Source organism: Alteromonas sp. NFXS44 (assembly GCF_040148705.1).
Classification (GTDB): domain Bacteria; phylum Pseudomonadota; class Gammaproteobacteria; order Enterobacterales; family Alteromonadaceae; genus Alteromonas.
Window position 1 is genome coordinate 576,715 of record NZ_JAGDEA010000005.1, and the last position, 57,671, is coordinate 634,385.

The window sequence follows — 57,671 nt, forward strand, 5'->3', positions numbered from 1 at the left end:
ACGGACACTATCCGTTAAAGGGTGAAATTCTGGTGACGGACTCGCCTTTCGGAGAAGCGAAGCCGGCTACAGGTTTGCCTGAACCCGGCGAAGCGTGGATAGATTCGCGGTTATTTCAACTGCTGGATGTTGAGCCCGGAGGAACCATTTATGTGGGCGATGCCGCATTTACAGTAACGAATGTGCTGTCCGAAATTCCCGATGCCGGTTTCAGCATTTTCTCAACCGACCCCATCGTATTAATCCGTGAAGCCGATTTACCGGCTGCAAATATCACCGGCCCCGGCAGCCGGGTGACATACAAAGCCTATTTTACCGGTGATACGTCACAACTCGACACGTTCTATGAGTGGCTGCGTCCGCAGCTTGATGATGAAATTCACCGCTGGCAGTCTATTGAAGATGATGAATCCCCGGTCGGTCGCTCGGTGAAGCGTGCCGAACGTTATTTTCTGCTCGCCAGTCTGCTTGCCATCATTCTGGCTGCGGTGTCTATTGCCGTAGCCGCCCAGCGATACAGTCAGCGTCATTTTGACCCTGTAGCCATTATGAAAACACTGGGCGCCAGCAAAACCACCATACGCCGCATTTACACCATGCAAATTTGTTTTATCACTCTGGTGGGCATCGTGATTGGTATTACTGCCGGCGTTATTATTCAGCAGATAGTGGTGACGGCGCTGGCTGATCAGGTAGATGTATCACTGGATGTGTGGCACTGGCGACCGGTGCTGATTGCTGTATTTACCGGTGTGGTTTGTGCGCTCCTGTTTTCACTGTATCCCTTACTGCGCTTATTTTCAGTGCCTCCGCTGCGGGTACTGCGCCGTGATGTTGGCGCCGGAATGAGCTCAAAATCCCTGCAGTTTCTGGCCGCGGGCGGTGCAATTTTCTTACTGATGTGGACGTACAGTCAGGATTTGAAAATCAGTGCCATTCTGTTTGTATCAGGCATTGCGCTGGTCGCAGGTTTGTTGCTCGTTACGCTGGGTCTTATCCGTGTGGGGCGCAAACTGGGCAGCGGCAGCATGGGACCGTGGCAGCTGGCGTGGGCCCGTATCCGCAGGCGCTCCATGGATAACAGTGTGCAACTTATCAGTTTCTCTGTGACCTTATTGTTGTTGCTGGTGGTACTGGTCATGCGCAACGATATGGTTGCGCAATGGCGGGCACAGTTGCCTGAAGGCACGCCTAATTATTTCCTTATCAATATCACCCAAAGTCAGAAACCTCAGTTGCAATCGCATTTTGAGCAGGCAGACGTGGAAGCTTCTGACTTTTATCCCGTTGTACGCGGGCGGTTCGTTGCGGTGAATGATGACCGGGTGAATACGGAAGTTTCGAAAGAAGAGAGGGAAGGTCCCCGTGAAGGCCGGGACGGTTTGGGCCGTGAAGCGAATCTGACATGGAGTAACACCCTGCAATTTGGCAATGAAATCGTTGCCGGTGAGTGGCAGGGTAATGTGACGTCTGCGCCGGAGGACGGGATTTATCCTGTATCTGTAGAAGAGGAAGTGGCCGGCAGGCTGGATATCCGGCTCAATGATGTGCTGACATTTAATATCGGCAGTGAAGAGGTGCAGGCGCGGGTAACCAGTTTACGAAAAGTCGACTGGCAAACTATGCAACCCAATTTCTTCTTTGTCTTGTCACCTGAAGCGATGGCGGCGTTTTCACCAACCTATATCACCAGTTTCTTCCTGCCACCGGAAAGAAAGCCGGAATTGACAGAGTTGCTGAAACCATTCCCGTCCGCTACGTTGTTTGACGTGGATGCCCGTATCAATCAGTTGCGGGATATTGTCGACCAGGTCTCACTGGCCGTTGAGTTTATCCTGATTCTGGTGCTGGCTGCCGGCGCACTGGTGCTGATAGCACAGGTCCAGGCGTCAATGGACGAGCGTCAGCAGGAACTGGCGATACTTCGTACTCTGGGAGCGAAAGGATCGCTGATCCGCCTGAGCGTGGTATATGAATTTGTCATCATCGGCGTCGTGGCCGGGTTTATGGCCGCACTTGCCAATGAGCTCAGTCTCTATTTACTGCAAACACAAATTTTTCAGATGGAAGCATCATTGCATCCGGAGTTTTGGGTGATTGCGCCGGTGACCGGAGCGATTGTTGTGGGTGTATTGGGGGCACTGGGATGCTGGCGTTTGCTGTCATTAAATACCACAGCGTTGCTTCGTAAAATGGTGTAACGAGGCTATTGAATTTACTGCGGTACAAAATAGCTGTGCTGGCTGTATAATCCGGTTCAGAGAAGCGTGTGTCACTCTCTGAACCGGCTCCTTTCCTGCTATTTTTTCAGTCACTTTCCCGCCAGCTGGCAGGCTTCAGGTATTCATCTTTTCTGAACAGCGTTTTTTTATTTCGTTACAAAATTTACAACACCTCTTTACGTTGCCTGTGATAACTTACGCAATATTGCCGCCGGTCGTTCTGACAATCCGTTCTCCGGCCTGAAAATAATTGCTTCGCAGTGACCACAATCATTACGTTCAACAAAATAAAAATGACACCCAGCCTGACAAAGGATTTCATCTGACAATGAATAAATCATCTGTTTTCGCACTCCTGTTTATTCTTCTTATATGTGCATGGATGGTCTCCGGACTTTTTTCATCAGAGCCCGAAGAGCAAAATCAGACTCAAAGTGAGAGCCAGCCATTTTCCGTGGAAGTGACGGTTTCTGAAGCGCAGGTTACACCGGTTTCGCTGGTGGTTCAGGGGCAAACCGTGCCGGAACGCTTACTGGAAATTAAAGCACAGACGGCGGGACGTATTGAGCAGATTTCGGTAAGCGAAGGCGACTCTGTGCGAAAGGGTGATACCTTACTGACCATCGATATGGAAGACAGACTTATTCAGCTTGAGCAACAGGAAGCGCTATACGAAGCCCGTAAGAAAACCTATAAGCGTTTGTCGCAACTGGCTGATAAGCAGTATCAAAGTGAATCAGAGCTCGACACCGCTCTGGCAAATGTAAAAGCGTCTGAAGCCGCCATCGCGAACATCCGTTCAGATATTAATTTCGTGCGTCCTGTGGCACCTTTTGACGGTGAAGTCCAGAGCTTGTCTGCAGAAGGCGGCGACGTGGTAAGTATCGGCGATCCCATGCTGGAGCTGGTGGATAACTCGGTATTGGTAGTTGAGATCCAAATCGCACAACAACGGGTGAATGAAGTTAAAAAAGGGCTGCAGGCAGATATTAAGCTTGCCACCGGCGAGCAGGTATCAGGCAAAGTCCGCTTCATTGCGCCTTATGCCAGCAGTGAATCCCGTACCTATCTTGCTGAAATCGGCATACCCAATCCCGATGGAAAACTGAAATCCGGGTCCAGCGCCACGGTTACCCTGCATGTCAATGAAGTGAAGGCCCATTATGTATCTCCTGCAACCTTCACGCTGGATGCCGACGGACGGATTGGCGTGAAGTCGGTTAGTAATGACAACAAAGTGGAGTTTCATCAGGTCTCGTTGCTGCAATCTGACAATGAAGGGGCCTGGGTAACCGGCTTGCCTGATACAGTGCGTCTTATCACCACAGGGCAGGGATTTGTGGATGCCGGTAATGTGGTGAAGCCTGTTGAGAAGGCGGCCCGATAATGAATGCGATTATCGATGCGGCATTTGCACGCACCCGTACCGTAGCGTTGGTCTTTTTTGTGCTCACCATTGCCGGTGCCAGTGCTTATTTTGCCATTCCGAAAGAGTCTGAGCCGGACATAACGATTCCGTTTATTTATGTCTCGGTGGTGTACGACGGTATTGCACCGGAAGACAGCGAACGCCTGCTGGTGAGGCCGCTGGAGAAAGAGCTTCAATCCATTGAAGGCTTAAAAGAAATGAAAGGGACGGCCATTCAGGGCTTTGCCTCTGTGGTGATGGAATTTGAAGCCGGCTTTGATGCTGACCAGGCGCTGCTCGATGTCAGGGAAAAAGTCGATCTGGCCAAAGCGGAGTTGCCTCCCGGCAGTGAAGAGCCCAGAGTTACCGAAGTGAACCTGTCACTCTTCCCGGTGCTGACTGTCATGTTGTCCGGCGACATTCCTGAACGCACTCTGGTGAATATTGCCCGCCGTCTGCAGGATGAAATTGAAGCTTTATCCGGTGTACTGGAAGTGGATATTGCCGGTGATCGGGAAGAATTACTTGAAGTCATTATCGACCCGGTTGCGCTGGAAACGTACAACCTGTCTTTTCCCGATGTGCTGAATTTTGTCAGTCAGAATAACCAGCTGGTGGCAGCCGGGGCCATTGATGCCAGTGCCGGGCGCATGGTGTTTAAAGTGCCGGGCGTGATTGAGACCATGCAGGACTTGGCTACCCTGCCGGTGAAAAAAGTTGGAAACACCATCGTCACCTTCGATGATGTCGCCACCATCCGCCGTACTTTCAAAGACCCCACCAGTTTCGCCCGCTTGCGGGGTGAAAAGGCCATTGCTCTTGAAGTATCAAAGCGAAGCGGCGCAAATATTATCGAAACCATTGCTGATGTACGCAATCTTGTAGAACTGGCGAGAACTCAGTGGCCGGATACCATCAAAGTAGACTATCTGCAGGACAAATCCGGTGAAATTAAGAGCATGCTGGGTGATCTCGAAAACAACGTGCTGACCGCCATTATTCTGGTGATGATAGTGATTGTTTTTGCTCTTGGTATACGGCCGAGCATCCTGGTCGGTATGGCTATTCCCGGTTCATTTCTGGCGGCCATGACGGTGATATTCTTCTTCGGCATGACCATGAATATGATTGTGTTGTTCAGCCTGATTCTGGTGGTGGGTATGCTGGTTGACGGCGCCATTGTTACCATCGAGCTGGCAGACCGGAAAATTGCTGAAGGTGAGCTGCCTAAAACCGCTTTCGCCACCGCTTCCAAACGCATGGCGTGGCCTATCATCGCTTCAACCATCACCACGCTGACCGTATTCTTCCCGTTGCTGGTGTGGCCTGGCCTGGTGGGGGAGTTTATGAGTTTCCTGCCGCTGACCGTCATCATTACCTTAACCGCTTCGTTATTTATGGCGCTGATATTTATTCCGGTACTTGGCGGTGTGATTACCCGAAAAGTCAGCGTCGATACCCAGTCTGATACCGTAAAATTTATCCGCATGGCGGAGAAGGGCAACCTGAATGACATTCAGGGCTGGCTGGGCCGTTATCTGCGATTCTTAAAGAACATCGTAAATCATCCCGGCAAGTCCACACTGGCAGCACTGGGTATTATGTTCATGACCTTCGTGCTTTACGGTTTCTTTGGTCGTGGCGTGTTGTTCTTCCCTGACATTGAACCCGAATATCTGCAAATTCAGGTACAGGCACGGGGTGATTTATCTATTTATGAGCGCGACAAACTGGTTAAGAAAGTCGAGAAGTTTTTGTTGCAACAAGACAATCTCGATTCAGTTTACGCCCGCACAATTGGCGGCGGTGGTGGTAACGAGTCGGAAATGCCGGAAGATGTTATCGGCGTTATCCAGCTTGAATTAAGCGACTGGGAAACCCGTCCGCCGGCGTCAGAAATCATGGCTGATATCCGTGAATATGTTGAAACCATTCCCGGCATCAAAGTGCAGGTACGGTTACCCGACATGGGGCCGTCCTCCGGTAAACCTGTGGAAATTGTCCTTAGCGGGATCAGTAATGACAGTCTCATTGAAGGCACGGAACATATTCTTGCCTTAATGGAAGAAACGGGTGGTTTTGTTGATGTTGAAGACTCCCGGCCTCTGCCCAGTGTGGAGTGGCGTTTAAACGTGGACAGAGAGCTGGCGGCGCAGTACAACGTGGATGTCACCCTGCTGGGGAATGTGGTGAAGCTAATCACCAATGGCGCCATGCTGGCGGAGTACCGCCCGGATGATGCCGAGGAAGAAGTTGAAATTCGTCTGCGCTTCCCTGAAACCTTCCGCAATATTGAACAGCTTTATCAACTTCGTATTCCGTCTGCCAACGGCTCTGTACCCATTGGTAACTTCGTGACCATTGAGCCTGCCCCCAAAACTGGGCGGATAAACCGTCTTGATGGCGCACGGACCTATACCATCAAGGCAGAAATTGCGGAAGGTGAATTACTGGATCAGAAGCTGAAGCAGATGCGTGAAAAGCTTATCGAATCGCCGTTACCTGCTGACGTTATGTTGTCGTTTAAGGGCGAGGATGAAGACACCCAGGAGTCAATGACATTCCTGAGTAATGCCTTTATCGGCTCGATTTTCCTGATGCTGATCATTCTGGTGACCCAGTTCAACAGCTTCTATCAGGCCTTTGTGGTACTCAGTGCAATTATCTTTTCAACAGCGGGCGTGTTAATTGGTCTGATGGTCACGTCGCAACCCTTCGTGGTGGTTATGAGTGGTATCGGCACGATTGCCCTTGCAGGGATAGTGGTAAACAACAACATCGTTTTAATCGATACCTATAATGCGCTCAAGAGTGAGGGCATGGATGCCAAAGAGGCCATTCTGCGCACGGCAGCGCAGCGTGCCAGACCGGTACTGCTGACGTCTGTTACCACCATTCTGGGGTTATTGCCCATGGTGTTTGCGCTGACTATCGATATCGTCGGCCGGAACATTTCTGTGGGAGCACCATCAGCGCAGTGGTGGACAGTGTTGTCGAGTACCATCGCCGGTGGTCTGACATTTGCGACCCTGCTCACACTTCTGCTGACACCGGCTTTGCTGATGTTGGGAGAGAAAATAAAATCCCTGACCTCAGCCAGGGATTAGAGCAGCGCCGTTACCAGAACTTTTCGAGGATGTTCTGAACAATGTTCAGGCTCATAACGTGTGCAGCAAAGGCCTGCACACGTACCTGCATTCTGTGAACCGGATAACCGCGAAACACCCACCACTTGCGGGTCGCATTATAGCGGGTCAGAAATTGCTTTTTATGCGCCGGCAGCGGCGTGGTTCCGTAACGTTCCCAGGCTTTATACGCCCCGGTGATATCTGCATAACGCATAAATTTCTGCAACCATAACGGGAAACGTTGCCAGCGCAAGCTCGACTGAAAATCAATAATGGCGGGCTTTCCCTGCTCATCAATAAGAATGTTCCCCATGTTCCGTAAGTCCAGATGAACCCGTCCGGCCTCATGCATCCGGTGAATAATTTTTTCCAGTTCCAGGCAAAATGCCGGTGACAGACGGTTTCCCTCAGCACCGTAATCTTTCAGTGTTTGCCCGGCAATATGACTGTAAGCAATGGTACTTTCTCCCGGCCGGAAGCAGAGCGGTGTAATGCCTGGTATGCGTTGTAATGCCGTAATGGCATTGAACTCCTGACGAACTGATAAACGGCCTATGGTTTTTCTGATAAGCCAGTGCCGCGAAGAAAAGTCTTTAATAATGAGTTGATAGTGCTCGTCCTGATATAAATAAACGATAGCGTTAGCAAAGCGTCCTTCATGCAGAACGGACAAGCTGCCGGCAGAAAACGTGTGGCCGGGTATATGTGCTGACAGAGCACGAAGAATTGCCTGAATCATGTTGAGTGTGTGTTCTTTTGGTTGACCAGGCAAGTATTTTATCGCTTGTGGTTGCCCGGGCAACTAAATAGAGATTGTAAGCGGATAAGTGCGATAACTGTCAGTTAGTGACACAAATTATGCTGACAACGGGTGAGCATGCTGAAAAATTGCGCTCTTTCAGATTCTGAAAAATCTTTCAGTGCGACATCGTAAATGGCGTTAATTTTAGGCGTAGTAAGCGGGAAAAGCTGTTCGCCTTTTGCGGTGAGGGCCAGTTTAAATGCGCGGCCGTCTTGAGGGCAGGGTTTACGGCGGATAAGCGCTTTTTCTTCCATACGGCTTAAAATCCGGCTCATCGCGCCTTTATCATGATGCATCGCTTCACAGAGTTTTGCCAGAGTATCGGCTCTGCCTTCAGCGATCAGCTTGATAACGGCAAATTGTGAACCGGTAAGGTCAAATTCTTTCAGAGCCTCGTCCAGTCTGCTCATCATCTGATTTCTGACCAGTGCGATTTGTTTGCCGAATTCACCCGCAGCCACAGCCGTTACTCCGTTATGTAAAATACTAAAGACACCGGCAGACTAAACAGGTTCACATCGGGGGGCAAGGCTTTTGCTTTTTATGCAAAAGCCTTTCGCTGGCCGGTGGCAATATTCCGGCGGCTCAGATGCTGCTCTCAGCTTCAGCCATCTTTGTAGTGATAGCTGTAGCCGTTCAGGGCAGGGGCACCGCCAAGGTGAGCATAAAGTACTTTTGAGCCTTCAGGGAAGAAACCTTTTTTAGTCAGGTCGATTAGTCCCTGCATCGATTTTCCTTCATACACCGGGTCGGTGATCATGGCTTCGGTTTTAGCTGCCAGACGTATTGCTTCATTGGTTTCTTCTGACGGAACACCGTAAGCGGGGTAGGCGTAGTCAGGGTTGATAACAATTTCGTCTTCACGTACTTTGCGGCCAAGGCCCACCAGATCAGCCGTTTTATCAACAATGCTGGTTACCTGATCCCGTGTCTGCTGCAGAGTGCCTGAAGCATCGATACCAATTACTGTATCTGCACGGTCGTGATTGGCAAAGCCTACAATCATGCCGCCCTGTGTAGAACCGGTCACCACACACACCACAATATAATCGAACTTAAAGCCCAGCTCTTTTTCCTGAGCAATCACCTCTTCGGCAAAGCCGATATAGCCTAAAGCACCGTATTTATGTACCGATGCACCAGCCGGAATTGCATAAGGTTTGCCGCCGGCATCTTTTACTGACTGTATTGCTTTATTCCAGCTGTCGCGAATGCCGATATCAAAGCCGTCGTCCACGAGGCGGCTGTCAGCCCCCATCAGGCGTGTCATCTGAATATTGCCCACGCGGTCATAAACTGCATCGTAGTGGGGTACCCATTTCTCCTGCACAACCACGCATTTCATACCGATTTTGGCAGCCGTCGCAGCAACCATACGGGTATGGTTAGATTGCACACCACCAATTGAAACTAGCGTATCAGCACCGCTTGCAATGGCGTCCGGAACAATATATTCCAGTTTTCTCAGCTTATTACCACCCATTGCCAGACCTGAATTACAGTCTTCCCGTTTAGCGTAGATATCTACTTTTCCTCCCAGGGCTTCAGTCAGCCTGGGCAAATATTCGATTGGCGTTACGCCGAATGTCAGCGGGTAGCGCTCAAAATTACTGATCAATGATTTCATAATCCGGTTTCCTGTTCTTACCGGTAGCCGTTTTAATTCTGCGGGCAATCCGGCAGGTGGTTTGTCAGGACAAGCAACAGACTTTGTCCTTTTTGTGCGTTATACTGCACAACATAAAACAAACATAACACCGTGCGCTATAGCGCACAAATAGTTTTTTGCTATGGCCGAACAAGAATTTAAGCAACATATCGCGTTACACCTTAAAACCCTGCGAAAAGACAGAGGACTCAGTCTGGATGCTCTGGCAAAGTTGTCCGGAGTCTCTAAGGCGATGCTGGGACAAATAGAACGTCAGGAATCCAGTCCCACTATTTCAACTCTCTGGAAGATTGCCAGCGGCCTGGATGCATCGTTTTCTGCCTTTTTTGCTTCCGGACCGGATGACAGAGAAAACAGTGATAATTTTCCCCGTGACCCGGATATGAAAGTGAAAGCCATTTTTCCCTATTCAGCAGATACGCGGATAGAAGTCATGGAAGTATGTTTGCTGAATTTTCATGAACAACAGTCTGATCCCCATGCGCCCGGGGTGATTGAACACGTTTATGTAACAGAAGGGGCGTTATCGTTGCATGTGGACGGGGCATGGCATGATTTAAAGTGTGGTGGCAGCTTGCGTTTCCATGCCGATCAGCCGCATGTCTATAAATCCACGGCGCAAACAACCCGTTTTCAAAATATTATTTGTTATTAAACAGGGATATCGCCCGGCAAAGACTAAGCTGAATAGCGTCTTTGCCGGACGGGAGTGCAAAATCAGTTATTTTGCTTTTTATCTTCAGATGCCTCTTCTTCATCCAGATCCGTCACTTCAACACGACCCATGCTGACTTCATGTTTGGTACGCAGTTTCTGCAGAATTTCCAGTTGTGCTTCTGAAAAACGGAAGTTAACAGGCGTTTTCATTGCGTTGTCTTCAGCGAGGTAGTTTTGAATTGCTACCGTGTCGCCAAAGGCCTCGCCGGGTTGAGTCGCTACTACAGCATCCAGCATGGCCGCCCCGTTGGTTGCCGCCGACCGGCCATATTTTCTGCCTTCGCCAATCAGCGCTGCCAGAGTCCAGTCTTCCATTTCGAATTCGACGTCGTCGCGGTTTGCGTATTCATCAAACATGTCACCCTGCAGATAGTCCATTAAATGGCTGATCAGTTTGGCCTGATCGTTGTCAAAGAACGGCATGTTGCGCTCGTATAATGCCGACACCTCGCCGTCAAAATATGTGCCGCGGTTTGAGTTAATAAATTCACCGGCATTGTCTTCCAGCTTCCGCCACACCGTTTTTCCGGTGTAGGCAGAACTTCTCAGGCTCGGGCCACCAATATTGCCTTGCCAGAGACCATAAATAATCAGCGGATTACCAAAATACTTTTCTTTGAGGATCGTAAACTGAATGTCGTCCAGGCTTAACGGAACACCGGCGACGTTGAGTAGTTTTTGCGCCATGATTGAGTCGTCATCACCGTAGTCGAGCACCCGCAGTAAATTATGCTTCGGATACACTTTCATCATTTCATCGAGCAGCGTGAAATTGTAAAGGTTCAGCCAGTAAGCCAGCTGTTCATTTTTGTTCAGCAGACGTAATGGCACTTCAGCGGGCAGCATTTCAAGGCTTGCGCGAATGTCAGAGATAAATTCAGCTATCAGATCTTTTTCACTTGCGCCTTTGAAATAGAACCTGTTGCCTTCCAGCGCCGTCAGTCTGTTGATGCGGGTTTTTAACCTGGTACCGACGCCTGCATCCGCTCGGGGGGCTTTTTCTCGCGTGGACCAGCCACTTACTGTTACATAAGATGAGAGCAACGCATTCAAATCATCATAGGCCACTTCCAGAGTAGAATTGGGATCATCGCCACGAAATGGCTCAGGAATATTTTCTTCACCGGCAACAGACAGAGGAGAAGTGCCTGCGAGCAGCAAAATCAGCAAGGTGTTGATTGTTTTTTTCATAGTTACATCCTTTTTACTAATTTGGAGTGATAACTATTTACCTCTGGGACCGGACTGTCAATGCAGTTGTACGATTAATGACCGGATGTGTGTCACGAAGATGTGACAAAATGTGAATGGCACCTGTCAGCGTAATTGCCAGTGACGGGCGCCGGACTCCATGGTTAAGTTTCAGGCGTATATTTGCTGCAAAGCTGCCGGCAGGGCCGGATAGCGAAAATGGAAACCACTTTCCTGCAAACGCTCAGGAATCACATGCTGGCCGGTAATGACCATATCTGCAGCTTCTCCCATCAGTATTTTCAGTACGAATGCCGGGACCATGAAGAAATCCGGCCGGTGAAGTGTTTCCGCCAGAATCCGTGTGAAGGCCGCATTGGTCTCCGGTTCCGGAGCCGTAAGATTATATGGCCCTGAGCAGCGGTGGTTCTCAAGGATATGTTCAATAGCTGACACCATGTCATCAATGTGAATCCATGACAGGATTTGTTTGCCACTCGCAATTTTCCCTCCTACACCCAACTTTACCGGCATTGCCATTTTGGGCAATGCTCCCCGGTCCTTATCGAGCACGACACCAGTGCGTAACAAACATACACGGGTTGCGTCAGAGGCAGCCTGCATGGCGATTTGTTCCCAGCGCTGACAAACCTGGTGGGTGAATTCATCATGAACGGTATGGTTATTTTCGGAAACCGGTTTATTTCCCTGACGGCCATAGTAGCCGATGGCTGAGCCGGAAATAAAAACAGACGGCGGATGTTCACAGGCTTTCATGCGGATAACCAGCTGCTGTGTCAGATCCCAGCGGCTATGGCAGATACGTTGTTTTTGTAACGGCGTCCAGCGTTTATCTGCAATGGGCTCACCGGCCAGATTCACAACGCCGTCAAACAGACAAAAATCTGCATTATCATGCAAACCTGCAATTACCTCGACATTGTCCGGCAACTGTTTGCGGGCCTGCTCCGGCGACCGGCTTAACACGGTGAATTGATATTTACCTGCTGTTTTATGAATAAACCGGCTGCCAACCAGCCCGGTACCGCCTGTGACAAGTATTTTCACTAATACCTCTTTAAGGTTTGGTGCACGATAACGTCAGGGACACTGAATCGGCGAAGCGCAGCGCGTGCGGCTTATCCACTTCCACTTCTGCAAACGTTACCCAAGGGTGCTCTGCTGCAACGGCAAGGACATCTGAAGTAAGTTTCTCAAGCAGAGAGAAACGGTTGTCTTCCACCAGTTTTATAATCGCTTTCGTCACCGTTTTATAATTCAGAGCATCATCCATGTTGTCAGTATTGGTGGCGTTTATTGCATCGTAATGAATCTTCGCGTTGACCACGACATCCTGTTTATTTTTTATCTCGTCGTCGTTAATACCAATATAGGTGCGCAGGCGCAGGTTTTTGATCCGGATGGTTGCCTGATTCAGCGTCATGATCTCTCTCGTTATTCTGGTTATATCTATCAGCAGTATAATTTGTTAATTTGATAACAGGAATTATCTTTAAAAGACCACTATGGAACTCAAATCTCCCACAGCCAAAGCGATGATAGTACTCGCTTGTCTGGTCGTCGTACTGGCCGGTATTAAGGCCGCCAGCGCCATCATGGTACCTTTCTTCCTGTCGGTATTTATCGCCATTGCATGCAGCCCGCTTATAAATTGGGCCAGTGCTCACCGCATTCCGCGCTGGGCATCCATTAGTTTAGTAATACTGATTATTCTGGTTTTCGGATTCCTGCTGGCAGGGCTGGTTGGCCAATCATTAACAGATTTTAAGGAAAACCTGCCCGGTTACCGTAAACAGCTGGACAGCGAGTTTGCCTGGATCATTGACCGGCTGGCGACAATGAACATTCATATTAACCGTGAGCTGTTCACTCAGCACTTTGATCCCGGCACGGCGATGTCTGTGGCAACGAATTTTCTCAGCGGAATGGGAGGCGCATTGTCTAATATGTTCCTCATCCTGCTGACGGTTATTTTTATGCTTTTCGAAGCTGACAGCATGCCTTCACGTTTACATACGGCGCTTGCCGATCCGGAAATGAAGATGAAACATGTGGACCGGTTTATAAAATCGGTGAACAGCTATCTGGCGATTAAAACCGTGGTAAGTCTGGCAACCGGGCTTATCATTGGTATCTGGTTGTATATTCTGGATATCGACCACTTTCTTCTCTGGGGTGTGCTTGCGTTTCTGCTCAATTATATTCCGAATATCGGCTCAATTATCGCTGCCATTCCGGCGGTGCTGATTGCACTGGTGCAATACGGGGCAGGCACTGCAGGACTGGTTGCACTGGCATTCGTGGCGGTAAATACCGTGATGGGAAATATCGTGGAGCCCAGATTGATGGGGCGGGGGATGGGGCTGTCTACCCTGGTCGTTTTCCTTTCTCTGGTATTCTGGGGATGGCTGCTGGGCAGTGTCGGAATGTTGTTATCCGTTCCGCTGACCATGGTTGTGAAAATTGCGCTGGAATCCCGTGAGGAAAGCCAGTGGCTGGCATTACTGCTGTCCAGCAACGCAGAGCGGGATGCCAGACAGCTTTAATCAGTGCAGTTACCCTTTATCAGGCGATTACATTGACCGGTGTAATGATGACCGGTACCGCTTTTGAGGTCGGGGTGGCACTTTGCTGCCCCACACTGTTGAAGGGCACCAGCGGGTTCGCTTCCGGATAGTAGGCCGCAACGTTCCCCTGAGGAATGTCGTAGCTGACCGCTTTAAAACGGCTTATTTTACGGGTGACATCGTCATCCCACACGGTCTCAACATCTATCAGACTGCCTTCACGTATATTCAGTCTGGCTAAATCCTGCGGATTAATGAACACAATGTTACGTTCACCGAAAATGCCTCTGTAACGGTCGTTCATGCCGTAAATCGTGGTGTTGTACTGGTCGTGGCTGCGCAACGTCTGCATGGTGAAAACAGGCGTATCACTGGCTGCGATTTTTGCCATCACGCCTTCGCTGAACAAATTTTCAGGTAAGGCATTGTGGTTAAACAGGGCTTTACCCTCTTTATTCCGCCACTCCCGGTTTGCTGCAGCGTTGTACAAATGAAAGCCGCCGGGTTCGGCAATCTTGTCGTTCATATTCTCAAACCCGGGGATAACCTTTGCGATATATTCACGGATCAGGCTGTAATCGTCTTTCAGTGTCAGCCAGTCTGCCGGCGTATTGTCGCCCAGAGTTGCAGCGGCGATACGGCAGATGATCTCTGTTTCCGATTTAAGGTTGTTACTCTGCGGTGGCGTGCTGCCACTGGAACCGTGCACCATACTGAATGTGTCTTCTACGGTAATCACCTGATTGCCCGTGGCCTGCATATCGATTTCCGTTCTGCCTAAACAGGGCAGCAGCAGGGCGTCCTGTTTTGCGGTAACGTGAGTACGGTTAAGTTTGGTTGCTATGTTTACCAGCAGTTCAGCGTTGCCGGCTGCAGTGGCGGTAAAGGGCGTATCTGCTGCGGCAGCCACCAGGTTTCCACCAAGACAAATAAGTACTTTGCTGCGCTTTTCATGCAGGGCGCTGAGCATATCAAACACACGGTGTCCGGGTTTTTCCGGCGGATTGAAGCCAAAAGTCTCTTTCATGCGCTGATTAAAATCGGGTTTCGGTGCTTCCAGGATCCCCATCGTGCGGTTGCCCTGCACATTGCTGTGACCACGCACCGGACTCAACCCTGCACCGGGTAACCCGAGGGCACCGGTGAGCAGATGCAGGGAAACAATTTCTTTGATGGTATCTACTGAGTAAAGATGCTGGGTGATACCCATCGCCCAGGTAGAAATGGTTTTGCGCGAAGCAGAAAACAGCTCTGCCAGTTCTTCGATTGTACTTTGCGACAGGCCACTTTGTTTTTCTATGCTCTGCCAGCCCGTTGCTTCAACAGCAGATGCATACGCGTCGTAACCTGAAGTGTGGGAAGTCATAAACTCATGGTCGAGCTTATCCCTGTGGTGCATCAGAATGGCCTTCGCCATACCTCTGGCAACGGCATAATCGCCGCCCAGCTTCGGTGAAACGTACTTGCTACTGATTTGCACAGTTTCAAGACCGAGTAATTCAGCGGGCTTTTGCGGGCTGGCAAATTTTTGTAAGCCGACTTCTTTTAAGTTATTCACCGAAACAATGGTCGCGCCCCGTTTCGACGCCGCACGCAGGGCGTTAAGCATGCGCGGATGATTGGTACCGGGGTTTTGTCCGAACACAAACAAGGTGTCAGCTTTTTCAAAATCTTTCAGGACCACCGTGCCTTTGCCTACACCTACCGACTGGTTCAGCGCAATGCCGCTGGCTTCGTGGCACATATTGGAACAATCGGGGAAATTATTCGTGCCGAATGCGCGTCCGAATAACTGATAGACAAAAGAGGCTTCATTACTCGCCCGGCCGGACGTATAAAGCTCAAGTTCATCAGGGCTGCTTAACCCGTTGAGTTTAGCTGCAATGATGTGAAAAGCATCATCCCAGCTTACCGGTTCATAATGGTCTGTTGCTGCATTGTAGCGTAGTGGTTCTGTAAGCCGACCCTGACTCTCCAGCCAGTGATCGGACTGCTTATTAAGGTTCGTCACACTGTGCTGCCTGAAAAACTCAGCACCAATAGTCATCTCTGTCGATTCCCATGCCACCGCTTTTGCACCGTTTTCGCAAAACCTGAACGTACCGTCTTTTTCGTCTCCCCAGGCGCATCCCGGGCAGTCAAATCCTTTATGCTTGTTAACCTTATACAGGTTCAGCATGTTCTGACGAACCTGCTTACTTTTAATCAGTTCGTTCACGGTGGATTTAATTGACGGTAAACCGCCTGCCTTAGTGGATTTAACTGCCATGTTGAACCTCGCGGGAGAAAAATACAGGCTGGTTGTTTCGTGGCAAAAACACCAGATTCAATTTGTGTTGCCTGGCGAAAGACACTGCCAGTGACGTGGGAGAAGAAAAACTTATCAGTGTGGTAAAGCCTGCAATCACTGCTTTCTGGACCAGTTCCATACCACAGCGGCTGGTCACAACAAGATAACCTTCTTCATGGTTTTTTATGCGTTTTCGCACAGCACCGATCACTTTATCTAATGCGTTGTGACGGCCAATATCTTCCCGTCCGAGTACGATGTCATTGCCTGAACCGTAAAGGGCGGCGTGCAGGGCGCCGGTCTTGCGGGCTTTTTCCTGAAGCTTGTCCATAGCATCTCTGAGTGAACCGAAGTCACAGGCAGGCACAGGAGCCCAGCTTGCCGCAGCTTCAAGTTGCGGAAATGCCTGTTCAAGGGCGGTGTGATTACAAATTCCGCAGCCTGCATTGACCCGTGTAAAACGCCGTGATTTTAGCAGATGCTCCCGGCGACCGGTAAGGCTGACATTGGCTTCGATGCCGGCTTCGTTGCGCCCGATATGAATATCTTTAATTTCAACCGGCACAGTAATGATTTGTTCAGTCAGAAAGTAGCCGGTAATGAAGTCTTCGATATCGTCAGGAGAGATCATCATCACTACCAGACTGATGTCATTGACGGAAATCGCCAGCGGCACTTCTTCAACCAGCAGTGATTCATCGTCAGGCAGTCGATGGTTGTCAGCAGAAAGTAAATCCGGTTTCGTCATTAACGCATACAAAATGTTTAATCGGCCAGGTTGAGCCATACTAGATGAAAATGCAGGACGGGCACAGTCGTATACTCAATTCGTCACCCTGTATGCATAGATAGCAAGTGTTCTGCAACGGCTCAAGTCGGTTGCGGTCAACACAGGGAAACTAACGTCAGGAGAAATTAGTGAAGCAAAAAGCGCTAATTCATGGCATAGCGATGTCAGCCAGTATTCTTTTTCTTACCGCATGTGACAGTGGCGGGCAGGAGGAAACCATCGCCGGACACCCTTACCAATATGACTGTGGCGATGCCGGTGCGGTGATTTTTCAGGTTGACGGCAACGATACTGCCATTCTGCAGATTGGAGCAAATGCCATGGTGCTGACGCCCGGTATCAGTGCCTCGGGTGCGAAATATACGGGTAACAGTGTGGTGTTCTGGAGCAAAGGTAAAGAAGCGACGCTCACCCTCAGTGATGAGGAATATCTTTGTGCACGGGTTGAAGGGGAATGAATCAGGCAGTGTGATGACAAGAAAAAGTAGGCAATAAGTATTTAAATTATCTCAATGCTGAAATAAATAAACCCGCTTTTCCAGGCAGGAACTTAATTAATGGCTCATAATATTTACAAAGTTTTTTCATTTTTTTTATAAAAAGACTGATTTAGTTGCATCTGATTAGCCAGCACGTCCGTATGGCTAGATGTTCACTCACGAAAAAGGTTAAATTATGTCCAAGTTCACGCCACTCACTCTTGCCGTCTCAGCGTCGTTGATTGCCGGTCTTTCTGCTACAGCACTAGCTTCAAGCCACCGGGAGGCTCCGGCTATTACCCGTGCCCCTACCGTCGATGCTACAGATTTTTATATGTTTAACAGTTACGAATCTGGCAGAGATGGGTATGTCACGTTGATAGCCAATTACATTCCGTTACAGGATGCGTACGGCGGGCCAAACTATTTTTCAATGGATCCGGATGCGGTATATGCAATTCACATTGATAACGATGGCGACGCGATGGAGGACATTACTCTCGCATTTCAGTTCAGTGCCATGCTAGCTGCAGATAATGAAGGTGTTGCTCTGCCGGTTGGTCCTGAAGGCGATCAGAAGATGATCAAAGTGCCTCTGAAAAATATCGGGCCGGTCAGTGCTGACGATCAAAGCAATGCTAACTTTTCTGAGCATTACACAATGACATGGGTTAGTGGTAACGCCCGCACCGGTGAAAGAACATCACTGACACCATCTTCTGCAGCAATGTTTTCTAAACCACTTGACTATATTGGTGATAAAACTTTCACCAGCTCAAGTGAATATGAGCGTTACGCAGGGCAGTACGTGTATGATTTCGCGGTACCGGGCTGCGATAACCCTGGTAAAGTCTTTGTTGGACAGAGAAAAGACCCGTTTGTTGTTAACCTCGGAGATACTTTTGACCTGGTGAATTACGTTCCAGTTGAAGGAGACAGTGCACCCGGTGCAGGTGACGGAGATGGTTTTCCGGGAGGGATCACTCAAAGCGAAGATAATGATGATCTCGCTGACAAGAACGTGACCTCTATCGCTGTTGAAATCCCGGCCGCTTGTATTACAGGAGACGGCAACGGAACAGTGGGCGCATGGACTACAGCCAGCCTGCCACAGGCCAGGATCCTGAATCCAAATGCAACGTTCGAAAAGCCATCAGCTGCTGGTGGAGCGATGACACAGGTATCACGTCTGGGTAGCCCGTTAGTCAATGAACTGGTAATAGGGCTTGGCGATAAAGATAAATTTAACAGTTCACATCCGTCTGCAGACGGACAATTTGCTGATTATGTGACCAATCCGGTATTGCCTGAATTGCTTAATATCCTGTTCCTTGATGCCGTTAATACTACCCTGGGCACAGATCTGGAAACTCTCGCACCAACTAATTTTCCGCGTAATGATTTAGTCACTGCGTTTCTCACCGGCTTTCCGGGAGTAAATCAGCAAGCTACGGTAACAGCGTCGGAAATGCTGCGTCTGAATACGGGTATTCCGGCAACACCAGCCGGTGAACAGTCTGCCTTTGGCGTTGCCGGTGATGATCTTGCCGGTTTTCCAAACGGCCGGCGTCCGGGTGATGACGTAGTTGATATCGCACTTCGCGTGGTAATGGGGGCATTATGTTATCCCATTCCAGTGAATGGTGAGTCGACTGACTTAGGTCTTTGTACTTCAGAAGATGCAAGTGTTGGAAACGTACCCTTTACCGATGGTGCTCCGGTAGACGCTTCCATGACCATGTCTGGTTTTCCTTATCTTGCAACCCCAATCTCTGGCTCAGCGGAATAAAGGAATCATGATGAAACATCTATATTTAGTCGCAGTCACAGGCATCATTCTCAGCGGCTGCAGCGATGACGATGATACCAATTATGCTCCTGAGGTCATATCAGAAGACTTTACCACCACGGTGGATACATCATTTTCTGATACGCTCACAGCATCTGACGCTAACGGCGATACGCTCGTTTACTCGTTGGACGGATCACCGGCCAACGGTAGTGTGGAAGTCGTTGATAACGGCAGCTTTACATTCACACCAGATGCTGAATTTACCGGTGAAGACAGTTTTACGTTTACTGTCAGTGACGGTGTCAATGACCCCGTGAGCGGTACAATTGGTATTATTGTTGAAGCGGAGAACGTGATGGTTTCTACCTATGTCCGTTCCGCATTCAGTCAGCCGGCAACCGGAACCCCGCTTCCTGTAAATGGCAGAGTGTTTGAAAACGATTCGGATGATCCCGCAGCGTTCGATGATCTATTGACGGATTACTGATAACCGCGAGGCCAGGGACGGCCTGTTGTCACGGGGAAAAATATTGAAAATCTTCTTTTGCACACTAGTTGCTACTTTTGTCGTTTGGGCGGGAGAAACATCTGCAGTCCGCGCAGATATTTTCTATCCGGACGACAGAACTGTGATAGCAAGTTGGGAAGCCGGGCCGGAAGAAAAGCCAGAGCTATCTTCGTTAAAAAAATCACTGGATGAAGCGAGATCGCTTAACGGTTCAGGATTAGCGCTTCGACGCATAATTCGTTTAACAAATGCAATAATAAGCTCAGGAAACTTTGAGCCGGAAATGTTGTTGTTTAAGGCAAGGTTGCAGCAACATCAACATGCTTTCATTGATGCTGCTTCAACAATCAGGCAGTACACTGAGAAGTACGGAAAAACACCTTCTGCGCAGTTATTACAAGCGACTATTGCAATCAATCTCGGAAAATCTGATGAGGCTGAAGCTGCCTGCCGGTCTCTTGCCGGAACCGGGGAACCTGCCTTGTCTGCAATTTGTTTACTGGATATACGCTCGCAGCAATCTCCCGATTTAGATGATTACAAAAAGCTTGAACAGTTACATCAATATTCCGGTGTGGCCACATCCGCAACACTTGATGGATGGCTCAGAGAAATTCTGGCTTCTTTGGCGCTTGAACTTAACCGCCCGGAAGAGGCCAGTGCATGGCTTGATAATGTCGATTTTAATCAGGTTCCGTTGAGTCGTGTTGCGCTTTGGGCTGATATTCAGCTTGCACTGGATCAACCGGATAGAGTTCTCAACACGCTATCCCCCATTATTAATGATCCGGATAATGTAGATGATGCAATTATGCTCAGACTTGCGCAGGCAGAAAAACTAAGTAAAAACGGAACGCTGTGGACGGAAGCTATGGCACAGCGCGTGGCTATGCGCGCCTGGCGTGACGATGGCGTTCATGCGGCGCAACTTGCACGATATTATCTTGATATTCAACCTGATCCCCTGAAAGCTCTGAAGTATGCGCGTCTGAATTGGGAGCACGGGAAAACCCGGGCCGATAAGATACTATTGGAACGCGCCGTTGACAGCCAGATTGAATCAGAAGAAAAATAACCGGAGCAGGCATGTTTTTGTTGTCGTTTTATCGCGTTAGTGATTTTGTTACCAACCGTGCATTCGGGTTGATGATTTTGTCATTCCTGATGATAACCGTTCCGGAGGGGGTGAAAGCCCATGAACTCAGCAACGGATATATTACTTTGAATGGAGACAATACACAGAAGTTTAGCGGGCGACTTTCTCTTATGCCATATGATCTCGAGATTGAGATGAAACTGGATGAGAATTTTGATGGCAAACTTGTCTGGCATGAAGTAAAAGAAGCTCAACCTGATCTGCATGCCTACGCAGCAGCTGTTTTGCAATTTACTCAGGGTAGTGCAGCCTGTTCGCCGGTATTTCATGAAGTAGCAATGGAATTGATATCTGGCGAAGCCCTGATAGCTATTCCATTCACAATCGACTGCCCCTATTACACCGATGTTTCAGTGGATTATCAGGGGATGTTTGAGCAGGATGACACCCATCAAACATTGTTCAGTGCGGCTATAGGTGGAGAAAGTCATACTGATGTGTTTACGAATGAACATAGGCAAGTGACACTGTCAGCGGCGTCCGGCGCTTCCGTGTGGCAAACCATCACTACTTTTGTGTATCAGGGCATTATTCATATCTGGATTGGTATTGACCATATTTTGTTTTTGTTAGCTACTTTGCTGACTGTTAATCTGGTAAGAAAAAACAATCAATGGCAGGGCGAATTGAGTAAAGTTAAAGTACTTAAATCTACGTTCTGGCTTGTAACTGCATTTACCGTTGCCCATTCTGTTACGTTGACAACGACTGCCCTTGGCTGGTATCACCCTCCCGGTCGCTGGGTGGAATTTGGTATTGCAATATCAGTGATGCTGACGGCAATCAATAACATCTGGCCTGTTATACACCGGCTGACCATTGTTACTTTCGCTTTCGGGTTAATTCACGGGATGGGCTTCGCAAGTGTGTTCGGGGAACTGCAAGCTGATGCACAGAGTCCTTTGCTAGCTATTGCTTCATTTAATATTGGTGTAGAGCTCGGTCAACTCGTCGTTGTATTATTACTGCTGCCGTTGCTTCTGGCATTAAGACATATGCGATTGTATGCTTCTGCTGTCATGCCTTTAGCTTCATCAGTTATTGCTCTGATTGCGCTCAACTGGGCAGTTCAGCGGTTTTGAGTTTTGTTAATACCTGTCACTCCCACGGGCTGAAGCTCTGCTAAAACCTGCAACAGAGCATCCTGAAAAAAAGCCCCGACAAAGTCAGGGCTTCTTAACAGGCTTAAGAACCGTTAATTAAACGTTCTTAACCGCTACGTCTGCTTCAAACTTAGGCTTAACAGCCAGGTCTTCTGAAGGCGGAGCAAACTTAGTCAGGTCGATGCCTGCAACAGCCTGCTTGTACTCTTCATTAGTCGGGAAGCGACCCAGTACCGTAGACAGTACTACCAGCGGCGTTGAGCCCAGCAGTGATTCACCTTTCTTCTCGCTTGTATCAGCAACAACACGGCCCTGGAACAAACGGGTAGAAGTAGCAATTACCGTGTCACCAGGTTCAGCTTTTTCCTGGTTACCCATACACAGGTTACATCCCGGACGCTCAAGGTACAGAATGTTTTCGTACTTAGTACGTGCTGCTTCTTTTGGCTTGGCATCGTCGAATTCGAAACCGGCGTATTTTGCCAGGATTTCCCAGTCGCCTTCTGCTTTCAGCTCATCAACAATGTTGTACGTTGGCGGAGCAACAACCAGCGGTGCTTTAAAGCTTACCGAACCGTTCAGCTTCTCCAGGTTACGCAGCATTTGTGCAATGATTTGCATGTCGCCTTTGTGAACCATACAAGAACCTACGAAGCCCAGGTCAACTGGCTTGCCGTCGTAGTAAGAAACCGGACGGATAACGTCGTGGGTGTAACGCTTAGACACGTCTTCGTTGTTTACGTCCGGGTCAGCAATCATTGGCTCATCGATTTGGTCCAGGTCAACAACGACTTCTGCGTAGTACTTAGCATTGTCATCCGGTGCCAGTGCAGGCTCTTCGCCAGACTCGATTTCAGCAATACGCTTGTCTGCCAGGTCGATAAGACCTTGCAGCATGTTCGCTTCATTATCCATGCCCTTGTTGATCATGATCTGGATACGGCTCTTCGCCAGTTCCAGTGATGCAATCATGGTCTCGTTGTCAGAGATACAGATTGAAGCTTTCGCCTTCATCTCAGCAGTCCAGTCAGTGAACGTAAATGCCTGGTCAGCCAGCAGGGTACCGATTTGAACTTCGATAACACGGCCCTGGAACACGTTTTCACCGGAGAATTGCTTCAGCATTTGTGCCTGAGTAGCGTGAACCACATCACGGAAGTCCATGTGTTCTTTCATGCTGCCTTTAAAGGTCACTTTTACAGACTGCGGAATTGGCATTGCTGCTTCACCCGTTGCCAGTGCCAGTGCAACAGTACCTGAGTCAGCACCGAAAGCGACACCTTTTGACATACGGGTATGTGAGTCACCACCAATGATGATTGCGCGGTCGTCTACAGTGATGTCGTTAAGCACTTTGTGAATAACGTCAGTCATTGAGTGGTAAACGCCTTTAGGATCACGGGCTGTGATAACACCAAAGTTGTTCATGAAAGACATCAGTTTAGGAATGTTAGCCTGAGCTTTCTTATCCCATACTGATGCAGTGTGACAGCCAGACTGATACGCACCGTCAACCAGCGGAGAAATCGTTGATGCAGCCATCGATTCCAGTTCCTGACAGGTCATCGGGCCTGTGGTGTCCTGCGAACCAACGATGTTAACTTTTACACGTACATCTGAACCGGCATGCAGAGGAGAATCTGAATTCACACCTACCGCGTTACGGTTAAAGATTTTCTCAACAGCAGTCAGACCCTGACCTTCATGAGAGATTTCTTTTGCAGCTGCATAGACTTCCGGTGCTTTAACACCCAGCGTTTCTGCCGCGAAAGTTTGTAACTTCTTACCAAACACAACCGCGTAAGAACCACCGGCTTTCATGAACTCCATTTTTTGAGGAGTGAATGAAGCAGAAACGTCAGCCAGTTCTTCAGAACCGTTGTACAGTTTCTTCGCTTTGGTATCGATGGTCAGTACAGTACCGGTTGCAACAGAATATGCTTCTTCCAGCACAGGGTCGCCATTTGCGTCACGAACCACTTCGCCGTTTTCGTCAGTTTTCTTAACCCAGTTTTTAAGGTCAAGACCGATACCACCGGTTACGTCAACGGTAGTCAGGAAGATAGGTGCAATACCGTTAGTACCTGCAACGATTGGTGCTTTGTTGACGAAAGGAATGTAAGGGCTGGTTGGCTCACCGGCCCACAGAGCCACGTTGTTAACACCGGACATACGTGAAGAACCTACACCCATGGTGCCTTTTTCAGCAATCAGCATGACTTTAGCGTTAGGGTGTTTTTTGCCCAGCTCAACGATTTCCTGTTGTGCTTCAGGCGTAATCATACACTGGCCGTGCAGTTCACGGTCGGCACGGGAGTGCGCCTGGTTGCCGGGAGAAAGCAGGTCAGTAGAGATATCACCTTCAGCAGCGATGTAGGTAACCACTTCGATTTTCTCTGGTACCGCAGGCAGCTTAGTGAAAAATTCTGCTTTCGCGTAGCTTTCCAGAATCTCTTTAACGATTGGGTTGCCTGCTTTATAAGCCGCTTCAAGACGCTCGGTGTCTGCGTCGTACATATAAACCTGTGTTTTCAGCACTTCTGCTGCTGGTTTGGCAACTGATTCGTCATCAGATAACGCCAGGTCCAGTAATACTTCTACAGAAGGACCACCTTTCATGTGAGAAAGCAATTCAAATGCAAACTCAGGTGTGATTTCTTTTACTTTTTCTTCGCCAAGAACAATTTCTTTCAGGAATTGTGCTTTAACACCGGCCGCGCTGGTGGTGCCGGGCAGGGTGTTATAGATAAAGAATTTTAAAGAGTCTTCACGGTGCTCATTTGCTGTGTCTTTGATTTGAGCAATGATTTCTGACAGCAGATCAGCACTGTCTATTGGCTTCGGGTTAAGACCTAGTTCCGTTTTACGGGTTTCGATCTCTGCCAGATATTCTGAATACAAACTCATAATTTTCTCTCGGTCTTGGTTCACTCGGGCGTAGAATTAAGACGGTCTTAGCTATACGCGTATAAAAATGAGGGACATATTAACTGATTTTTAGTGATTACGTAATGACAGAAAGTGACCTGGGGGTGTCATGCAACATGCTTATGTAAAACAGATGTTGCATGTCGATTTTTGGTTTCTTTGTTTATGATTTGCGATTTATAAATTAATTATAAAAATCATTAGTTTATGGAATTCAGATAAATGTGATTTACGGTGACGCGTCAGATTGGTTTTACCATTGAGGATAAATTATAGTGTTGCATTTATGGTAAGCATTCATGATGGTTATGGTTGTACCAGATTGAAAAGTAAACATAACGCACAACAAACTGTAATTACACAGGAAATGACAATGTTACCGCTGCGCCGCCCAGCGTACTGTCTGTAATATCCAGCCTGCCTTCATAAATAGCAACGAGATCGGCAACGACAGCCATGCCAATCCCCTGGCCTTCCGAATAGGTGTCCAGACGCTCGCCCCGTTCAAGCAGCGCGTCTTTCTGATCCGGGGGGATGCCCGGCCCGTCATCTTCTATACGGATATGACTCCAGCCCTCTTCCTGCTCAAGGGTGAGAAGTACCGTTGCGCTGGCTGCTTTACAGGCGTTGTCCAAAAGGTTGCCCATCATTTCCATCAAATCAGTTTCATCGCCCTTGAACTGACAACCGGTATCACCTGCCATGTTTATGTTAAGTGAACGGTCACGATGCACTTTTTCCATTGCATTAAGTAGTTTTTGCGCCAGCGGAGCTACCGTGACACTGGCTTGCCAGCCGGCTTTGGCTGCTGCGGCCCGTTTCAGCTGGCGTTGGATGATATTGTTGATTTGCGTCAGTGATTCATGGGCATCATCGGGAAGATTATTGGTGCCCATAGCAACAGCCAGCGGCGTTTTCAGGCTGTGAGCCAAATCACCGAGACTATTCTTATAGCGACTACGTTGCTGGGCTTCTGCTTCAAGCAACCGGTTAATGCTGTTTTTTAGCGGGGTAAACTCTTTCGGATAATGGCGGGTGAGTGCACCCTGGCGTCCGCTGGCTGTCAGCCGTATTTCATTGATCAGCTCCCGCACAGGATTTAACACGAAAGTAATGCCCGCGATGATCAATACAAGGAGTCCGGCAGCGAGCAGGAGCAACCACTTCCACAATGTACCGGTGAATGCGTCCCGCTCAAGATTGAATTCCTGACGGCTGTTCATAATGTAAAAATGAACAGGTTCGAAGCTTTCAGCGGCAGCGAATTCTGCTGTAAACGCATAGCTGAAATAGCTGCCGGTGTTACTGAGTGCGCCCCGGTCTTCGGTGATAAATTCTTCATCGCCGGTTGCGGGTGCGGGCAGTGTAGCGATCACCTCATTGTGTAACGCTGAAGCCGATTTCCAGACCACTTTATTTCGGAAAACGATAATGCCGATGTAGCCTGAATCCGGCAAATTAAGCTGCTCTTCGTACAACAGTTCCGGCATGTAAGGCACATCACCGTCCAGTTCAAAGGCAGAGACCAGTGCCAGGTTCATCAGCTTTAATTCGTTGTGCTTCGCCTGGGTGAGACTTTCCGTATAGGCTTTGTCCAGTGTCAGCACGGTCACCGGAATAAAAATAGCCAGCGCAAGCAGTGCCAGAAGAGCACTGCGAAGACGAAGAGACAGACGGGTCATAGATCTCTGTTCAGGCGGTAGCCGCGGCCACGAAGTGTTTCAATAGGTTTCAGTGTGCCGTCAGGATCAAGTTTCTTCCTCAGACGTCCTACAAATACCTCAATCACGTTACTGTCTAAATCGAAGTCCTGATCGTAAATGTGTTCTGTCAGTTCTGTTTTCGACACAATCTTCTGCGGATTCAGCATCAGGTATTCCATGACCTTGTACTCGTACGCCGTGAGGTCCAGGCGAACGTCGTTCAGAGTAATTTCTTCGGCAACTGTGTCCAGGCATACCGGACCAAACTGAATAGACGGATTTGCCTGACCGGAAGCGCGGCGGATCAAAGCTTTTACTCTGGCCAGTAACTCTTCATTGTGAAATGGCTTGGTGAGGTAGTCATCAGCACCGGCATCCAGACCTTCTACCTTTTCCTGCCAGCGGTCTCTGGCAGTCAGGATCAGCACCGGTGTACGAACATCATTCTGACGGGCTTTACGTATTACGTCGAATCCGTCAATACCCGGCAGACCAATATCAATGACAGCTAAATCGTAATTATATTCCTGAAGCTGATATAAGGCGTTATTACCATTGTCTGCGAGGTCCACGCTGTAGCCGTTTTGCTGTAGCAAAGCATCTAACTGGGTTAGCAGACGACTGTCGTCTTCGGCAATTAATAAGCGCATTTGTCTTAATTATCCTTGTCCGTTGCCGGCTGAACTTTACCGGTTTTCTTGTCTACATCCACCGACACCACACGTCCATTTTTTTTCAGCACTTTCACGCGGTATTTGGTACGGGTTTGATCGACCCGCAATACACGACCTTTTTCATGTTGTTGTGCTTTTGTCGCGGCCTGACTGCGATCTATCTGTTGCGCCTGCTCCTGAACGGCAGCGGCCTGCTGCGATAGCGAAGCTATGAGCAGTAACACAGTCAGAAACAGGGTTTTAACGATATTCATACAGCCTCAGGATGGTGCTCAGGACACGGTGTCCGGCATTCTCTAATTTTCGTATCCTAGCATAACCGTTATAAATGAACATTGGCTGAATCGAATCTGACTTTTGTTAACTGCTGCAAATTCATTATGTTAATCCCTGTCCGCCACAGGAGCTCATACCGCCTCAAGGTAAACTTTACAGAGAATGAGACATATCAGTCTGTTCCTTAAGTGAACCCAATCAAGAAAGGTACATTTAATCAATGGGTTAATAAGATATCTTCGTCTGGCATAGCTACTGCAGTGGATATCAGGTGTTGAATTAAAGATCTTTGCAGAAGAACGTAAAACGAGGAGATAAAATGACATCTGATGATATTCGTACCCGCATGTGGAAAGCGTTGTCGGACAGCCCTAATGTAATGTTGAGCCTTGATGCCAGCCGGGATCACGCTGAACCTATGCACGCCATTCTTGACGAAAAAGCTAACAGCGAATTCTGGTTTTACACAACTAAAACTAACCGTGCAGCGTCCGGAGGACCGGCTATGGCGCAGTTTTCCAGTAAGGGGCATGATGTGTTTGCCTGCATCCGGGGTACGCTGGTGGAAGAGACACGCAAGGAAATTATTGATAAATACTGGTCGAATCCGGTATCTGCATGGTTTGAAGGCGGAAAAGACGACCCGGCCCTGAAGATGATGCGGTTCGAATTAAAGGATGCAGAGATCTGGCTTGCAGAGCCCGGATTTAAAGGCGTATTTAAGTTACTTACCGGAAAGAAAGTCGATCCGGAGGAAATGGGCGAGCACGAGAGAGTAAACCTATAATGGCAAGTGCACCAATAAATAAAAAACGGGAGCCGCCGTCTCCCGTTTTTGTTTCCGTAACCGGTTACGGCAATACTTTCTTGTAGGGTTTTACCACTACGTTGTCATAGACGCGGGCTTCCACATACGGGTCGGCTTCAGCCCAGGCTTGCGCGGTTTCCACTGAGTCAAATTCAGCGACAACCAGAGAACCGGTGAATCCGGCAGGACCGGGATCTTCACTGTCGATAGCAGGGAAGGGGCCGGCAATCAGCAAGCGGCCTTCGTCTTTTAACGCATTCAGACGTGCCAGGTGAGCAGGGCGGGCGGCCAGGCGCTTTTCCAAACTGTTTTCCACATCTGTTGCACAAATCATATAGAACATCGTATTTCTTCCCTTATTTTTCCGTAGCGGCTTTCATGCCGGTAACAAAGGCATCAAGTGCGCTGAGCATGGCCGGCACATCATCTAAATGTTTGGCAATGATGTTAACGGTAGCAGAACCACTGATTGCGCCAGCAGCGCCGGCTTTGATGGCTGTCGACACCTGCTCCGGTGTTGAAATACCAAAGCCGAGAATTGGCGGTGCACATGCATAATCCGATAATTTGGCAATTAATGACTCTGCCGGGATATCTGCAGCGGTTTCCACACCGGTAACACCAGCACGGCCTAATAAGTAAGTGTAGCCGCGTGAGTGTTCACCAATCTGCGATAAGGTTTCTTCTGTTGCATTAGGCGGCGCGATGAGAATTTGGGCAACGCCGGTTTCATTGGCTACGTCAATAAAGGGTTTAGCTTCGCGAAGCGGTACATCCGCTACCAGAATTGAATCAACGCCGGCATCGTGTGCCTGCTGATAAAAAGCTTTGATCCCTTTGGCCATCACCAGGTTGCTGTATAACAACAATCCCATAGGCACATCGGGGTATTTTGCTCTGACGCGGGACAGCATCTCAAAGCAGGCATCCGGTGTAACGCCGTTGCCAAGGGCACGAATACTTGCAGCCTGAATTGTCGGGCCATCAGCAATGGGATCTGAGTAGGGAATACCCAGTTCAAGAGCGTCTGCACCGCTTTCAATCAACTGACAAATAATTTTTTCAGACGTGTCGATATCCGGATCGCCAATCATGACGAAAGGAACAAACGCACCGCGATTCCCAGCGTTCAGCCGGCCGAACATATCACTATAGCGATCCATTAAAATCTTCTCCCAGAATCTTGATCACGTGTCCAAGGTCTTTGTCGCCGCGACCCGATAAATTCACCACGATAATGGTTTCTTCTTCTGCCTCGTCCGCCATGTTGAGCGCATGGGCCAGCGCGTGGGAAGACTCAAGCGCCGGTATGATACCTTCTTTGCGGGCTAGCAACTGGAAGGCATTCAGCGCTTCTTCATCAGTAACTGCAACATATTCAGCGCGACCGGTATCCGCAAGATAGGCATGCTGAGGACCAACAGCAGGGTAGTCCAGACCGGCAGATACCGAGTAGCTTTCTTCAATCTGGCCTTGCTTGTCCTGCATAATATACGTGTATGCACCGTGCAGAATGCCTTTCGAACCGGTACAAATGGTGGCACCGTGTTCTTTGGTGTGCAGACCTTTACCTGCAGGCTCGACACCGATTAGCTTCACAGAAGGTTCGTCGATGAAGTCAGCAAACATGCCGATAGCATTCGAGCCGCCGCCAACACAGGCGACCACGGCATCCGGTAATCTGCCTTCTTTTTCCATGATCTGTGCACGGGTTTCTTCACCAATCATGCGGTGGAATTCACGTACGATATGCGGGAACGGGTGAGGGCCGGCCGCGGTACCCAGCAGATAGTGCGCTTTGTCGTAATTGGCAGACCAGTCACGGAGTGCTTCGTTAACCGCATCTTTCAGTGTGCCTGAACCAGCATTCACTGGAATGACTTCTGCACCCATTAAACGCATACGGAACACGTTTGGTGCCTGACGCTCAACATCTTTCGCACCCATGTAAATGCGGCATTTCAGACCCAGCAGTGCACAGGCAAGTGCTGTCGCCGTACCGTGCTGACCGGCACCGGTTTCGGCAATGACTTCGGTTTTGCCCATACGCTTAGTCAGCAGTGCCTGACCCAATACCTGGTTGGTTTTGTGCGCACCGCCATGCAGTAAATCTTCACGCTTCAGATACAGCTTAACCTTGGGGTTTGTTACCAGATTGCGCGTCAGTGTCATCGCCGTAGGACGACCTGCATAATCTTTTAGCAGTGCCGAAAACTCTTCCTGAAATGCCGGATCTTCTTTGGCATCAATAAATTCTTTCTCGAGTTGGTCTAGCGCGGGAATAAGCAATTCGGGCACGTACATGCCCCCGAAATCCCCGAATTTTGATTCAAGTTGGTTCATGAATAATCCTGTTGATCATCAATTAATAGCGTCGTGCTGTTGCGAACAGCGCCGCCAGCTTTTCAGCAGATTTTTGTGCCGGAGCATCTTCTACTCCGGAATTTACGTCTATGGTGCCCGCGCCGGTTTCGAGCGCAGCGACCAGGTTACCGGCATGAATGCCGCCGGCAACGATGAGTTTTTTCTTGTCTGTCACATTGTCCAGCAGTGACCAGTCGAATGACTGTCCCGTACCGCCTTTTTCCGTACCTACCTGACAATCCAGCAGTACGCGATCTGTTACGGTTTCGCCCAACAAATCGCTGAGGTGCGGCGGTAAGTCCCCGGATACGCCAACCGCCTGCCAAATCTGGCATTCAGCAGGCAGTGCCGCCCGCAATGTCTGGCGGAAAGCCGTATCTTCGCTACCGTGTAACTGAACGGCAAACAGGCTAAGTGTAAGCGCGGCGCTGACAATATCATCCACAGGCTGGTCGACAAATACGCCCACATAACGGCACGGCACTGTCTCAGTAATCGTGTGCGCCTGCTCCTGCGTTACACAACGTTTGGACTTTTCTGCGAAGATGAGACCGCCATAGTTTGCGCCGCCGTCAAACGCAGCTTTAGCGTCTTCTGCACGGGACAGGCCACATACTTTGATGTCGCCGTAAATGAGAGCGCGCACCGCTTCGGGTAAGTCTTTTTGTGCCATCAGTGCACTGCCGACCAGAAAGCCCTGGCATAGCGGCGCTAAGCGGCGTACATCCTGGTGGGTGTAAATACCGGATTCAGAAATCACAACGAAATCATGACTTGCCTTGTCCAGCATAGGGATCAGTTTTTCGCTGGTGGCGAGGTCGGTAGACAAATCCCGCAGATCACGGTTATTAATGCCGATGATTTTCGCTTGCAGCGCGATGGCGCGGTGCATTTCTTCTTCGTTACTGACTTCGGTAAGAATATCCAGCGCCAGGCTGTCAGCCAGGCTGGCGAGATTGCGGTAAGTGTCGTCGTCCAGCACGCTCAGCATCAGCAAAATAGCATCAGCGTTATAATGACGGGCCAGATAAACCTGATACTCGTTAACAAAGAAGTCTTTGTTCAGTACCGGTTGCGACACCCGCTCAGTCACATAAGCCAGATAGTCATAACTGCCCTGAAAATACTTTTCATCAGTCAGCACTGAAATGCCTGCTGCGTAAGGTTTATAAGCGGCAAGAATTTCGTCGAGGTCGAATACAGGGCGAATGAGCCCTTTTGACGGCGATGCCTTTTTACATTCAAAAATAAACCCGGCATCCGGCTGACTTAATGCATCGAACAAGCTTTTATTTGAAGGTGTCAGTGAATCTTTAAACGTGGCTAACGGCATTGCTGCCATACGTGCTTCTAACTCCACACGTTTATCGGCGACGATGCGCTCTAACACATTACTCATCGTTACTGCTCTCCTGATGACTGATTTTTGCCACGGCGTTAAGCGTGGTTAACGGTTTGCCCTGTTTCATGGCTTCCATGGCCATTTCCGCACCGTCTTTGAATGTGGTCACGGTGTCGGTAAGTTTCAACAGCGCGCCGCAATTCATTGCGATGGCGGCCCGGTGTGCTTCCTGACCTTCGCCGGCCAGAGCGGCTTCCACCATTTTGCGGTTTTCATCCGGTTCACCGCCGGCTATGGCCTCAAGAGGATAAGAAGGTAAGCCGAAGTCTGAAGGCGTCACGGTCAGTGTGCGTAAATCACCATGCTCTAGGTCGATGATGTGAGATTCGCCGTGCAGAGCCAGTTCGTCCAGTCCGTCACCATGAACAATCATGGCACGGTGCTGACCGAGCAGCATTAACGTGCGGGCATAAGGTTCAAGAAGCTCCGGAGAATACACACCGAATAAACCATGGGTAGGGCCGGCAGGGTTTGCCAGCGGCCCCAGAATGTTGAAAATGGTGCGGGTTTTCAGTGCTGCGCGGATGGGCGCAGCGTGACGCATGCCGGAATGATAAACCGGTGCGAACAGAAAGCAGAAGTTCGCATCGTCCAGACATTGTCTTGCTGTCTCAGGGCTGATTTCCAGATTAATACCGAACTGTCTGAATATATCAGCAGAGCCGGATTTACTGGAAACACTGCGGTTACCGTGTTTGGCGACTTTTACGCCGCAACTGGCGGCTACTACACCCGCCGCACTGGAAATATTAATGGTGTTATGTCCGTCACCGCCGGTGCCGACAATATCCGCAAACGGATAGTCCGGCGTGGGGAAAGGCAGCGCGTTTGACACCATGGCACTGGCAGCACCGGCGATTTCATTGGGGGATTCGCCGTTCAGCTTTAATGCGGTAAGCACAGTTGCCAGAATCAGATCAGGTTGTTCGCCATGCATAATGCTGTTAAATAAAGCAAAAGACTGCGCCTGACTCAGATGCTCTTTAGCAAATAACAGGTCCAGCAGGGGAGAGGCATCATACATGTTCCAACTCCTTGTCGGTTAAATAATGAATACTTTGCAGTAGTAAACGGCTTCCGTCTGCGGTGAGAATTGACTCAGGGTGAAACTGGAAACCAAGCATTTTATCTTCGGGGTGATAGACCGCCATGGTGGTGTCCCCAAAACTGGCAATGGTTTCTAACCCTGCCGGTAATGATGTAGCCACAAGAGAATGATAACGGGCCACATGCAGCGGGTTAGCCAGACCTGAAAACATGGCCTCGCCGGAGTGACTGACGGGCGATGATTTGCCGTGCATTACCTCTCTGGCCCTGTCGACCACGCCGCCGTAATGACTCACGATAGCCTGGTGACCTAAGCATATACCCAATACCGGAAAAACACCCTGTACCTTTTTAATCAGTGCGGGCATGCAACCGGCTTCATGGGGTGCTCCCGGACCCGGCGACAATAACAGCAATACCGGCGCTTTTTCTGCTTCCTGCTGCATGCGGGTGAACAGCATGTCCGCATCTACCGTGTTACGGTACACAATGATGTGTAAATCCAGTGCCCGGAGCTCGTCAACCAGGTTATAGGTGAAGGAGTCTACATTATCGAGCAGAAAAACGGTGATTTTATCTTTCATGATCAGGCTCCCTGTTTCAAAGAGCGGCGAACCGCGTTGATGACAGCCTGCGCTTTGGTGCGGGTTTCATTGGCTTCAGACTGGGGATCTGAGTCGTAAACCACACCGGCGCCTGCCTGAATATAGGCACGGTCGTTTTTCACAAACGCTGAGCGGATAACAATACAGGTATCCATATCGCCGTTTCCGTTTAAGTAGCCCACAGCGCCGCCATAGCTTCCCCGGCGTTTCTTTTCAACCTGGCGGATTAATGTGGCCGCACTGACTTTCGGTGCGCCGACCAGGGTGCCCATGTTCATGCAGGCCTGATAAGCATGGAGCGCATCCAGATCGTCACGCAACTGACCCACGACACGGGAAACCAGGTGCATCACATGAGAGTAGCGGTCTACTTTCAGCAGGTCTTTCACAAAACGGGTGCCCGGACGGCTTACTTTCGCCACATCGTTACGGGCCAGGTCGACTAACATAATGTGTTCGGCTTTCTCTTTGTCATCTTCACGCAAATTCAGTTCAATGCGGCTGTCCAAATCCGGATCGATTTCACCATTCGCCCGTTTGCCTCTGGGGCGTGTACCGGCGATGGGGTAAATTTCCACCTGATTCGATGATTTCTCGTATTTGATTGCCGACTCAGGTGACGCGCCGAATATAGTAAAGTCTGCATCCTGCATATAAAACATATAAGGACTTGGATTACTGATTTTTAATTGAGCGTAGGCGGTTAACGGGTCGGGACAAGGTAAGGAGAAAGTGCGGGAAGGTACAACCTGAAAAATGTCACCGGAAAGGATATTGGCTTTTAAGTCGACAACATCCTGCTTATAGGTTTCATCGTCTTTGTCGACATCCACATCCATAGCATCCTGTGCCCCTGGCGGGGTAGTGGCAGTGCTCGCAGGTATATCTGTGAGTCTGGCCTGCAGCCGCTCCAGTCGCTGTGCCACATCAAAATAACTTTGCGCCACGTTAGGGCCGCTGAATACGCTGCCGATTAAACGGGTCTGGCGGGTTTGATGATCGACTGTGAGTAAGGTCTCTGCCAGATAGAATACAAAGTCCGGACAGTCATTTTCGCCATCGGGTACATCAGGCAGATTTTCAAACGTGGCCAGCAGATCATAAGCAAATACACCACCCAGAAAGACGGCGTGTGGATGCTGCCGGATTGGCGTGATTTTCTGAACCAGTAATCGCAGGGCGTCGAATACGCTGGCCGCTTTCAGCCGGCTGTCTTCATCCAGGGCATCATCCGCGGCGTGGCAGGTGAGCGTTACCGTTGCACCGTCTCTGACAACACTGGTGTTGTCCGGGCGCTGCGCTTCAATCAGCGGTAATACCGATTCGCCGTTGGGGGTCAGTGCAGTGCAGATAACCTGATTACCTTTGCACACAAGGCGCATCGCGGCATCTACCATCAGCAGGCTTTGCAAGTCGTCCTTGCTGTCAATTTCTGCTGATTCTAACAACAGTGCATTTGATTTTCCGGCACAAAGGTGGGCAAAGGCGGCTAACGGATCGTTCAGGTAGGTACCTGACTGTTCGATTGTTTCCACTTTGCCGGGCTGGGTGCCCAGTTCCGCTAAACTCATTGTCGCATTTTCTCCAACTGCGATTAAAAAAAAAGGCCCGTTAAACGGGCCTTTATTGTGTTCATTTACGCACTCACGCGTACACCGCCCGTTACTTCAGGGAGTGCCACCACCAAACTGCTTTTACTAAAGTGCTGATTGACAATTGATTACGCATGATTTCTCTGTCATAAACTTCGATAGGCATCGAAGGCGTTAGTACGTATAATATGCCCTATAGAAGAAAACAAAAACGAAGTTGTGTCAACCGTAAATGTGCATAAGACATTGAAAATCGATCTACATAGTCATACAAAATTTTCTGACGGCCATTTAACGCCGGAAGAGCTGGTGCTTCGCGCGCACACCATGCAGGTGGATGTGCTGGCCATTACCGACCATGATACCCTCGACGGATTACCGCTTGCCCATCAAACCCAGGCAAAGCAAAAGCGTGCGATGACGATCATTAACGGCGTTGAAATCTCCACCGCCTGGCACGGGTTCGATATTCATATCGTCGGCTTAAATGTGGATGTGGAAGATGCATCACTCAACAGTTTTCTGGCTGAGCAAAGTGCAATACGCAAGGAACGTGCGGTTAAAATTGGTGAAAAGCTGGAAAAGTGCGGGTTTGACGGTGTGCTTGAAAAAGCATTGAATCTTACCGGAGTCGGGCAGGTGACCCGTGCACACTTTGCACGCGTATTAGTGAATGAATATGGTGTTGCTACCATGGATGCCGCCTTTAAAAAGTACCTTGGAAAAGGAAAACGGGCCGCCGTTAAGGCTGTATGGCCGGGCATGGAACAAGCCATATCTCATATTCGTGCTGCCGGTGGTCAGGCTGTACTTGCTCATCCCGCCCACTATGACATAACGGCAAAATGGTTGCGCCGTCTGGTCAATGATTTTGCACATCACGGTGGACAGGCCATCGAAACGGCTTTTCCCGGTATTAATCCTGACAAGCAAAAGCTTATCAACGAGCTTGCCAGCGAGCACAATCTTTTGGCTTCGGCGGGTTCTGATTTTCACTTCCCGTCCAGGTGGACAGAATTGGGGCGTAATTTAGGTATTGCTTCTCACCTCAAGCCAGTCTGGCATGACTGGGCACTGCCAGCACATCAGTAACAGGACATTGTAATGAGTCAATTTTTCTATATTCATCCTGAAAATCCACAGCAGCGATTATTAAATCAGGCTGTGGAGTTAATACGTCAGGGCGAGGTGGTGGTGTATCCCACTGATTCCGGCTACGCCATTGGCTGCCAGATGGAAGACAAAAAAGCGCTGGAGCGCCTTTGCCAGATAAGGCAAATCGAACACGATCACAACTTCACTCTGATGTGCCGTGATATGTCCGAATTATCGTTTTATGCCAAAGTGGATAACACCGCCTTCCGGCAAATAAAAAACAACACACCCGGCCCGTATACCTTTATTTTTAAGGCCACCCGTGAGGTTCCCCGCCGGTTACAAAACCCCAAGCGGAAGACCATCGGGATCCGTGTGCCGGATAACGTGATTGCACTTAAGTTGCTGGAAACCCTTAATGAACCGCTGATGTCCACATCGTTGATCCTGCCGGGTAAACAAATGGCAGAGTCTGATCCAGATGAAATCCGCGACAGGCTGGAAAAACAGGTAGGATTGATTATTCATGGCGGGTATCTTGGTGAAGATCCCACCACCATTGTCGATTTCTCTGAAGGCAATGCGGAAGTGATCAGGGAAGGCAGTGGCGACCCGTCACCGTTCCTGTAAAACAATCATAGCACGGACGAACAGCACGTAAGATGACAGACGAACAAACGCCGGCGGCAGTAAGCGACCCCGTTCAGCAACCTTTGCCACTGGCGTTTATCAATGGTGAAGCGGTCATTGAAAAGCCGTCAGATCTGTACATTCCCCCTGATGCACTGGAAGTCATTCTGGAAACCTTTGAAGGCCCGTTGGACCTTCTTCTGTATCTTATCCGCAAACAGAAATTTGAAATCGTAACCTTACCTGTGGCAGACATTACGGCGCAGTACATGGAGTATGTAGAGGTTATGAAAACATTGAAGCTGGAATTAGCTGCCGAATATTTGCTGATGGCAGCGATTCTGGCTGAAATAAAATCACGGTTACTGCTACCAAGGCGAAGCGATGAACCGGAAGACGAAGAAGACCCCAGAGCGGAACTTATCCGCCGGTTAAGAGAATACGAAGCCGTTAAAGAAGCTGCACAATCGCTGGATGAACAACCCCGTATGGAGCGGGATGTGTTTGCTGTGAAGGCAGATGTGGCTCTGAGTGTGCAACCGGTGCGGATAGAGCCGGATGTGTCTCTCCAGGAGCTTGTGCTGGCATTCAGCCATGCCATGAAGCGGGCTGCCGCGTTTGAACATCATACAATTGAGCGGGAGGCGCTGAGTACCCGTGAGCGCATGAGCCAGATTTTGGCTATGGTAAACAGTGAGACCTACACACCGCTGGATGCGTTATTCACGCCGGAAGAAGGCAGAGCAGGTGTGGTGGTGTCTTTTCTGGCGATTCTGGAATTAGTAAAAGAACAGCTTTTATTGTGCGTTCAGACAGGACCATTTGCCAGAATTCATGTAAAATTGGGCCGTCATGAAGAAGATTAATAAAGTCCAGCTTAAGCAACTGGTCGAGGCCGCACTGTTTGTTGCCGATGCGCCTATGACTAAACTGGCACTGCGTGAGTCTGTGCTGGCTGAATTTACAGTCAGTGAAAGGGCGCTGAACGAGGTGCTCAAAGAGCTGGTGCTGGACTATCAGCCCAGAGGAATTCAACTGGTTGAAGTGGCCAGCGGATACCGCTTTCAGTCACTGGACAGCTTAAGCCCCTGGCTGAGCCGCATGTGGCAGGAAAACGCGCCCCGTTATTCCCGCGCAATGTTGGAAACGCTGGCGTTAATTGCTTACCGTCAACCCATAACCCGCGGCGAAATTGAAGCGGTGCGCGGGGTGGCAGTCAGCAGTAATATTATCCGTACCCTAACAGAAAGAGACTGGATCAAAGTGGTAGGGCACAAAGAAGTGCCGGGCAAACCGTCGTTATATGCCACTACCAGACAGTTTCTGGATTATTTTTCGTTAAAGTCGTTGGCCGATTTACCCGGATCTGAGGTTTTTGAAGGGCTTGAAGACAACGAACAGCCGCCTGCGACGGCTACACTGGAGGCACCGTCTGACGACGACCGTGCGATTGAAACCGCTGAACAAAAGCGAGAAGAAAATGAGTGAAAAGTTGCAAAAAGTCCTGGCTAACCAGGGACTGGGCTCCCGCCGTGAAATGGAACGGTGGATAGAAGCCGGAAGGGTATCGGTAGATGGCAAAATGGCGACACTGGGCGACCGTGTTGAACCCGGCCAGCAAATCCGTGTAGACGGTCATCTGTTATCCCGTCAGGCAGAAAAACCGGTATGCCGTGTATTGATGTATAACAAGCCGGAAGGTGAATTATGCAGCCGTCACGATCCTGAAGGCCGCCCCACAGTATTTGACCGTCTGCCTGCTATCCGCGTGGGACGCTGGATTGCCGTAGGCCGGCTGGATATCAATACCAGTGGCCTGTTATTGTTCACCAATGACGGTGAACTGGCAAACCGCTTAATGCACCCTAAATGTGAAGTAGAACGTGAGTATGCTGTACGCGTATTCGGTGAAGTGTCCGGTAAAACCCTGAACACGCTGACCAAAGGGGTTGAACTGGAAGATGGTCTGGCGCGGTTTACTGAAATCAAAGCCCGTTCTAAGCCTGCCGGTGAAGAAGATAGCATGAACCGCTGGTATAACGTGACGTTGTCTGAAGGCCGTAACCGAGAGGTACGTCGCTTGTGGGAGTCTCAGGAAATGCAGGTCAGCCGTCTCGTTCGCGTGCGCTACGGACCGGTGGAGTTGCAAAAGCGTTTACCGCAGGGTGCCTGGGTAGAGCTGCCGCTGGAGCAGTTAAATGCCCTTCGTAAACTGGTGCAACTGGACGATGAAACACAAACGCTGGTGGATGTAAGACAGGGTAAACTGGATCATGCCCGCCTTACCCGTATGCGCCGCTCGGTGAAAAAACACCGTACACGGCAGTCTCATCAACGTAATCAGTCAGCCAGCTCTGACTGACGGGAAGGGCGTTTCTTTAGACAGGCACGCCCGTTATCAATACCGTGCCGGCGGGCAACCTGAGCAATCAGCCCGCGGTGCGTTTTGAGAAATTCATCTAATTTTTCCAGCATCGCCGGATACTGCTCACTGGAAATCCGCAGGCTCTCTTTCTTATCCTGAATATGTGCTGATGCCACAATGCGTTTACCTGACAGCTTCAGTGCTGCAGTTGCATCATTCAGCTGTTCGCTGTCTGTGATAATGGCATCAACTTCACCATCAACCAGCGCTTTTACCAGGTGTGTCGGGTCAGAGAATGACACTATTTTTGTGTAGCCTTTACGTTCCTGTTCTAACCAGTCACTGGAAACCGGCTGATCTTCAATAATACCCAGTGCAGTCACGTCGGGAATTCGCATCCATTGATTTTCAGGCAACACACGGGTGATTTCACAAATACCGACCACAGGCTGACTGTAAAACAGCGTGCCGTCTGTGGCAGACCAGCGGGGATGATCCGGAAAGCGGAAATCAATCGTGTTTTCTTTAAACCACTGATCGTACGCGTCGCCCTGAAGGGGCACATATTCCAGTTCGAAGCCCTCTTCAAGAGCAAATGCTGTCATCACAGCATCGAGTACCGGTTGATATTTGCCACCGTTCACCGGGTGGACCTGTCTGCCTGAACTGTCTTCAACACCTACAAAGAAAGTGTCTTTCGCCGCAAAAGCCTGACCTGAAAGCAATACGGCAGCGAGAAGAGTGATAGCGCGTCGCATCGTATTCGTCCTGTTCACTTAAACTTTAGTCGTAGTACAAGCCTATCAATGCATTTGCCTTTGCACGATAAGACCGTTGGCATGCAAGTATTAAAACCAATACCTGAAGAAAGTGAAGTAATCTGTATTCAATGTCTTAGCGTAGACAAGGTGAATTCATAAAACAGGAGAAGATAATGCAATCGATGCCTCAATTAGGTGTAGGTACGTTTCGTTTAGAAGGAGAGGTAGCAAGAAAAACAGTTTCAGATGCGCTTTCCACCGGCTTCCGCCATATCGATACCGCCCAGTTTTATGGCAACGAAGAAGAAATCGGCAATGCAATTCAAACTGCCGGTCTTCCCCGTGAAGAACTGTTCGTGACCACCAAGGTATGGCACGACCATCTTGATAAGGGTCACTTCATTCCGTCTGTGCATGAAAGTCTGAACAAACTGAAAATGGCCTATGTTGACTTGCTGCTCATCCACTGGCCGTCACCCAATGATCATATTCCCATGGAGTCATATTTAGCCTCACTGAAGCAGGCTAAAGAAGAAGGTTTAACGCGCCATATCGGTGTGTCGAATTTCACTATGGCACAAATCGACAAAGCGGTTGAGATTCTGGGAGAGGGCGAGATACTCACTAATCAGATAGAGCTTCACCCGTTTATGCAAAACCGTCAGGTGGTTGAACATTGTAAGCAGGCTGGTATTTCTACTACCGCCTATATGCCCTTTGCGGTGGGCGAAGTCATGAAAAATGATGAACTCAAAGCCATTGCTGACGCGCACGGAGCCAATCCTGCCCAGGTTGTACTGGCGTGGATGGAAGTAAAAGGTATCCATGCCATCCCTTCATCAACGAATAAGGACCATTTGCAGGCGAACTTCGATTATACCGCTGTCACGCTGTCAGAAGATGATGTGGCGCGCATTGATGAGCTGGATAACGGCGAACGTATCGTGGATCCGGATTTCGCGCCGCAGTGGGATTAATATCCTTTTACATTTAACCACCCGTAATTGTCATAAAGGGTTTGCCGGCTGCACTTTCATCACCATATAGTGGATAGGATGTATACGCCTGATGACGTGCAGTCAGGTAAGTAAGGCAATATTAATACAAGGACAAACGTGCTACCGGATAATAAACAGCAGCAGCTCCGGCGTGCAAAACGCATCGCGCATTTCTGGCTGGTGGGGGCTGCGTTTGTCTTTATTCTTGCGACGCTGGCCGAGTACCGGCAGTGGATAACGCCATGGCCCGCCTGGGCCGGACTCATTAAGATGGCATCAGAAGCTGCGCTGGTTGGCGGGCTGGCTGACTGGTTTGCCGTCAGCGCATTGTTCAGGCCCATTCCGGCCAGATTTCCAATCCCTCACACGAATATCGTAGCGAATAACAAAGCGGCGGTTGCCGGTAATTTGTCCCGCTTTGTGAAGGAGAAATTCTTCAATGAAGTCGCTATCGAAAAACTGGTAAATGATGCCCGTCCTGCTCAGGGAATGGCAAGGTGGTTGCGCGAGCCTCAAAACGCAGATCGTCTGAGTCGCTTCGGTGCGCGCTCGCTGGTGGGGATCATTAACACGCTGGATGATAAACCCGTTCAGGACATGATGGTAAGCGGAGTGAAGCGGGCTCTGCTGAAAATGGATCTTTCACCTCTCGCGGCCGGCACGTTACGGGTTTTGACCCGTGATAAGCGACATCAGGAGGTGCTGGACCAGTTGCTTTATAAAATCGCAGAGCTTGCTCACCGGCCTGACAGTCAGATGTTTATTGCTGAAAAGCTACATAGCTGGCTGAAAGCAGAGTACCGGCGACTGGAGAAAATATTGCCGACCACCTGGTTGAGCGAGCAGGGCGCTGACATCGCTTCCAAAGCCATTGTGAGCATTCTGGCGGATATTGCCAATGACAGCGAACACCCGGTACGCAAGAGTTTCGACCGCCAGCTGGAGGACTTCACCGCGAGGATGGAAACCGACCCTGCTATGACAGAGAAGCTGGAAAATATCCGTAACCAGTTGCTGAACAACGATACCCTTCAGCAGTACTTGTTTCAGGTGTGGGGCGACGTGAAACGCTGGTTAATCGATGATGTTGCAGCCACAGACGGCAAGTTCACAGGCCGTTTATCCCATGCACTGCAGGAAGCTGGTAAATCGGTGGCAAACGATGAGCAACTGGCAAACGCTATTGATGCACACATTGCAGAAGCAGCCAGAGCGATGGCGCCGGAGCTCGCAGATTTTCTTACTGATCATATCCGTAAAACCATTCTGGCATGGGATGACAACCAGATGGCGGAACAAATTGAACTGAACATCGGTAAAGATCTGCAAAAAGTGCGTATTAACGGTACGTTGGTGGGCGGGCTGATTGGTGCCTGTCTGTTTTTAATTGAACATGCCATCAGTCTTTTATAACCGGTACGTAGCCGTCTTCCTTTTGAGTTTTTTGCACTATCGTGTGACACTTTTCCTTCCCCATTTCTATTTATAAAAAACGAAAACAACATGAGAAAACGAATTCTTCCGGCGTTACTGCTGGTGTTGCCGCTTATGCATATCAGCGCAGACGCAGAGCAGGTCAGAGCCCGTGAAATTGGCATAGCGCCGGGTGTACTTGCGACCGGAAAACTGAACAGTATTACTGATGTCGCAGGCGTACGGGTGGGGCAGGTAACCCTTCATAACGGAAAAGACGTTCACACCGGCGTGACAGCCATTATTCCGGCAGAGGGCAATTTACGGCAGCGTAAGGTACCGGCTGCGGTATACGTGGGCAATGGATACGGCAAAATGGCCGGGATCAGTCAAATCCGTGAGCTGGGAGAAATTGAAACACCCGTTGTGCTTACTAATACACTGAATGTGGCTGAAGGTATTGCCGGTGTGGTGGAATGGACGCTGGCACAACCTGGGAATGAAGACGTGGCATCGGTGAACGCTGTCGTAGGTGAAACCAACGACGGATTTCTTAACGACATCCGCCGCAGAACTGTAACGAAAGCTGATGTGATTCAGGCTATCAATACTGCGCAAAGTGGCCCGGTTGCAGAGGGAAATAATGGTGCCGGCAGCGGTACCCGCGCCTTCGGATGGAAAGGCGGAATTGGTACAAGCAGCCGTTTGTTGCCTGCATCACTGGGCGGATACACAGTCGGTGTGCTGGTACAAAGTAACTTTGGCGGCATCCTGAATATTGACGGCCTGAAAGCCGGGGAAGCGCTCAATCAGCACTACCTGTATAACGAACTGAATAACGATACCGCTGCTGACGGCTCCATCATGATCGTGGTTGCAACAGACGCACCGCTGGACGACCGCAATCTGGAAAGGCTGGCAAAGCGGGCCATGGCCGGTGTTGCGCGAACCGGTGCCAGCCTGACAAACGGCTCAGGTGATTATGTTATAGCCTTTTCTAACGCAGATGCATTACGTCGTGACGAGCAGTCGCCGGCGCATTCATCCACTGTCATGGCGAACAGTCAGGTCTCACCTTTATTCGAGGCGGTGATTGAAGCAACGCAGGAAGCCATTTATAACAGTCTGCTGATGGCTGAGGACGTGGAAGGTTTTCACGGGAGTGTAAAAGCTCTGCCGGTAGACAAAATCCGCTCTATGTTCCCGGCCGAACACGGGAGAACAGAGTCATCTGATACATTAAGAGTGGCTACTTTTAACGTAAGTATGGAGTCGACGAATTACCCTTCTTCAGGGCTTCCGCCCGGTGATGACGTGCTTAAAAAGGTGCTGTCAGATGGCAATAATCCGCAGGTCAAAAATATAGCTGAGATCATTCAGCGCACCGCGCCGGATATTATTTTGCTTAATGAGTTTGATTACATTAAATCGCAGAGCGATGGTGTACGGGCTTTTATTCAAAATTATCTGAATGTCAGCCAGCACGGGCAACCTGCTATCGATTACCCGTACGTTTATCTCGCGCCGGTGAACACCGGTGAGCCGTCTCCTTTCGATCTGGATAACGATGGTAAAGCGACCGGAACAGGCGGTGATGCGTGGGGATTTGGCTTGTATCCCGGCCAGTATGGCATGGTTGTATTGTCGAAATATCCCGTCGTGCATGATCAGGTGCACAGCTTGCAGACATTTAAGTGGAAAGATATGCCCGGTGCTCAGAAGCCCGTTGACCCAACCACAGATACTCCCTGGTATAACGAAGAGGAATGGGCCGAGTTCCGGTTAAGCTCCAAGTCTCACTGGGATATACCCGTTAACGTTAATGGCCGCATTGTGCATGTACTTGCTATGCATCCCACACCGCCTAATTTCGATGGTGATGAAGACCGAAACGGAAAGCGGAACCATGATGAAATCAGGCTGATGGCTGACTATCTGTCTCCGGATAAAGGCGAATATATTACTGATGATGAGGGCAAACAATCCGGCCTGCCGGAAAACACCCGTTTCGTACTGGCGGGCGATTTCAACGCTGCCGATGCGGGTGATAAACACCGGCCCGGCGTCATAGAACAGCTTATTGATAACCGTTATGTGAACGGCAACGTTATCCCGGAAAGTGAAGGTGGCCGTGAACATTCAACAGAGCCATACAGCCGCAGGTTCACTGCACACTGGGGGGCAAGGGCAGATTACGTTTTACCGTCAAGATATGGCTTTGAAGTGACCGGTAGCGGTGTTTTCTGGCCCGAAAAAGCCAGCCCGTTGTACCGTCTGGTGAAAGATCGTGAAGCGAGTTCTGATCACCGCCTGGTCTGGCTGGACGTCATGTTGACCGGTAAATGACCAAAAAGGCCGGACAGATGTATTTCTGTCCGGCCTGCAAGGATTAGCTGCGGTTACTGTTGTTGCGTCTTATTACTTTGCTTTCCAGCGCAGGGTTAGCAAGCTCAAGTACAACGGCGCGCTCTAAAATGATGTTGCCGTTAACAACCACATCTTCCGTGATTGAAAGCACCGGTTGTTCGGATTTTTTCTTCATCCAGCCATTTTCAGTTTCTTCAAATACGATGTCGCCGTAGATCCGGGTATTGCCTGACAAGCTGACATCACCGTTTTGTGTTGAGACTGAGCCTTTTATCTCGCCATCCGGCACCGTAATGTCGCCATTCACTGTTTCCAAATCGCCTTCCACCAGACTATTCACAGAAAGCCCGATATTGCCATTTACCGTAGACATATCACCAAACACATTCAGGTTTTTACCGGCATTGATATCGCCGTTAACCGTACTCGCATCATTGATTGCAGCGTTATCTGCAATACTGATATTGCCATTCACCGTACTGACATCTTCAGCAACAGTAAATGTTTGCAAAGTCACGTCTCCGTTGACGGAAGACACATCACCAGCATGGCGGCCTTCATAGATGGTTACCGATCCCAGCACACTGCTTACATCGCCGCCATCGTGATAATCACCGTTACCCCCGACATTGATTACACAGCCTGATAGCGTGGCAGCACATAAAAGTGATAAAGCAATAATTGAGCGATTCCTGTTTAGCATTCTATTTTCCGTTTTGTAGTGATGTGTGTCCGGTATGGCGTTAATAGTCCCGATTTTGCCGGGAAGGATTCACTTAATAATGAGCAATAACCGCACACGAATGAGTGTAAAAAGTATGACAAGTTCAGCAATTGCTGAGCCAAAAGTGATTATGTATTTAAAATCAGGAGGTTATGGATTTTTGGCGTGCAGGGGGAAGGGGAGAGCGTATCCGGGAGTAGTACGGAACACCACATTTTGGTGTTCCGGACCAAAAATGCTTACTGATCGAGCGGGGTATTAAAATCTTCTGACAATTCGAAGTCACCTTCTACGGTGGTCAGCACATTACCGTCGAAATTAAGTACCAGTTGCTTCTGGAAATCTTCACCGCGTTTGGACATACCGCGCTTCATATCGTACACGTAATACCATGTGCTCTTATCAAAAGAGTCTTCAACAACAGGGTGGCCCAGAACATAAACAACCTGCTCTTTGGTCATGCCAACACGCAGCTTTTTAACGTCACGTTCGTCCAGAAAGTTGCCCTGTGGTACATCAATCCGGTAGATCCAGTTGTTACAGGCAGTGGTGAAAAATACAGCGGTTAACAAAATAGCGATTTGATACAACTTCATGCGTGAGCTTGTCCAGTTATGCTTTGATTATAGTGACAGGCATTACCTTTGCCGGCAAACCAGTGTCAGAATGCGGCTGTCGCAAAATAATGCGCGACAGCATGCTACCCAATCACCTATGACCAATCAACCGCTTATTAGTTCGATTCTGCACTTTCTAACAGTTCTCTGGCATTTGCCAGAGCTGATTCGGTTACCTTGTCACCGGCAAGCAACCGGGCCAGTTCGTCTATCCGGTCCTGCTTCGTTAATGGCAACATCTGAGTTTCTGTTGTACTACCATCACTGAACTTGGTCACAAACAACTGGTTATGGGCCTGTGCAGCAACCTGAGGTAAGTGCGTAACACACATGACCTGACTCACTTTACCCAGCCGGCGTAACAAACCACCCACGATGGCGGCGGTAGGGCCGCTGATCCCTGTATCGACCTCATCGAAAATCATGGTCGGTGTTGCGTGTTTGTCGCTGGTCAGTACCTGAATGGCAAGCCCGATACGCGACAGTTCACCGCCCGATACCACTTTTTCCAGCTTGTCTGCCGGCTGACCAGGGTTAGTGGATACCAGGAAAGTCACATCATCCAGACCGGACGCCACAGGCGTTTTGTCTTCCTGATAATCGACAGCAATATCGATTACCGCATGAGGCATATTCATCTGACGTATTTGCCCCTGAATCGCTTCTGCCAGCTTAACCGAAGCAACCTGCCTTGAAGCTGAAAGTGCCTCACAGGCCTGACGGTAAGTATCTTTTGCTTCAACGACCTCATGCTGTAAATCTTCAAGACGATTCTCATCCTGCTCCAGACCGGCAAATTCTGCCGCCAGTGCCTGATGATGCCCGAACAGTTCTTCAGGCATCACAGTATGCTTACGTGCCAGTTCCATGGCTTTGCTGTAACGGGATTCCACCTGTTGCAGCCGCAGAGGATCTATTTCAAGATCATCGCAATAGCTGCGTAATTCTCTGGCCGCTTCTTCTACCTGAATTGAGGCCTCGTTCAGCAAGGCAATAATCGGCGTCAGGGCGCTGTCGTGTTCTTCCAGCTCAGACAGACGGTCAAGACCATTTTGGATAATGGATAACGCATTACCCTCGTCATTCTCATACAGGTTATAAAAACTTGTTTGCGCCTGTTCCAGCAATGTCTGGCCGTTACTCAACCTGCGGTGCTCAATTTCCAGTTCAGTAAATTCGCCGTCTTCAATGGCAAACTCATCCAGCTCCTGTACCTGGTAGGCCAGCAACTGCTGGCGGTCAGCACGCTGTTGTGCCTGTGTTTCCAGGTTTTTCAGTTCCGACTGTTTTTGCTTCCACAAGCGGTAGTTATCTGACACGGCGCTCAGCAACGCAGGATGCGCGGCATACTGATCCACCAATTTTCGCTGGTAGTCATCTTTCAAAAGCTGAAGGTGAGTGTTCTGGCCATGGATAGCAATGAGGTACTGGCCGAACTGTTTCAGCTGTTGCAGCGATACCGGCGTGCCGTTAATAAACGCTTTCGATCTGCCTTCGCGGGAAATGACACGGCGCACAAAACAGCTGTCGTCATCTTCATCCAGTAATTCCTGCTCATCCAGCCAGGCCAACGCAGCTTTGTGGCCTTTCAGATTAAAATGGGCAACGATTTCAGCTTTAGGCGCGTCTTTACGCACCGCGCCGGCATCGGCCCGCTCACCGAGACAAAGGCTGAGTGCATCGATGGCAATAGACTTACCCGCACCGGTTTCACCGGTGATGGCCGTCATACCCGACTCAAGATTGACAGATAATTGCTTAACAACAGCGAAATTTTTGATCGACAGATTAACCAGCATGTGTTCACCGCAGTATGTTTATACAGTACGTGTAAATATATACAGTATTTTGGCTGTGTAAAGTGAAGTTTTTAAGGCGGGATGAAAATGTTTGCATCTATGGGTGTTTATGAGGAGGCTTAGCAGGTAGTTTGATATGGAGAGGGTTTTTGAGTGATACCGTTTACAGAAATATGCGAGTTTTTCGATGTCTGCTTGGAGCGAATAGCGGAAATCGTTACTAGGCCTTTGATAGACAGCTTAAGACAAGAAACGGACCTTCAAAAGATTAATACCAGACGTCCTATTTTTTCCAACAGCAAACGGTGGATACGGTATAACGTAGCTTCGATTTTAATTCGAAGCAGACGCTCAAACTAGATCTTCGTATAGCAAATAGGACGCCCGACATCATTGGTGAAAAAGCAAGTTTGATACTGTTGAATAGAACGGTATTGACATCAGCAATATGTCTTTTTGAGGTAGCTAATAAAAATTTTCAACAAAGAGGTTCGAATAAACCTATCATTGAGTATCCCTTTCTCAGAAGCTGTAACGACATAAGCCCGCAAAAAATGGCTTAAAAGAAGTATCTATATTCAGATATGATAAGTATTAGTATTCATGTTAAATCTGAATTTATTATGACACCAATTGACGGCCAACATTTTGATGAGCTAGCGGCATTGATTGCTGTGTCATCTAATGGCTCATTCGTAGCTGCGGGGAAAAGTCTTGGCAGACATTCAACAATAATCTCCAAGCGGATCGCTGCATTGGAGCAGCGCTTAGGTGTGCGTTTGGTTGAGCGCTCAACACGTCAAGTCCAACTGACTGACGCTGCTAAACTCCTTGCTGAAAAGTATAAAGTCGCAACTGACCTTATAGTTGAGGCTCAGGATGAGGTAGTAAAAGAGGCCGCAGAACTTGGCGGAAGAATAAAACTCGCATTTCCGGCCACGATGGGGCGTTTATGGTTAGCGCACCAAACACCCAGTTTTATGGCTATGTATCCAAAGTTGGAGTTGGATATAAACTACAGTGATAATTATGTCGATCTTATTGAAGGTGGGTTTGACGCAGCCATAAGAATTGGCCATTTATCGGATAGTCGGCTTCTGGCGCGAAAGCTAACGAGGCATAAGCGAATTCTAGCCGCCTCTCCCAGTTACCTTAAACAATTCGGCCAGCCGCTTACACCAACAGACTTGCTCGCACATAATTGTATAGGCAACCCTAGCTTACACTCCTACCCAATTTGGCGTTTATCCGACGGAAATAATACAGAGGCAATCAGAACCAACGGAACGCTACTCACAAATGATAGTATTGCCATGCTAGAGGCTGCAAGGGCTGGTATAGGTATATTGGGCGCGGGAGAATGGCTTGTTGCCCAAGATATTGAACAGGGGAAGCTATTAAGAATTCTTCCTGAATGGACATTTGATGGTGATGGGGGTGTTTACCTAGTGCGCCCATCACGCCACTATGTATCAGCACGCACTGAAGTATTTGTTAATTGGATATCGTCGCTTTTCCAACCTTCACCTTGGTCAAACTCATAAAAGCTAATTGCTGCATAATTTGCAGTTTTAAAATGCAATATGAGCGTATTGCGTATTATTTTGCAGCCTGACAAACTACTTCCTACTTTGAAGCATTTGCTTCATCAAACCTTATATTGCTCTTAGATTGCGTATGAAGGGTGATCTCCTTCGTGTCAAATTAATCAACTGGCAAGTTATCACATGGGAGATTTCGAGTGGCGCATTTGTCTACATCTATAAAAACAGGCTCACTATTGTTTTTGTCTGGTCAACTCGCGTTTGATACTGACGGCAATATTTCTGGAGGTATCGAGCAACAAACGGCGTTTATTCTTGCTAAGCACTTTAAGGAGTTAGCTAAACATAATCTGCGCCCAGAAAATGTCGTCAAAGCTGGAGTTTGGCTGACTGAAAGAAATAACTTTCAGTCGTTTGATTCAGCCTATGCTCTGGCATTTGGTGACCATCGTCCTGCTCGGTCTACAGTAATTTCACAACTTGCGGTTCAAGGAGCTTTGGTTGAAATCGATCTAGTTGCCTCCTTTGACTCAATTGTTTGGTAATCATTCTTCAAACACCCAGTATAGAAGGAAAGTAAAATGAATATTGAGCGCATATCGGCATTTTCAAACGGTTCATCGGGTGGAAATCCAGCCGGAGTTGTATTGTGCGAGACAATGCCAAATCCAGACGTTATGCAGAACCTCGCCGCTCAGATTGGCTATTCAGAAACCGCATTTGCTACGCCATCAAATAAAGGGTGGAGAGTACGTTACTTTTCGCCGGAAGTAGAAGTGGACTTCTGCGGACACGCCACGATAGCTCTTGGTGCTGTCCTTGCAAAAAACATTGGAGCCGGAGAGTTTAGCCTTACACTTAATCACGCAGAAATCTGCGTAGAAGGATACTTTTCAGATGACGGTTGGGGAGCATCTTTTGTATCCCCTCCCACCTACAGTCAATCATTAGAGCCAAATCTATTACAGGAAACCCTGACTTTATTTGGGCTTAATAAAGAAGATTTGGATACGCGGCTCCCGCCAGCAATAGCCTTTGCAGGAGGAACGCATCTCATCCTTATTCTTAACGATAGAAACAAATTAAAACTGATGAATTACGACCAGAAGCAAGGCGCAGATTTGTCAAAACGCGCTGGTTTAGTGACTTTTAGCCTGATTTATCCAGAGAGTCACACGGTATTTCATTCGCGGAATCCATTTCCTACCGGGGGCGTTTTTGAAGATCCTGCGACGGGTGCCGCTGCCGCTGCGCTGGGTGGATATCTTAGAGATATCAACTGGCCACACGGCGGATCAATAACAGTTCACCAAGGCGATGACATGGGTATGCCCTCTCGGTTAAATGCGGAAATTTACTCTGATAAAGGTTCCGGCATAAGAGTATCAGGCGCTACAAGGAAAATTTACTAAACGCATTTACGAGGATTTATTTATGGAATCTCCAGAACAAAGGCTCAAGTCGTTGAATATTACTTTACCACCTGCACCAAAGCTCGCTGGACTCTACCGCCCAGCGACTCAAGTTGGAAACATGCTGTATCTATCAGGGCAAGGCCCAAGAGATAGCAAGGGGCATTTTCTCACCGGCAAATTAGGAGATGGGCTGGAAACAAATGACGGTTACCGTGCAGCAAGTAATACTGCATTACAACTTCTTGCTGTTCTGTTGTTAAAGAAGTTATGGGTGACTTATCGTGCATTGATTCAGTAGTGACGATCGTGGGTATGGTGCATGCTACAGAAGACTTTAAAGACCATGCCTCAGTTCTTAATGGGTGTTCTGAATTACTTGTCGATGTCTTGGATGAAAGAGGTTATCACTCGCGCTCAGTGATGGGGGTAAGTTCACTTACTTTCGGCATGATCCTTCAGATTGATGCCGTTTTTGCTCTAAAACCAAGTGCCTAATAAATTCCCCAAACTTTCACAGTACCGGTTAGCTAACAGGACTTTAAGATGTCCCTTATCGAGATTGTCATTGCCTCTGGTAAATCGTCAGTAGATATAGCGCTGTATACACTTTTGCCTGTAATGGTGGTTATGCTTTGCCTGATGAAAGTGCTGGAGGCAATAGGCGTAATGGCTGTTCTTGTAAAGATGCTGGCGCCTATTTTAAAACCATTCGGGTTAACCGGCATGAGCACCTTAGCGCTGGTTCAGATGAATTTTATTAGCTTTGCAGCGCCGCTTGCAACGCTCGCGATCATGCTCAGCAGAGGTGTTTCAGATCGGCACTTGGCAGCCACATTAGCTATGCTTCTCGCCATGGGGCAGGGTAATATTCTCTACCCCATGATACCGCTAGGGCTGAACTGGCCAGTTGCTATCGCGTTTTCCATAGCCGGAGGGCTGAGTGCAGCATCATTTACATGGTATTTTTCTGCAAAAAAACTGTCTTCCATCACATGTGGCGAAATTCAAGGCGAGCCAACGTCTTCTGAGTCGAAAAAGGAATAATTAACATTATTAATGGTGCAGGTGCTGAGGCGATTCGTCTATCGGTTAACGCCATTCCAATGTTGACTTTATCAATCACAATCGTGGGTATATTGACACAGCTAGGAGCGGTATCAGGATTTGAGCGTCTGGTTTCCCCGATACTTCATATGCTAAATATATCTCAGATCTTCGTTGTGCCAGCTATAGCCAAATATCTGGGCGGGGGGACCGCTTATTTGGTTGTAGCAAGTGATCTGGTGCAAAATAGCAACATTACTACTGGAGAAATCAATAAGTCTGTTGGCTTTCTCATCCATACTTTTGATTTACCCGGCATCGGCATTTTTCTAGGTCTCTGTACTCGCATCATAGTAATATTCAAGTATGCCTTACCCGGCATACTTGTCGGCATATTAATGCGAACAATACTGCATTGGATCTACTTTTAGGGACGGGCTATGCTGTGAAGAAAAGACCCCATAACGACAGGAGTCCACCGGGTTAACCATCCGCTATCACGTCAATTACAGCGATTCGAATATAAGTTATTCACTGACGGCAACTAGTTCGTTCCTGCTATTAAATCTTGAGTATGCTGAGGGGCCGGTATACGTACAATCCTGTTTTTGAAAGAACTGCCAGTACGTCCGCTTCTGACCATTCCCTGCCATGTAAAAGGCTCATTCACCTCCAGTCAATTCCGCCAGACAAAAAAACTAAAAGATTTTCTTAAGACTCCGGTAAAGTTAATCATCCCCGATGAGTCAGATGACTCACCCCAAAACCACCTTCACGGCCCCGAAAACCACCACACCGGTGAGTGTGGGTAATCCCATCGAGCGGGTTCTCGACCACACAAGCAATGTTGCCAGCAGGCCTGCTATTGTCGCTGTCCAGGATGGGATGGTGAGGTGTACGGGTACCAGCGAGCTGCCGAGCATGGCGGCTATCATTGCCGGGCCGGATACGGTGAGCCAGTCTGGCATATCGGGTGTTGTTTCATCGTTCTCATGTTTAGCGAGTTTTTTGCGCATCCACAAATAAGGCAGCAGTCTGATTAAATACGTGCCAACAGCAATACTGACGAGGGTCAGCCACATTTCCTGACTCATTTCGGGTTGTCTCCGGGTTGAATTGCTTTTATGGCATAAAACACAATGGCGCCGGCTAGGGCGGCAAGGGGAATGGCTGCATTCGGGTAACCGGCTATTTTGCACAGCATAGAAAGCGCCGCAGCAGTGACCAGAGTGGTGGTCCATAAAATGCTGTTACAGCGCGGGGCAACTAATACCGCAAACAAGGCGGGCAGGGCAAACGGCAGGGCCTCATTAACGAGTGGCCAGCGTTGGGTAAGTGTATCACCGGCTACTGCGCCAAGCGCTGTACCGCCAATCCAGCTGAACCATGCCAGTAATCCTAAGCTCGTATACCAGGCCATCCGGTGTGCTCTGGGCAGTTGTGGCAAGCGCACCAGGGCCAGTGCAAATACCTGGTCGGTAAGGCCGTGCATCAAAGGTAGCCAGCGTTTATCTGAATCCATGTACCTGGCAATGTTCGGTGCATAAACCATATGGCGGGCGTTAATCAGCAGTGTCATCAGCACAACAAGTGGCAGGGGAGCACCGGATGCCACCATGGCAACAAATAAAAATTGAGAAGCACCGGCATAGATAAACGTTGAGATCAGAATGGTTTCTAATACGCTGAAACCGGTCTGTATTGAAATTAAGCCGAAGGAGATGGCCACCGGAATATAACCCCCGAACAAGGGGAGGGCATCCTTCAGTCCCTGACGCCATGGCGAAAAGTCCGGCGTTACTGTAAGCGTATTCATTCCGCAGGTTCCTGTATGCATGTGCCGGTCACCCGGTCATGGTGAAAATAGTGTGTCATGTGCAAGGTGAGATGAAATTAAACGTTCCGGCTGTAACCGCGCAGTACAGGGGCGGTGGGATCCCGTAAAGTCAGTTTCTCCAGTGCAAGTTCCCTGGCACCGGCAGATGCGCCGTATAACGGTGCTTTTTCCGGCTCTGCGGTAACAGAAATAGCTGTACCGGCAATATTACTGGCCAGTGCATCTTCAATACAGGCTTGCAGTGCCGGATGGTGACAAAGCTGACCGCCGAGTACCACCTTTTCCGGGTTGGTCAGTACGCAGGTAGCGGCCACTACCTTACCGGTGGCATTCAGCACGTCAGCGGGCAGTGCGTTGCCGGGTGTCAGCGCCATTTCATAAAAGTGCTCGGTATACAGAGATTCAAGCAACGGTGGCGCAGTGCCCAGCCTGACATAACCAATTTCACCGGCCATACCGTCAGCACCACGCACAATATTACCGTTGAGCATGAGGCCGCAGCCTATGCCTCTGCCAAGATGGATATAAGCAAAATTCTCACATCCGGAATTCACATATTCGATGAGTGTGGCCCAGTTTACATCGTTATCGACGGTCACGGGGCACTGGTACCGATCGCCAAGCAGCTGTGCAAACTGAAGGCCGTGCGCCAGCGGAAAAGGAGAGTGAGGCAAGGCCAGCACATTACCGTTAACCGGACTGACAGGATCGGCCACAGACACGCCGGTAGCGAGAAGCGGCGTATTTGTTGCCGCCAGGGTTTTGTCTGTGAGAGTGAACATATCCTGCAGGAAATCTGCCTGCAAACGCCCTTTGGGATAAGTCACATACTCTTCAGAAAGTGTATCTCCGGTAAAATCCGTGATGCGTATCCAGGTAGCATTTTCTTCCAGTGCGAGGGAGAGCAGGGCCCCGAAATCCGGGTTTATTTCATAAATGACCGACGGACGCTTTGAAGACACGTTATCCATTTCAGATGCGGTTTTAATCATGCCTTTTTCAGTCAGCCTTTGTGCAGATTCTGACACCGTAGGTTTGGAGATCCCGGTCATTTTGGCTATGGCTGCACGGGATAAACGCTGCGATACCTCCAGACACTGAAAGAACTGCTGGTCTGTGCGCATGGCCAGGCTGCCGGGCCGGTGATCAGGCTTGGCTGACATCGTGTGCTGCTTCCTTTCTCTTAAATCTGCTTTGTTAACAAAATGAAAAAATGTCTTTACTCAATGCGGTGCCCAGACTAGTATAATTTAACAAGTTAGGAAACCTTACTTATTTAATTGTGAGGTTAATAATCCATAAAATGCGAGGGAAGTACTGTGAGCAAACCGACGTCTAAATCGTATCTGCCCGACGATATTGAAAAAGCCATTAAAGACACTAAACAACTATGGCGGGCGCGCATTGGCGATGTGCCTGCTTTGCTGGAAAATATTGTCGCGGGTCTGGAAAGCGACATTCAGGCTATTGAACAGGATATGCAAAACGGCAACACAGGCTGGCCTGAAGCAAACTATGAAGATATTGCCGCCGGTACGATCTCTGCGGATGTGATGGCACGGGTAAAACAACGGGGATGTCTGGTGGTTCGGAGGCACTTTCACCGTGAACAGGCCGTTAAGTGGGACAAAGAGCTGGTGGATTATGTGGAATCCAACGATTTTGATAATCAGTATCGGGGGCCGGGAGATGACTTTTTCGGGACCTTGTCGGCGTCCCGTCCTGAAATATTTCCTATCTACTGGTCTAAACCTCAGATAGAAGCGCGCCTCAGCAGTCGCATGCAGGATGTACAGGTATTCTTAAATTCATTCTGGAAAACGGAATCGGAAGGCAGGAAATGGTTTGATCCTGCATGTAATTATATTTACCCCGATCGTGTGAGACGCCGCCCGCCCGGCGTGACATCCGGCGGTCTCGGGCCACACACTGATTCCGGTGCGCTGGAAAGGTGGTTATTACCGGCATATCAGAAAGTGTTCCGTCATATTCTGGACGGCAACTTTGATAAGTACGACCCCTGGGATGCTGCCTGGCGACCGCTTGTGAATGAATACGAAGGCGGAACAACGAAATGTTCGGCGTTCAGAACCTTTCAGGGCTGGACGGCATTAAGTGACATTAAACGGGACCAGGGCGTGTTGTTTACCATTCCCGTGCCGGCGGCGATGGCGTATTTGCTTATACGGCCGTTGCTGGATGATGTGCCGGAAGACAGTTTATGTGGTGTGTCGCCCCGTAAAGTGTTGCCGGTGGATGAGAAATGGCACAGCTTGCTGTTGCGGGCGAAGGCAACCATCCCCGATATGTCGCCGGGTGATTCGGTGTGGTGGCATTGCGATGTGATCCATGGCGTAGAACCGGTTGAAAACCAGCAGGGGTGGGGGAACGTAATGTATATTCCTGCTGCGCCGGGTTGTGAGAAAAACCGTTTATATGCACAGCGTTGCGCCGGAGATTTTAAAGCAGGCAGATCGCCGGATGATTTTCCGGAAGAGCATTACGAAGAAAGCTGGGACAACAGAGTGAAATGGTCAGACTTATCTGACACAGACAAAAAAGCATTTGCTGAATAAGCCGGACAGTGCCGGTTCATACGTTATCCTCACCGGACGGTGCCAGAAAGCAGGAGTCACCGGTTTTCTCTCCGCCTTTAAAGGTTTTCACCTCACTGACGGTGAGGCCGGTGTATAGTTTGGGTTCGTCCAGAATGGCACTGACTACGGGATCGTCCGGTCCGCCATTTAACCAGGCGTTCACAGCGTTGCGGTTGTGGGGCAAAAAGCACGGAATAGATTTTTCGTGAAACCGGCTGAAACGGCGATGGGGTGGTCTGGTGATCACCGCACAGGCAGCCGTGCCGTTGTCGAACTGCCTGTACACTGCACCGATTAACATGGCGCCCCGCGCTTCCATCAGGTAATGCACTTTCCCTTTTCCCCGAGGATTAGATTCGCCAACTGCGGTGGCAACAACTATACCTCTTTGATAGCGCACCGCCTGTTTCCAGAAAGGACTGTCGAGGTTGCGCGCATTGAAAGTAGTACGGTCACCAATAACCAGCCCGTCGCCCTCTGGTCTGGCATCAAACCACCAGGTCGCATCAATGACGTTGTCAGGCGCTGTTATCAGATTGGTGATTTTACGGGCCGGATTTTTGCCAAAGGCGGGATAGAAATTCAGTACCCCGCCGCTTTCTTCCTTAAACAAGGGCAGTGTGGTGGTTAAGCCAACGTCTTCAAGCAAGTCAATGACGGCGGGGCAATCTGTCACCCGCTGAATGAATCCGCACATAGGAATGCCTTTCTGAGAATAATCAATACACAGTACAGGACATTCGTATCGATAACACAGTTATTTCCCGTCTGTGACATCCGGCAACACGAAAGACACTTTATTCGGGTGCAGGCGGAACCATAAACCGGGGTTCTCATTAAGCTGGGCCTGTGCGGTGGTTTCGTCTTCGCTGATGGAGGTGTTCAGCACCTTTGCGTAGGTTACCTTTTTGGCCGGTGCGGTGCTGGCATCCACCACTGACTGAACCAGTTTTTTCGCGCCCAGAATAGCGGCCGGCCCCAGGGTTAAAATCATCCCTGCTGCGCGGCACTCTGCTTCGTCCTGCTGACTGATTGCGCTGCCACCGGCTTTAAATTTGCTGATGTGGTGTTCAAGAATACTGGCAGAAATGGGAATGAGGCCTGCCATGTGTGAGGCTTTTGCGCCGGAGAAAGGTTTGATATAAGCCAAATGAGACGCCGCATTGTCTTCCGGACCGTGACCGATAAAGAAAATGTCCAGACCACCAAGGCGTTCAAGCTTT

Annotated in this window: 53 protein-coding genes and 1 pseudogene (2 of these 54 only partly in view); 26 read left to right on the forward strand and 28 right to left on the reverse strand. The window is 49.3% G+C overall.

Translation table 11 applies throughout. From position 1 onward, the window contains the following. The 3 genes from J3369_RS07855 to J3369_RS07865 form a co-directional block, all read left to right on the forward strand. Positions 1–2,201: the 3' portion of an ABC transporter permease gene (locus J3369_RS07855; protein WP_349585567.1), read on the forward strand. Its footprint begins 325 nt before the window's first position; the window shows 2,201 of its 2,526 coding nt (coding positions 326–2,526); its start codon lies beyond the left edge, outside the window; its stop codon occupies positions 2,199–2,201. A 349-nt stretch (positions 2,202–2,550) separates the two neighbouring features. After that, on the forward strand, positions 2,551–3,609 hold the full coding sequence (locus tag J3369_RS07860) for an efflux RND transporter periplasmic adaptor subunit (RefSeq protein ID WP_349585569.1): 1,059 nt from the start codon (positions 2,551–2,553) through the stop codon (positions 3,607–3,609). Beyond that, complete coding sequence (locus tag J3369_RS07865) at positions 3,609–6,737, forward strand: efflux RND transporter permease subunit (protein ID WP_349585571.1); 3,129 nt, start codon at positions 3,609–3,611, stop codon at positions 6,735–6,737. Before J3369_RS07860 ends, J3369_RS07865 begins: the two co-directional genes overlap by 1 nt. A gap of 10 nt (positions 6,738–6,747) precedes the next feature. Here the strand turns inward: J3369_RS07865 and J3369_RS07870 are convergent, their stop codons facing one another. From J3369_RS07870 to J3369_RS07880, 3 genes are all read right to left on the reverse strand, one after another. After that, complete coding sequence (locus J3369_RS07870; protein WP_349585573.1) at positions 6,748–7,497, reverse strand: BUD32 family EKC/KEOPS complex subunit; 750 nt, start codon at positions 7,495–7,497, stop codon at positions 6,748–6,750. 104 nt (positions 7,498–7,601) lie between these two features. Beyond that, positions 7,602–8,021 (reverse strand): MarR family winged helix-turn-helix transcriptional regulator, encoded by a 420-nt coding sequence (locus J3369_RS07875; protein WP_303574648.1) that lies wholly within the window; start codon positions 8,019–8,021, stop codon positions 7,602–7,604. A gap of 143 nt (positions 8,022–8,164) precedes the next feature. Beyond that, entirely contained in the window at positions 8,165–9,187 is a 1,023-nt protein-coding gene (locus J3369_RS07880) for a 1-aminocyclopropane-1-carboxylate deaminase (protein WP_119500878.1), read from the reverse strand. Between the two features lie 163 nt (positions 9,188–9,350). On the opposite strand from J3369_RS07880, the gene J3369_RS07885 reads away from it, so the two are divergent. Next, entirely contained in the window at positions 9,351–9,884 is a 534-nt protein-coding gene (locus J3369_RS07885) for a helix-turn-helix domain-containing protein (protein ID WP_303574647.1), read from the forward strand. Between the two features lie 62 nt (positions 9,885–9,946). On the opposite strand, the gene J3369_RS07890 is transcribed toward J3369_RS07885, so the two are convergent. The 3 genes from J3369_RS07890 to folX form a co-directional block, all read right to left on the reverse strand. Further along, positions 9,947–11,137 (reverse strand): DUF547 domain-containing protein, encoded by a 1,191-nt coding sequence (locus J3369_RS07890; RefSeq protein WP_349585576.1) that lies wholly within the window; start codon positions 11,135–11,137, stop codon positions 9,947–9,949. A 171-nt stretch (positions 11,138–11,308) separates the two neighbouring features. After that, positions 11,309–12,205, reverse strand: coding sequence for a TIGR01777 family oxidoreductase (locus J3369_RS07895; RefSeq protein ID WP_349585578.1), 897 nt, complete (start codon positions 12,203–12,205; stop codon positions 11,309–11,311). 10 nt (positions 12,206–12,215) lie between these two features. Beyond that, a complete protein-coding gene (gene folX / locus J3369_RS07900; RefSeq protein ID WP_119500882.1) occupies positions 12,216–12,581 on the reverse strand; it encodes a dihydroneopterin triphosphate 2'-epimerase in 366 nt (121 codons plus the stop codon). A gap of 82 nt (positions 12,582–12,663) precedes the next feature. Here folX and J3369_RS07905 point away from each other — a divergent pair, with 82 nt between their 5' ends. After that, positions 12,664–13,704 carry an AI-2E family transporter gene (locus tag J3369_RS07905; protein ID WP_303574643.1) on the forward strand — a complete coding sequence of 347 codons (1,041 nt, stop codon included), beginning with the start codon at positions 12,664–12,666 and terminating at the stop codon, positions 13,702–13,704. 19 nt (positions 13,705–13,723) lie between these two features. Here the strand turns inward: J3369_RS07905 and J3369_RS07910 are convergent, their stop codons facing one another. Beyond that, complete coding sequence (locus J3369_RS07910; protein ID WP_349585581.1) at positions 13,724–15,994, reverse strand: FdhF/YdeP family oxidoreductase; 2,271 nt, start codon at positions 15,992–15,994, stop codon at positions 13,724–13,726. Continuing rightward, entirely contained in the window at positions 15,984–16,763 is a 780-nt protein-coding gene (gene fdhD, locus J3369_RS07915) for a formate dehydrogenase accessory sulfurtransferase FdhD (RefSeq protein WP_349585583.1), read from the reverse strand. Before fdhD ends, J3369_RS07910 begins: the two co-directional genes overlap by 11 nt. A gap of 170 nt (positions 16,764–16,933) precedes the next feature. Between fdhD and J3369_RS07920 the strand changes: the two genes are divergently transcribed. The 5 genes from J3369_RS07920 (at position 16,934) to J3369_RS07940 (ending at position 21,822) form a co-directional block, all read left to right on the forward strand. Beyond that, a complete protein-coding gene (locus tag J3369_RS07920; protein WP_349585585.1) occupies positions 16,934–17,263 on the forward strand; it encodes an MliC family protein in 330 nt (109 codons plus the stop codon). Positions 17,264–17,480: 217 nt separating this feature from the next. Next, on the forward strand, positions 17,481–19,073 hold the full coding sequence (locus J3369_RS07925; protein WP_349585587.1) for a DUF4331 domain-containing protein: 1,593 nt from the start codon (positions 17,481–17,483) through the stop codon (positions 19,071–19,073). 7 nt (positions 19,074–19,080) lie between these two features. Next, the gene (locus J3369_RS07930; RefSeq protein WP_349585589.1) at positions 19,081–19,563 is read left to right on the forward strand and encodes an Ig-like domain-containing protein; all 483 of its coding nucleotides are present in this window, start codon (positions 19,081–19,083) and stop codon (positions 19,561–19,563) included. Positions 19,564–19,606: 43 nt separating this feature from the next. Beyond that, positions 19,607–20,659, forward strand: coding sequence for a hypothetical protein (locus J3369_RS07935; RefSeq protein WP_349585591.1), 1,053 nt, complete (start codon positions 19,607–19,609; stop codon positions 20,657–20,659). Positions 20,660–20,670: 11 nt separating this feature from the next. After that, entirely contained in the window at positions 20,671–21,822 is a 1,152-nt protein-coding gene (locus J3369_RS07940) for a HupE/UreJ family protein (protein ID WP_349585593.1), read from the forward strand. Between the two features lie 117 nt (positions 21,823–21,939). Here J3369_RS07940 and J3369_RS07945 read toward each other — a convergent pair whose 3' ends face one another. The 4 genes from J3369_RS07945 to J3369_RS07960 all read right to left on the reverse strand — a co-directional run bounded on the left by J3369_RS07945 (position 21,940) and on the right by J3369_RS07960 (position 27,402). Next, positions 21,940–24,750 carry a bifunctional aconitate hydratase 2/2-methylisocitrate dehydratase gene (locus tag J3369_RS07945; protein ID WP_349585595.1) on the reverse strand — a complete coding sequence of 937 codons (2,811 nt, stop codon included), beginning with the start codon at positions 24,748–24,750 and terminating at the stop codon, positions 21,940–21,942. Between the two features lie 377 nt (positions 24,751–25,127). Then, positions 25,128–26,453 (reverse strand): ATP-binding protein, encoded by a 1,326-nt coding sequence (locus J3369_RS07950; protein ID WP_349585597.1) that lies wholly within the window; start codon positions 26,451–26,453, stop codon positions 25,128–25,130. Further along, positions 26,450–27,124, reverse strand: coding sequence for a response regulator transcription factor (locus tag J3369_RS07955; protein WP_303574633.1), 675 nt, complete (start codon positions 27,122–27,124; stop codon positions 26,450–26,452). The genes J3369_RS07950 and J3369_RS07955 overlap by 4 nt, the downstream gene beginning before the upstream one ends. A gap of 5 nt (positions 27,125–27,129) precedes the next feature. Continuing rightward, positions 27,130–27,402, reverse strand: a complete 273-nt coding sequence (locus tag J3369_RS07960; protein WP_303574632.1) for a PepSY domain-containing protein — start codon at positions 27,400–27,402, stop codon at positions 27,130–27,132. A gap of 341 nt (positions 27,403–27,743) precedes the next feature. Here J3369_RS07960 and J3369_RS07965 point away from each other — a divergent pair, with 341 nt between their 5' ends. After that, positions 27,744–28,211 carry a pyridoxamine 5'-phosphate oxidase family protein gene (locus tag J3369_RS07965; RefSeq protein WP_349585600.1) on the forward strand — a complete coding sequence of 156 codons (468 nt, stop codon included), beginning with the start codon at positions 27,744–27,746 and terminating at the stop codon, positions 28,209–28,211. A gap of 64 nt (positions 28,212–28,275) precedes the next feature. Here J3369_RS07965 and J3369_RS07970 read toward each other — a convergent pair whose 3' ends face one another. The 7 genes from J3369_RS07970 to J3369_RS08000 are packed head-to-tail and all read right to left on the reverse strand — an operon-like array spanning position 28,276 to position 35,221. Beyond that, positions 28,276–28,575 (reverse strand): YciI family protein, encoded by a 300-nt coding sequence (locus tag J3369_RS07970; protein ID WP_349585602.1) that lies wholly within the window; start codon positions 28,573–28,575, stop codon positions 28,276–28,278. Positions 28,576–28,588: 13 nt separating this feature from the next. Beyond that, positions 28,589–29,395: a tryptophan synthase subunit alpha gene (gene trpA, locus J3369_RS07975; RefSeq protein ID WP_303574628.1), complete on the reverse strand. Its 807-nt coding sequence runs from the start codon at positions 29,393–29,395 to the stop codon at positions 28,589–28,591. Further along, positions 29,382–30,575, reverse strand: coding sequence for a tryptophan synthase subunit beta (gene trpB, locus J3369_RS07980; protein WP_349585604.1), 1,194 nt, complete (start codon positions 30,573–30,575; stop codon positions 29,382–29,384). Before trpB ends, trpA begins: the two co-directional genes overlap by 14 nt. Before the next feature lie 22 nt (positions 30,576–30,597). Next, positions 30,598–31,995: a bifunctional indole-3-glycerol-phosphate synthase TrpC/phosphoribosylanthranilate isomerase TrpF gene (gene trpCF / locus J3369_RS07985; RefSeq protein ID WP_349585606.1), complete on the reverse strand. Its 1,398-nt coding sequence runs from the start codon at positions 31,993–31,995 to the stop codon at positions 30,598–30,600. Next, complete coding sequence (gene trpD / locus J3369_RS07990; protein ID WP_119500896.1) at positions 31,988–33,022, reverse strand: anthranilate phosphoribosyltransferase; 1,035 nt, start codon at positions 33,020–33,022, stop codon at positions 31,988–31,990. Before trpD ends, trpCF begins: the two co-directional genes overlap by 8 nt. Next, positions 33,015–33,629: an aminodeoxychorismate/anthranilate synthase component II gene (locus J3369_RS07995; protein ID WP_303574624.1), complete on the reverse strand. Its 615-nt coding sequence runs from the start codon at positions 33,627–33,629 to the stop codon at positions 33,015–33,017. The genes trpD and J3369_RS07995 overlap by 8 nt, the downstream gene beginning before the upstream one ends. Before the next feature lie 2 nt (positions 33,630–33,631). Further along, positions 33,632–35,221 carry an anthranilate synthase component 1 gene (locus J3369_RS08000; protein ID WP_349585609.1) on the reverse strand — a complete coding sequence of 530 codons (1,590 nt, stop codon included), beginning with the start codon at positions 35,219–35,221 and terminating at the stop codon, positions 33,632–33,634. Positions 35,222–35,488: 267 nt separating this feature from the next. Between J3369_RS08000 and J3369_RS08005 the strand changes: the two genes are divergently transcribed. From J3369_RS08005 to rluB, 5 genes are read left to right on the forward strand one after another with little or no spacing between them, the layout of a single operon-like run. Beyond that, positions 35,489–36,334 (forward strand): PHP domain-containing protein, encoded by an 846-nt coding sequence (locus tag J3369_RS08005; RefSeq protein WP_349585611.1) that lies wholly within the window; start codon positions 35,489–35,491, stop codon positions 36,332–36,334. 12 nt (positions 36,335–36,346) lie between these two features. Beyond that, positions 36,347–36,967, forward strand: a complete 621-nt coding sequence (locus tag J3369_RS08010) for an L-threonylcarbamoyladenylate synthase (RefSeq protein ID WP_349585613.1) — start codon at positions 36,347–36,349, stop codon at positions 36,965–36,967. Between the two features lie 32 nt (positions 36,968–36,999). Beyond that, the gene (locus tag J3369_RS08015; protein ID WP_303574621.1) at positions 37,000–37,833 is read left to right on the forward strand and encodes a segregation and condensation protein A; all 834 of its coding nucleotides are present in this window, start codon (positions 37,000–37,002) and stop codon (positions 37,831–37,833) included. Next, the gene (gene scpB, locus J3369_RS08020; protein WP_349585615.1) at positions 37,820–38,455 is read left to right on the forward strand and encodes an SMC-Scp complex subunit ScpB; all 636 of its coding nucleotides are present in this window, start codon (positions 37,820–37,822) and stop codon (positions 38,453–38,455) included. Before J3369_RS08015 ends, scpB begins: the two co-directional genes overlap by 14 nt. Further along, a complete protein-coding gene (rluB, locus tag J3369_RS08025) occupies positions 38,448–39,329 on the forward strand; it encodes a 23S rRNA pseudouridine(2605) synthase RluB (protein WP_303574620.1) in 882 nt (293 codons plus the stop codon). Before scpB ends, rluB begins: the two co-directional genes overlap by 8 nt. Here the strand turns inward: rluB and J3369_RS08030 are convergent. Next, positions 39,308–40,090, reverse strand: coding sequence for a type 2 periplasmic-binding domain-containing protein (locus tag J3369_RS08030; RefSeq protein ID WP_349585617.1), 783 nt, complete (start codon positions 40,088–40,090; stop codon positions 39,308–39,310). The two genes, rluB and J3369_RS08030, sit on opposite strands and share 22 nt — an antisense overlap. A 176-nt stretch (positions 40,091–40,266) precedes the next feature. Here J3369_RS08030 and dkgB point away from each other — a divergent pair, with 176 nt between their 5' ends. From dkgB to J3369_RS08050, 4 genes and pseudogenes are all read left to right on the forward strand, one after another. Further along, positions 40,267–41,070 carry a 2,5-didehydrogluconate reductase DkgB gene (gene dkgB / locus J3369_RS08035; RefSeq protein WP_119500904.1) on the forward strand — a complete coding sequence of 268 codons (804 nt, stop codon included), beginning with the start codon at positions 40,267–40,269 and terminating at the stop codon, positions 41,068–41,070. A gap of 138 nt (positions 41,071–41,208) precedes the next feature. After that, entirely contained in the window at positions 41,209–42,504 is a 1,296-nt protein-coding gene (locus J3369_RS08040; protein ID WP_349585619.1) for a DUF445 domain-containing protein, read from the forward strand. A gap of 135 nt (positions 42,505–42,639) precedes the next feature. Next, positions 42,640–43,656 (forward strand): annotated as a pseudogene (locus J3369_RS08045) (P1 family peptidase); the annotation flags it as partial. Positions 43,657–43,701: 45 nt separating this feature from the next. Then, on the forward strand, positions 43,702–44,850 hold the full coding sequence (locus tag J3369_RS08050; protein WP_349586215.1) for an endonuclease/exonuclease/phosphatase family protein: 1,149 nt from the start codon (positions 43,702–43,704) through the stop codon (positions 44,848–44,850). A 43-nt stretch (positions 44,851–44,893) separates the two neighbouring features. Here J3369_RS08050 and J3369_RS08055 read toward each other — a convergent pair whose 3' ends face one another. The 3 genes from J3369_RS08055 to recN all read right to left on the reverse strand — a co-directional run bounded on the left by J3369_RS08055 (position 44,894) and on the right by recN (position 48,011). Continuing rightward, positions 44,894–45,574 (reverse strand): DUF4097 family beta strand repeat-containing protein, encoded by a 681-nt coding sequence (locus tag J3369_RS08055; RefSeq protein WP_349585621.1) that lies wholly within the window; start codon positions 45,572–45,574, stop codon positions 44,894–44,896. Positions 45,575–45,834: 260 nt separating this feature from the next. Next, positions 45,835–46,191, reverse strand: coding sequence for an outer membrane protein assembly factor BamE (locus tag J3369_RS08060; protein WP_119500908.1), 357 nt, complete (start codon positions 46,189–46,191; stop codon positions 45,835–45,837). Between the two features lie 137 nt (positions 46,192–46,328). Then, the gene (recN, locus tag J3369_RS08065) at positions 46,329–48,011 is read right to left on the reverse strand and encodes a DNA repair protein RecN (RefSeq protein WP_349585623.1); all 1,683 of its coding nucleotides are present in this window, start codon (positions 48,009–48,011) and stop codon (positions 46,329–46,331) included. A gap of 584 nt (positions 48,012–48,595) precedes the next feature. Here recN and J3369_RS08070 point away from each other — a divergent pair. The 5 genes from J3369_RS08070 to J3369_RS08090 all read left to right on the forward strand — a co-directional run bounded on the left by J3369_RS08070 (position 48,596) and on the right by J3369_RS08090 (position 52,014). Beyond that, positions 48,596–49,555 (forward strand): LysR family transcriptional regulator, encoded by a 960-nt coding sequence (locus tag J3369_RS08070; protein WP_349585625.1) that lies wholly within the window; start codon positions 48,596–48,598, stop codon positions 49,553–49,555. Positions 49,556–49,752: 197 nt separating this feature from the next. Next, positions 49,753–50,100, forward strand: a complete 348-nt coding sequence (locus J3369_RS08075; RefSeq protein WP_349585627.1) for a RidA family protein — start codon at positions 49,753–49,755, stop codon at positions 50,098–50,100. A 36-nt stretch (positions 50,101–50,136) separates the two neighbouring features. After that, positions 50,137–50,967: a PhzF family phenazine biosynthesis protein gene (locus tag J3369_RS08080; protein ID WP_349585629.1), complete on the forward strand. Its 831-nt coding sequence runs from the start codon at positions 50,137–50,139 to the stop codon at positions 50,965–50,967. A gap of 22 nt (positions 50,968–50,989) precedes the next feature. Beyond that, positions 50,990–51,268, forward strand: a complete 279-nt coding sequence (locus tag J3369_RS08085; RefSeq protein WP_349585631.1) for a RidA family protein — start codon at positions 50,990–50,992, stop codon at positions 51,266–51,268. 245 nt (positions 51,269–51,513) lie between these two features. Beyond that, positions 51,514–52,014 (forward strand): nucleoside recognition domain-containing protein, encoded by a 501-nt coding sequence (locus J3369_RS08090; protein WP_349585633.1) that lies wholly within the window; start codon positions 51,514–51,516, stop codon positions 52,012–52,014. Between the two features lie 755 nt (positions 52,015–52,769). Here J3369_RS08090 and J3369_RS08095 read toward each other — a convergent pair. The 3 genes from J3369_RS08095 to J3369_RS08105 form a co-directional block, all read right to left on the reverse strand. Further along, entirely contained in the window at positions 52,770–53,108 is a 339-nt protein-coding gene (locus J3369_RS08095; RefSeq protein ID WP_349585635.1) for an AzlD domain-containing protein, read from the reverse strand. Further along, positions 53,105–53,830 carry an AzlC family ABC transporter permease gene (locus J3369_RS08100; protein WP_349585637.1) on the reverse strand — a complete coding sequence of 242 codons (726 nt, stop codon included), beginning with the start codon at positions 53,828–53,830 and terminating at the stop codon, positions 53,105–53,107. Before J3369_RS08100 ends, J3369_RS08095 begins: the two co-directional genes overlap by 4 nt. A gap of 77 nt (positions 53,831–53,907) precedes the next feature. Next, the gene (locus J3369_RS08105) at positions 53,908–55,014 is read right to left on the reverse strand and encodes an ROK family transcriptional regulator (protein WP_349585639.1); all 1,107 of its coding nucleotides are present in this window, start codon (positions 55,012–55,014) and stop codon (positions 53,908–53,910) included. Between the two features lie 156 nt (positions 55,015–55,170). Between J3369_RS08105 and J3369_RS08110 the strand changes: the two genes are divergently transcribed. Next, positions 55,171–56,427 carry a YbiU family protein gene (locus tag J3369_RS08110; protein ID WP_349585641.1) on the forward strand — a complete coding sequence of 419 codons (1,257 nt, stop codon included), beginning with the start codon at positions 55,171–55,173 and terminating at the stop codon, positions 56,425–56,427. A gap of 16 nt (positions 56,428–56,443) precedes the next feature. Here J3369_RS08110 and J3369_RS08115 read toward each other — a convergent pair whose 3' ends face one another. Together J3369_RS08115 and J3369_RS08120 are read right to left on the reverse strand one after the other, a co-directional pair. After that, complete coding sequence (locus J3369_RS08115) at positions 56,444–57,145, reverse strand: SOS response-associated peptidase family protein (protein ID WP_349585643.1); 702 nt, start codon at positions 57,143–57,145, stop codon at positions 56,444–56,446. Positions 57,146–57,205: 60 nt separating this feature from the next. Then, positions 57,206–57,671 carry the 3' portion of a hypothetical protein gene (locus J3369_RS08120; RefSeq protein WP_349585645.1) on the reverse strand. It continues 443 nt past the right edge of the window, so 466 of the gene's 909 nt are visible here — the last part of the coding sequence; its start codon lies off the right edge, out of view — the gene reads right to left on this strand; its stop codon occupies positions 57,206–57,208.

Bases quoted from the DNA above. Each gene is read 5' to 3' on its own strand.
- J3369_RS08015 (WP_303574621.1), top strand. From the start codon at position 37,000: ATGACAGACGAACAAACGCCGGCGGCAGTAAGCGACCCCGTTCAGCAA.
- J3369_RS08050 (WP_349586215.1), top strand. From the start codon at position 43,702: ATGTTCCCGGCCGAACACGGGAGAACAGAGTCATCTGATACATTAAGA.
- J3369_RS07960 (WP_303574632.1), bottom strand. From the start codon at position 27,402: ATGAATATCGTTAAAACCCTGTTTCTGACTGTGTTACTGCTCATAGCT.
- trpCF (WP_349585606.1), bottom strand. From the start codon at position 31,995: ATGAGTAATGTGTTAGAGCGCATCGTCGCCGATAAACGTGTGGAGTTA.
- J3369_RS07950 (WP_349585597.1), bottom strand. From the start codon at position 26,453: ATGACCCGTCTGTCTCTTCGTCTTCGCAGTGCTCTTCTGGCACTGCTT.
- J3369_RS07940 (WP_349585593.1), top strand. From the start codon at position 20,671: ATGTTTTTGTTGTCGTTTTATCGCGTTAGTGATTTTGTTACCAACCGT.
- J3369_RS07995 (WP_303574624.1), bottom strand. From the start codon at position 33,629: ATGAAAGATAAAATCACCGTTTTTCTGCTCGATAATGTAGACTCCTTC.
- J3369_RS07905 (WP_303574643.1), top strand. From the start codon at position 12,664: ATGGAACTCAAATCTCCCACAGCCAAAGCGATGATAGTACTCGCTTGT.
- J3369_RS07865 (WP_349585571.1), top strand. From the start codon at position 3,609: ATGAATGCGATTATCGATGCGGCATTTGCACGCACCCGTACCGTAGCG.
- recN (WP_349585623.1), bottom strand. From the start codon at position 48,011: ATGCTGGTTAATCTGTCGATCAAAAATTTCGCTGTTGTTAAGCAATTA.
- J3369_RS07860 (WP_349585569.1), top strand. From the start codon at position 2,551: ATGAATAAATCATCTGTTTTCGCACTCCTGTTTATTCTTCTTATATGT.
- J3369_RS08115 (WP_349585643.1), bottom strand. From the start codon at position 57,145: ATGTGCGGATTCATTCAGCGGGTGACAGATTGCCCCGCCGTCATTGAC.
- trpA (WP_303574628.1), bottom strand. From the start codon at position 29,395: ATGGATCGCTATAGTGATATGTTCGGCCGGCTGAACGCTGGGAATCGC.
- J3369_RS07945 (WP_349585595.1), bottom strand. From the start codon at position 24,750: ATGAGTTTGTATTCAGAATATCTGGCAGAGATCGAAACCCGTAAAACG.
- fdhD (WP_349585583.1), bottom strand. From the start codon at position 16,763: ATGACGAAACCGGATTTACTTTCTGCTGACAACCATCGACTGCCTGAC.
- J3369_RS08095 (WP_349585635.1), bottom strand. From the start codon at position 53,108: ATGAGTCAGGAAATGTGGCTGACCCTCGTCAGTATTGCTGTTGGCACG.
- J3369_RS07880 (WP_119500878.1), bottom strand. From the start codon at position 9,187: ATGAAATCATTGATCAGTAATTTTGAGCGCTACCCGCTGACATTCGGC.
- J3369_RS08030 (WP_349585617.1), bottom strand. From the start codon at position 40,090: ATGCGACGCGCTATCACTCTTCTCGCTGCCGTATTGCTTTCAGGTCAG.
- J3369_RS08105 (WP_349585639.1), bottom strand. From the start codon at position 55,014: ATGTCAGCCAAGCCTGATCACCGGCCCGGCAGCCTGGCCATGCGCACA.
- J3369_RS07885 (WP_303574647.1), top strand. From the start codon at position 9,351: ATGGCCGAACAAGAATTTAAGCAACATATCGCGTTACACCTTAAAACC.
- J3369_RS07930 (WP_349585589.1), top strand. From the start codon at position 19,081: ATGATGAAACATCTATATTTAGTCGCAGTCACAGGCATCATTCTCAGC.
- J3369_RS08070 (WP_349585625.1), top strand. From the start codon at position 48,596: ATGATAAGTATTAGTATTCATGTTAAATCTGAATTTATTATGACACCA.
- J3369_RS07965 (WP_349585600.1), top strand. From the start codon at position 27,744: ATGACATCTGATGATATTCGTACCCGCATGTGGAAAGCGTTGTCGGAC.
- J3369_RS07925 (WP_349585587.1), top strand. From the start codon at position 17,481: ATGTCCAAGTTCACGCCACTCACTCTTGCCGTCTCAGCGTCGTTGATT.
- J3369_RS08100 (WP_349585637.1), bottom strand. From the start codon at position 53,830: ATGAATACGCTTACAGTAACGCCGGACTTTTCGCCATGGCGTCAGGGA.
- J3369_RS08085 (WP_349585631.1), top strand. From the start codon at position 50,990: ATGGAATCTCCAGAACAAAGGCTCAAGTCGTTGAATATTACTTTACCA.
- rluB (WP_303574620.1), top strand. From the start codon at position 38,448: ATGAGTGAAAAGTTGCAAAAAGTCCTGGCTAACCAGGGACTGGGCTCC.
- J3369_RS07890 (WP_349585576.1), bottom strand. From the start codon at position 11,137: ATGAAAAAAACAATCAACACCTTGCTGATTTTGCTGCTCGCAGGCACT.
- scpB (WP_349585615.1), top strand. From the start codon at position 37,820: ATGAAGAAGATTAATAAAGTCCAGCTTAAGCAACTGGTCGAGGCCGCA.
- trpB (WP_349585604.1), bottom strand. From the start codon at position 30,575: ATGAACCAACTTGAATCAAAATTCGGGGATTTCGGGGGCATGTACGTG.
- J3369_RS08055 (WP_349585621.1), bottom strand. From the start codon at position 45,574: ATGCTAAACAGGAATCGCTCAATTATTGCTTTATCACTTTTATGTGCT.
- dkgB (WP_119500904.1), top strand. From the start codon at position 40,267: ATGCAATCGATGCCTCAATTAGGTGTAGGTACGTTTCGTTTAGAAGGA.
- J3369_RS07955 (WP_303574633.1), bottom strand. From the start codon at position 27,124: ATGCGCTTATTAATTGCCGAAGACGACAGTCGTCTGCTAACCCAGTTA.
- trpD (WP_119500896.1), bottom strand. From the start codon at position 33,022: ATGTATGATGCCTCTCCCCTGCTGGACCTGTTATTTGCTAAAGAGCAT.
- J3369_RS08080 (WP_349585629.1), top strand. From the start codon at position 50,137: ATGAATATTGAGCGCATATCGGCATTTTCAAACGGTTCATCGGGTGGA.
- J3369_RS07910 (WP_349585581.1), bottom strand. From the start codon at position 15,994: ATGGCAGTTAAATCCACTAAGGCAGGCGGTTTACCGTCAATTAAATCC.
- J3369_RS08090 (WP_349585633.1), top strand. From the start codon at position 51,514: ATGTCCCTTATCGAGATTGTCATTGCCTCTGGTAAATCGTCAGTAGAT.
- J3369_RS08060 (WP_119500908.1), bottom strand. From the start codon at position 46,191: ATGAAGTTGTATCAAATCGCTATTTTGTTAACCGCTGTATTTTTCACC.
- J3369_RS07970 (WP_349585602.1), bottom strand. From the start codon at position 28,575: ATGTTCTATATGATTTGTGCAACAGATGTGGAAAACAGTTTGGAAAAG.
- J3369_RS07870 (WP_349585573.1), bottom strand. From the start codon at position 7,497: ATGATTCAGGCAATTCTTCGTGCTCTGTCAGCACATATACCCGGCCAC.
- J3369_RS08000 (WP_349585609.1), bottom strand. From the start codon at position 35,221: ATGAGTTTAGCGGAACTGGGCACCCAGCCCGGCAAAGTGGAAACAATC.
- folX (WP_119500882.1), bottom strand. From the start codon at position 12,581: ATGACGCTGAATCAGGCAACCATCCGGATCAAAAACCTGCGCCTGCGC.
- J3369_RS08010 (WP_349585613.1), top strand. From the start codon at position 36,347: ATGAGTCAATTTTTCTATATTCATCCTGAAAATCCACAGCAGCGATTA.